58 protein-coding genes and 1 tRNA gene (1 of these 59 only partly in view) are annotated in these 56889 nt (G+C 50.6%); 24 read left to right on the top strand and 35 right to left on the bottom strand.

Features of this window, described 5'->3' with window-relative positions; translation table 11 throughout:
- Positions 1-1033: the 5' portion of a phospholipase effector Tle1 domain-containing protein gene (locus tag M975_RS05565; protein WP_064557873.1), read on the bottom strand. It extends 893 nt beyond the left edge of the window; the window shows 1033 of its 1926 coding nt (coding positions 1-1033); it begins with the start codon at positions 1031-1033; the stop codon falls past the left edge of the window.
- A 268-nt stretch (positions 1034-1301) separates the two neighbouring features.
- Here M975_RS05565 and xthA point away from each other — a divergent pair, with 268 nt between their 5' ends.
- The 6 genes from xthA to M975_RS05535 all read left to right on the top strand — a co-directional run bounded on the left by xthA (position 1302) and on the right by M975_RS05535 (position 7596).
- Positions 1302-2108 (top strand): exodeoxyribonuclease III, encoded by an 807-nt coding sequence (xthA, locus tag M975_RS05560; RefSeq protein WP_064557872.1) that lies wholly within the window; start codon positions 1302-1304, stop codon positions 2106-2108.
- Positions 2109-2152: 44 nt separating this feature from the next.
- The gene (locus tag M975_RS05555) at positions 2153-2812 is read left to right on the top strand and encodes a TVP38/TMEM64 family protein (protein ID WP_064557871.1); all 660 of its coding nucleotides are present in this window, start codon (positions 2153-2155) and stop codon (positions 2810-2812) included.
- A 10-nt stretch (positions 2813-2822) separates the two neighbouring features.
- On the top strand, positions 2823-3998 hold the full coding sequence (locus M975_RS05550) for an ABC transporter substrate-binding protein (protein WP_064557870.1): 1176 nt from the start codon (positions 2823-2825) through the stop codon (positions 3996-3998).
- A complete protein-coding gene (locus M975_RS05545; RefSeq protein WP_245164320.1) occupies positions 3971-5575 on the top strand; it encodes an ABC transporter permease subunit in 1605 nt (534 codons plus the stop codon). The genes M975_RS05550 and M975_RS05545 overlap by 28 nt, the downstream gene beginning before the upstream one ends.
- Positions 5575-6213 carry an ATP-binding cassette domain-containing protein gene (locus M975_RS05540; RefSeq protein ID WP_064557869.1) on the top strand — a complete coding sequence of 213 codons (639 nt, stop codon included), beginning with the start codon at positions 5575-5577 and terminating at the stop codon, positions 6211-6213. Before M975_RS05545 ends, M975_RS05540 begins: the two co-directional genes overlap by 1 nt.
- 87 nt (positions 6214-6300) lie before the next feature.
- Positions 6301-7596: a rhodanese-like domain-containing protein gene (locus tag M975_RS05535; RefSeq protein ID WP_064557868.1), complete on the top strand. Its 1296-nt coding sequence runs from the start codon at positions 6301-6303 to the stop codon at positions 7594-7596.
- 103 nt (positions 7597-7699) lie between these two features.
- On the opposite strand, the gene M975_RS05530 is transcribed toward M975_RS05535, so the two are convergent.
- Both M975_RS05530 and M975_RS05525 read right to left on the bottom strand, forming a co-directional pair.
- Positions 7700-8317, bottom strand: a complete 618-nt coding sequence (locus M975_RS05530; protein ID WP_064557867.1) for a CDP-alcohol phosphatidyltransferase family protein — start codon at positions 8315-8317, stop codon at positions 7700-7702.
- A complete protein-coding gene (locus M975_RS05525) occupies positions 8310-8888 on the bottom strand; it encodes a carboxymuconolactone decarboxylase family protein (RefSeq protein ID WP_064557866.1) in 579 nt (192 codons plus the stop codon). Before M975_RS05525 ends, M975_RS05530 begins: the two co-directional genes overlap by 8 nt.
- Before the next feature lie 70 nt (positions 8889-8958).
- Here M975_RS05525 and M975_RS05520 point away from each other — a divergent pair, with 70 nt between their 5' ends.
- Positions 8959-9375, top strand: a complete 417-nt coding sequence (locus M975_RS05520) for a pyrimidine (deoxy)nucleoside triphosphate diphosphatase (protein WP_064558262.1) — start codon at positions 8959-8961, stop codon at positions 9373-9375.
- On the opposite strand, the gene M975_RS05515 is transcribed toward M975_RS05520, so the two are convergent.
- From M975_RS05515 to M975_RS05500, 4 genes are all read right to left on the bottom strand, one after another.
- Complete coding sequence (locus tag M975_RS05515) at positions 9335-9577, bottom strand: YnjH family protein (RefSeq protein ID WP_243839587.1); 243 nt, start codon at positions 9575-9577, stop codon at positions 9335-9337. The genes M975_RS05520 and M975_RS05515 overlap by 41 nt on opposite strands.
- A complete protein-coding gene (locus tag M975_RS05510) occupies positions 9543-11531 on the bottom strand; it encodes a DNA topoisomerase III (RefSeq protein WP_064557865.1) in 1989 nt (662 codons plus the stop codon). The genes M975_RS05515 and M975_RS05510 overlap by 35 nt, the downstream gene beginning before the upstream one ends.
- A 4-nt stretch (positions 11532-11535) precedes the next feature.
- Complete coding sequence (selD, locus tag M975_RS05505) at positions 11536-12579, bottom strand: selenide, water dikinase SelD (protein ID WP_064557864.1); 1044 nt, start codon at positions 12577-12579, stop codon at positions 11536-11538.
- Positions 12580-12772: 193 nt separating this feature from the next.
- A complete protein-coding gene (locus tag M975_RS05500) occupies positions 12773-13324 on the bottom strand; it encodes an NAD(P)H nitroreductase (protein ID WP_064557863.1) in 552 nt (183 codons plus the stop codon).
- A gap of 159 nt (positions 13325-13483) precedes the next feature.
- On the opposite strand from M975_RS05500, the gene sppA reads away from it, so the two are divergent.
- From sppA to chiD, 4 genes are all read left to right on the top strand, one after another.
- Positions 13484-15334 (top strand): signal peptide peptidase SppA, encoded by a 1851-nt coding sequence (gene sppA / locus M975_RS05495; protein ID WP_064557862.1) that lies wholly within the window; start codon positions 13484-13486, stop codon positions 15332-15334.
- Positions 15335-15423: 89 nt separating this feature from the next.
- Positions 15424-16440: an asparaginase gene (ansA, locus tag M975_RS05490; protein ID WP_064557861.1), complete on the top strand. Its 1017-nt coding sequence runs from the start codon at positions 15424-15426 to the stop codon at positions 16438-16440.
- A gap of 9 nt (positions 16441-16449) precedes the next feature.
- A complete protein-coding gene (gene pncA / locus M975_RS05485; RefSeq protein WP_064557860.1) occupies positions 16450-17079 on the top strand; it encodes a bifunctional nicotinamidase/pyrazinamidase in 630 nt (209 codons plus the stop codon).
- 266 nt (positions 17080-17345) lie between these two features.
- Positions 17346-18617 carry a chitinase ChiD gene (gene chiD / locus M975_RS05480; protein ID WP_064557859.1) on the top strand — a complete coding sequence of 424 codons (1272 nt, stop codon included), beginning with the start codon at positions 17346-17348 and terminating at the stop codon, positions 18615-18617.
- Positions 18618-18666: 49 nt separating this feature from the next.
- Here the strand turns inward: chiD and M975_RS05475 are convergent, their stop codons facing one another.
- Positions 18667-18942, bottom strand: coding sequence for a YeaC family protein (locus M975_RS05475; RefSeq protein WP_157093341.1), 276 nt, complete (start codon positions 18940-18942; stop codon positions 18667-18669).
- 42 nt (positions 18943-18984) lie between these two features.
- Positions 18985-19398 carry a peptide-methionine (R)-S-oxide reductase MsrB gene (gene msrB, locus M975_RS05470; protein ID WP_064518120.1) on the bottom strand — a complete coding sequence of 138 codons (414 nt, stop codon included), beginning with the start codon at positions 19396-19398 and terminating at the stop codon, positions 18985-18987.
- Positions 19399-19744: 346 nt separating this feature from the next.
- Between msrB and gapA the strand changes: the two genes are divergently transcribed.
- Positions 19745-20740 carry a glyceraldehyde-3-phosphate dehydrogenase gene (gapA, locus tag M975_RS05465; RefSeq protein WP_064518118.1) on the top strand — a complete coding sequence of 332 codons (996 nt, stop codon included), beginning with the start codon at positions 19745-19747 and terminating at the stop codon, positions 20738-20740.
- A 76-nt stretch (positions 20741-20816) separates the two neighbouring features.
- Positions 20817-21704, top strand: a complete 888-nt coding sequence (locus tag M975_RS05460) for a D-hexose-6-phosphate mutarotase (protein WP_064557857.1) — start codon at positions 20817-20819, stop codon at positions 21702-21704.
- Here M975_RS05460 and M975_RS05455 read toward each other — a convergent pair.
- The gene (locus tag M975_RS05455; RefSeq protein ID WP_064557856.1) at positions 21701-22552 is read right to left on the bottom strand and encodes an aldo/keto reductase; all 852 of its coding nucleotides are present in this window, start codon (positions 22550-22552) and stop codon (positions 21701-21703) included. The two genes, M975_RS05460 and M975_RS05455, sit on opposite strands and share 4 nt — an antisense overlap.
- A 90-nt stretch (positions 22553-22642) precedes the next feature.
- A complete protein-coding gene (locus M975_RS05450) occupies positions 22643-23392 on the bottom strand; it encodes a MipA/OmpV family protein (protein ID WP_064557855.1) in 750 nt (249 codons plus the stop codon).
- Between the two features lie 485 nt (positions 23393-23877).
- On the opposite strand from M975_RS05450, the gene yeaG reads away from it, so the two are divergent.
- From yeaG to M975_RS05435, 3 genes are all read left to right on the top strand, one after another.
- Positions 23878-25812, top strand: coding sequence for a protein kinase YeaG (gene yeaG / locus M975_RS05445; RefSeq protein ID WP_064557854.1), 1935 nt, complete (start codon positions 23878-23880; stop codon positions 25810-25812).
- 73 nt (positions 25813-25885) lie between these two features.
- A complete protein-coding gene (locus tag M975_RS05440) occupies positions 25886-27169 on the top strand; it encodes a YeaH/YhbH family protein (protein ID WP_064557853.1) in 1284 nt (427 codons plus the stop codon).
- A gap of 306 nt (positions 27170-27475) precedes the next feature.
- On the top strand, positions 27476-27922 hold the full coding sequence (locus M975_RS05435) for a DUF441 domain-containing protein (protein WP_064547727.1): 447 nt from the start codon (positions 27476-27478) through the stop codon (positions 27920-27922).
- 5 nt (positions 27923-27927) lie between these two features.
- Here M975_RS05435 and M975_RS05430 read toward each other — a convergent pair whose 3' ends face one another.
- Complete coding sequence (locus tag M975_RS05430) at positions 27928-28716, bottom strand: AraC family transcriptional regulator (protein WP_064557852.1); 789 nt, start codon at positions 28714-28716, stop codon at positions 27928-27930.
- A 97-nt stretch (positions 28717-28813) separates the two neighbouring features.
- On the opposite strand from M975_RS05430, the gene M975_RS05425 reads away from it, so the two are divergent.
- Positions 28814-30007, top strand: a complete 1194-nt coding sequence (locus tag M975_RS05425) for a CynX/NimT family MFS transporter (protein ID WP_064557851.1) — start codon at positions 28814-28816, stop codon at positions 30005-30007.
- On the opposite strand, the gene M975_RS05420 is transcribed toward M975_RS05425, so the two are convergent.
- Positions 30008-30715, bottom strand: coding sequence for a CTP synthase C-terminal region-related (seleno)protein (locus M975_RS05420; RefSeq protein ID WP_064557850.1), 708 nt, complete (start codon positions 30713-30715; stop codon positions 30008-30010). It abuts the gene before it with no gap.
- 154 nt (positions 30716-30869) lie between these two features.
- On the opposite strand from M975_RS05420, the gene M975_RS05415 reads away from it, so the two are divergent.
- On the top strand, positions 30870-31373 hold the full coding sequence (locus tag M975_RS05415) for a 2-thiouracil desulfurase family protein (RefSeq protein WP_064557849.1): 504 nt from the start codon (positions 30870-30872) through the stop codon (positions 31371-31373).
- Between the two features lie 57 nt (positions 31374-31430).
- Here M975_RS05415 and M975_RS05410 read toward each other — a convergent pair whose 3' ends face one another.
- From M975_RS05410 to cspE, 3 genes are all read right to left on the bottom strand, one after another.
- Positions 31431-31736: a hypothetical protein gene (locus M975_RS05410; RefSeq protein ID WP_064557848.1), complete on the bottom strand. Its 306-nt coding sequence runs from the start codon at positions 31734-31736 to the stop codon at positions 31431-31433.
- Positions 31737-31913: 177 nt separating this feature from the next.
- Entirely contained in the window at positions 31914-32075 is a 162-nt protein-coding gene (locus tag M975_RS05405) for a YqaE/Pmp3 family membrane protein (protein ID WP_064518094.1), read from the bottom strand.
- A gap of 279 nt (positions 32076-32354) precedes the next feature.
- Entirely contained in the window at positions 32355-32564 is a 210-nt protein-coding gene (gene cspE, locus M975_RS05400) for a transcription antiterminator/RNA stability regulator CspE (protein ID WP_034456078.1), read from the bottom strand.
- 370 nt (positions 32565-32934) lie between these two features.
- Between cspE and M975_RS05395 the strand changes: the two genes are divergently transcribed.
- Both M975_RS05395 and M975_RS05390 read left to right on the top strand, forming a co-directional pair.
- Positions 32935-34377: an MltF family protein gene (locus tag M975_RS05395; protein WP_064557847.1), complete on the top strand. Its 1443-nt coding sequence runs from the start codon at positions 32935-32937 to the stop codon at positions 34375-34377.
- Between the two features lie 104 nt (positions 34378-34481).
- Entirely contained in the window at positions 34482-34724 is a 243-nt protein-coding gene (locus M975_RS05390) for a DinI-like family protein (RefSeq protein WP_064557846.1), read from the top strand.
- 277 nt (positions 34725-35001) lie between these two features.
- Here the strand turns inward: M975_RS05390 and M975_RS05385 are convergent.
- Positions 35002-35077: transfer RNA gene (locus M975_RS05385), tRNA-Thr, on the bottom strand.
- Positions 35078-35285: 208 nt separating this feature from the next.
- On the opposite strand from M975_RS05385, the gene M975_RS23180 reads away from it, so the two are divergent.
- The gene (locus M975_RS23180; RefSeq protein WP_064557845.1) at positions 35286-35654 is read left to right on the top strand and encodes a hypothetical protein; all 369 of its coding nucleotides are present in this window, start codon (positions 35286-35288) and stop codon (positions 35652-35654) included.
- 295 nt (positions 35655-35949) lie between these two features.
- On the top strand, positions 35950-36654 hold the full coding sequence (locus M975_RS05375; protein WP_064557844.1) for an oligogalacturonate-specific porin KdgM family protein: 705 nt from the start codon (positions 35950-35952) through the stop codon (positions 36652-36654).
- Positions 36655-36732: 78 nt separating this feature from the next.
- Here the strand turns inward: M975_RS05375 and M975_RS23070 are convergent, their stop codons facing one another.
- Both M975_RS23070 and M975_RS05370 read right to left on the bottom strand, forming a co-directional pair.
- A complete protein-coding gene (locus tag M975_RS23070) occupies positions 36733-36909 on the bottom strand; it encodes a hypothetical protein (protein WP_167350527.1) in 177 nt (58 codons plus the stop codon).
- A 142-nt stretch (positions 36910-37051) separates the two neighbouring features.
- Positions 37052-37294 carry a hypothetical protein gene (locus M975_RS05370; RefSeq protein WP_064518086.1) on the bottom strand — a complete coding sequence of 81 codons (243 nt, stop codon included), beginning with the start codon at positions 37292-37294 and terminating at the stop codon, positions 37052-37054.
- A 237-nt stretch (positions 37295-37531) separates the two neighbouring features.
- Between M975_RS05370 and M975_RS05365 the strand changes: the two genes are divergently transcribed.
- Together M975_RS05365 and M975_RS22865 are read left to right on the top strand one after the other, a co-directional pair.
- Positions 37532-37933 carry an Exc2 family lipoprotein gene (locus M975_RS05365; protein WP_064557843.1) on the top strand — a complete coding sequence of 134 codons (402 nt, stop codon included), beginning with the start codon at positions 37532-37534 and terminating at the stop codon, positions 37931-37933.
- A gap of 285 nt (positions 37934-38218) precedes the next feature.
- A protein-coding gene (locus tag M975_RS22865) for an IS3 family transposase (protein WP_157093335.1) occupies positions 38219-39384 on the top strand; the annotation gives its coding sequence in 2 pieces (ribosomal slippage) (positions 38219-38483 and positions 38483-39384; 1167 coding nt in all).
- A gap of 122 nt (positions 39385-39506) precedes the next feature.
- Here M975_RS22865 and M975_RS05350 read toward each other — a convergent pair.
- From M975_RS05350 to M975_RS05280, 16 genes are all read right to left on the bottom strand, one after another.
- Positions 39507-39962, bottom strand: coding sequence for a hypothetical protein (locus M975_RS05350; RefSeq protein WP_064557841.1), 456 nt, complete (start codon positions 39960-39962; stop codon positions 39507-39509).
- A 135-nt stretch (positions 39963-40097) separates the two neighbouring features.
- Positions 40098-41447: a VasL domain-containing protein gene (locus tag M975_RS05345; protein ID WP_064557840.1), complete on the bottom strand. Its 1350-nt coding sequence runs from the start codon at positions 41445-41447 to the stop codon at positions 40098-40100.
- Between the two features lie 49 nt (positions 41448-41496).
- Positions 41497-41844, bottom strand: coding sequence for a hypothetical protein (locus M975_RS05340; RefSeq protein WP_245164318.1), 348 nt, complete (start codon positions 41842-41844; stop codon positions 41497-41499).
- 164 nt (positions 41845-42008) lie between these two features.
- On the bottom strand, positions 42009-42461 hold the full coding sequence (gene tssE, locus M975_RS05335; protein ID WP_064557838.1) for a type VI secretion system baseplate subunit TssE: 453 nt from the start codon (positions 42459-42461) through the stop codon (positions 42009-42011).
- Entirely contained in the window at positions 42454-42990 is a 537-nt protein-coding gene (tssJ, locus tag M975_RS05330) for a type VI secretion system lipoprotein TssJ (protein WP_209438123.1), read from the bottom strand. The genes tssE and tssJ overlap by 8 nt, the downstream gene beginning before the upstream one ends.
- A complete protein-coding gene (gene tssG, locus M975_RS05325; protein WP_064557836.1) occupies positions 42971-44074 on the bottom strand; it encodes a type VI secretion system baseplate subunit TssG in 1104 nt (367 codons plus the stop codon). The genes tssJ and tssG overlap by 20 nt, the downstream gene beginning before the upstream one ends.
- Positions 44029-45792, bottom strand: a complete 1764-nt coding sequence (tssF, locus tag M975_RS05320) for a type VI secretion system baseplate subunit TssF (RefSeq protein ID WP_064557835.1) — start codon at positions 45790-45792, stop codon at positions 44029-44031. Before tssF ends, tssG begins: the two co-directional genes overlap by 46 nt.
- 54 nt (positions 45793-45846) lie before the next feature.
- Positions 45847-46284: a putative T6SS immunity periplasmic lipoprotein gene (locus M975_RS05315; protein ID WP_064557834.1), complete on the bottom strand. Its 438-nt coding sequence runs from the start codon at positions 46282-46284 to the stop codon at positions 45847-45849.
- The gene (locus tag M975_RS05310) at positions 46275-46814 is read right to left on the bottom strand and encodes a hypothetical protein (protein ID WP_064557833.1); all 540 of its coding nucleotides are present in this window, start codon (positions 46812-46814) and stop codon (positions 46275-46277) included. Before M975_RS05310 ends, M975_RS05315 begins: the two co-directional genes overlap by 10 nt.
- 45 nt (positions 46815-46859) lie before the next feature.
- Positions 46860-48455, bottom strand: a complete 1596-nt coding sequence (gene tssA, locus M975_RS05305; RefSeq protein ID WP_064557832.1) for a type VI secretion system protein TssA — start codon at positions 48453-48455, stop codon at positions 46860-46862.
- Complete coding sequence (locus M975_RS05300; RefSeq protein WP_064557831.1) at positions 48455-51877, bottom strand: ImcF-related family protein; 3423 nt, start codon at positions 51875-51877, stop codon at positions 48455-48457. Before M975_RS05300 ends, tssA begins: the two co-directional genes overlap by 1 nt.
- Complete coding sequence (locus M975_RS05295) at positions 51864-53015, bottom strand: hypothetical protein (RefSeq protein WP_064557830.1); 1152 nt, start codon at positions 53013-53015, stop codon at positions 51864-51866. Before M975_RS05295 ends, M975_RS05300 begins: the two co-directional genes overlap by 14 nt.
- 3 nt (positions 53016-53018) lie before the next feature.
- Positions 53019-53285 carry a PAAR domain-containing protein gene (locus M975_RS22220; RefSeq protein ID WP_074388326.1) on the bottom strand — a complete coding sequence of 89 codons (267 nt, stop codon included), beginning with the start codon at positions 53283-53285 and terminating at the stop codon, positions 53019-53021.
- A 661-nt stretch (positions 53286-53946) separates the two neighbouring features.
- Positions 53947-54708: a hypothetical protein gene (locus M975_RS05290; RefSeq protein WP_064557829.1), complete on the bottom strand. Its 762-nt coding sequence runs from the start codon at positions 54706-54708 to the stop codon at positions 53947-53949.
- A 110-nt stretch (positions 54709-54818) separates the two neighbouring features.
- Positions 54819-55583 carry a hypothetical protein gene (locus M975_RS05285; protein ID WP_064557828.1) on the bottom strand — a complete coding sequence of 255 codons (765 nt, stop codon included), beginning with the start codon at positions 55581-55583 and terminating at the stop codon, positions 54819-54821.
- Positions 55567-56889, bottom strand: a 1323-nt coding sequence (locus M975_RS05280; RefSeq protein WP_157093334.1) for a lipase family protein, incomplete at its 5' end; no start/stop codon positions are given. The genes M975_RS05280 and M975_RS05285, both read right to left, overlap by 17 nt.

The raw sequence follows: 56889 nt of genomic DNA, 5'->3' as shown, positions 1-56889 counted from the left end.
CATGGTATTCGACTTTCCCCAATCCCGTGCGAATTGCATCAATTATGGCTAGTTCTTCAGATTGGACTCGATTAGCAAAATGGCGAGCCGCCGCCGCACCACGGCTAAAACCGAAAATATCGAATTCAAGAGCATTTATAATTAACTCTTCATCATTCAAGTTTTTTATTAACTCTGTAACCGCCTTCTGTATTGTACCTGGCAGTGAAATAACAGCGTTATCAGTTTTTGCAATTACTCCAGCATCTGAAGTTCCCAAACCTTTACCCGTCATACTGTCTGATTTACCCGCATCTGTACCAATACCCTCAATATATATAGCTTGTTGTGCCATTCCGGTATCGACAGAAACATCTGTTTTATACAATATATTCAACCAGTGGATGTTAGAATAATAACTCGTATAACTACTTGCACCAAACCCAGTCAATCCCTTCTTTACTTTTACACTCTCTGCTAAAATGGACTGAGCATCAGAGCTATTTATATCAAAATGTTCGCCAGATACAGCATTAATCATATTTTCCACGTTAATAGCATTATTACCAGTACCATCGAAAAACACGCCAATCGTTAAAGTTATTTCACGTTTCTTTTTAGGCGGTGGGGTTTTATTTCCTGCTTCTTTTTCATTACTAGTGGAAAACGCATCTTGCTCAGGTTTCTTTTTACGTTTAGCTGACTGTCCATATTGTTCAACCTCATCTTCGGGATCATTACCCCCGAATAAATCAGGCAATTCAGGGAGTATTACCGCTCTTTTTTGATAACCATTTTCAATAGAAGGAATAAATGTTGCGCGGCAAGGACATGAACTAACACTATGTAGTGTACCCGCAAGGAGTAAACCTTCATTACGCCGTTTTGGCAGGCCTCCAACAATGTCAAATATTCCCATAAACTTACCGCAGGTCACTTTATCCCCTACACGAGCATCAGGAATTTCATGGAAACGCAATGTAGCGGAGCCGGTAAGAATTTTTCCACCACATGTTGTGTCATCCCCAATATGGAGAAAATATCCCTTAGTCATTTTGCATCCTTTGCAGTTTAGTGTTCTGGATAAAGCTCCACTGATTCAAGTTTCTGAATGGGAGTAAGCATAATAAAACTAATACATTGGTTATTGCATGGTTAAAACATGCGCATTCTAACCAACCAAACGACTTAACAAATACGTCCGATTCCGTACAAATAAATTCATATATGCACCGTGAATGATTAGCCCTGTGATCCCTCGGCATTTTTGCCAATTTCTGCTACCATCCTGCAACATTGTTAAGCAACCACGGCAGCGACTTATGAAATTCGTCTCTTTTAATATCAACGGCCTGCGCGCCCGCCCGCATCAACTTGAAGCCATTATCGAGCAGCATCAACCTGATGTTATCGGTTTGCAGGAAACCAAAGTCCACGACGACATGTTCCCGCTCGAAGATGTCGCAAAACTTGGCTACAACGTTTTTTATCACGGGCAAAAAGGCCATTACGGTGTGGCGCTGTTAACCAAAGAGACACCGATTTCGGTACGCCGTGGCTTCCCGGGCGATGATGAAGAAGCCCAACGCCGCATCATTATGGCTGAGCTTCCAACGCCATTAGGTAACCTGACGGTGATTAACGGCTACTTCCCGCAGGGTGAAAGCCGCGACCATCCGACCAAATTCCCGGCCAAAGCGAAGTTCTACCAGGATCTGCAAAACTTCCTGGATAGCGAGCTCAATAAAGACAACCCGGTGCTGATTATGGGCGATGTGAATATCAGCCCGACGGACTTGGATATCGGTATTGGTGAAGACAGCCGCAAGCGCTGGTTGCGTACCGGTAAATGCTCATTCTTGCCGGAAGAGCGCGAGTGGATGGAACGCCTGAAAAGCTGGGGGTTAATTGATACCTTCCGTCACGCGAACCCGGAAACCAACGACAAGTTCTCGTGGTTTGATTACCGCTCAAAAGGCTTCGATGATAACCGTGGCCTGCGCATCGACCTGCTGCTGGCAAGTCAGCCACTGGCTGAACGCTGCATTGCTACCGGTATTGATTACGAGATTCGTAGTATGGAAAAACCTTCCGACCATGCGCCGGTCTGGGCTGAGTTTAAGCTGTAAGGGACGTTTGATGAACACCACCTGGCGCTGCGGTTTCTTACCCGATGCGTAAGTTACTTTTTGCGATCCTGGTCGTTGTTTTTGCCCTGCTGGTCATTTACATGCCGCCAGGTAGCCTGGCGGCACTGCAACACTATCAGGCACAATTTTCACTCTGGCATCTCCAGCACCCGCTGCAAACGGCGGTCGTGTTCTTTCTGATTTACGTGCTTGTCACCACGCTTTCAATTCCCGGTGCTACGCTATTAACGCTGCTGGCAGGCTCTCAGTTTGGGCTGGTTCAGGGAACCGCGCTGGTGGCAATGGCCGCAACCTGCGGCGCAACGCTTGCGATGCTCATCAGCCGCTATTTGTTACGCGACTGGGTGCAGCGTCGTTTTGCCGCCCCGATGTCGGCGATTAACCGCGGTATGGAACGCGAAGGGTTGTACTATCTTTTTGCGCTACGACTGACGCCAGTTTTCCCGTTCTTTCTTATAAATTTGCTCATGGGCCTGACGCCAATCAAAACGCTGCGCTATTTTGCCGTTAGCCTTGTCGGGATGCTCCCTGCGATTGTGGTCTATCTCAATGCAGGCCGCGAATTAAGCAAGCTCCGTACACTTAGCGATATTCTCTCTCCCGGCATGATAGTGATGTTTATTTTGTTGGGTTTGCTGCCGCTGGTGTCACGACGGATAGTCCGCATACTCCGAAAATCATAAGGATCCCACTTTGCGTCTTTTAACGCTTTTGCTGTCGCTGGTTGCGCTCAGCTTCTCTGGCTTCGCACAACCTACCCACTGGAATGACTTGCGCCAGCAGGCAAAAGGCCAGACGGTTTATTTCAATGCCTGGGGGGGTGACCCCGCGGTCAATAGTTACCTCGATTGGGTTGCAGGCGAAATGCAACAGCAATACGGCGTGACAGTAAAAGTTGTGCGACTTGCCGATGCGGCCGATGCCGTTAAACGCATTCAGAGTGAAGCTGCCGCCGGGCGCAAAGAAAATGGCTCGGTCGATTTACTGTGGGTCAACGGTGAAAACTTCCGTACCCTGAAACAGGCCGGGTTACTGAAAGAAGGCTGGGCATGGGAATTACCCAACTGGCGCTATATTGACCAGAAAAAACCGGTGCGCGAGGATTTTTCACAACCGACCGACGGTGCCGAAGCACCGTGGGGCAGCGCGCAACTGATGATGATTGGCAACCAACGAGCAGATATCGCATTCCCGCGTAGTGCGACTGAGTTACTGGCATTCGCCAAAGCACATCCGGGCATGCTGAGCTACCCTCGCCCACCGGATTTCACTGGTACCGCGTTTATCGAACAACTGCTTATCGTGCTGACTCGCGAACCGCAGGCGCTGCGCCTGCCGCCAGACCCTGCCACTTTCCAGCAGGTTACCGCACCACTGTGGGCTTATCTGGATACGCTGCACCCGCTGCTGTGGCGCGAGGGGAAAACCTTCCCGCCAACGCCTGCTCGTATGGACAGAATGTTGGCCGATGGCGAACTGGCTCTGTCGATGACGTTTAACCAGGCTCATGTCGATAACCTCATCGACCGTAAGCAACTGCCGAAAACGGCGCAGGCATTTGGTTTTGAGCAAGGCATGCTGGGCAACGTCCATTTTGTCACGATCCCGGCCAATGCCAGTGCGCAGGCTGGCGCCCAGGTGCTGGCAAACTTCCTGATGTCGCCTCAGGCGCAAATTCGTAAGGCCACGCCGTCAATCTGGGGCGATGCCACCGTACTCGATAGCGCAACGTTACCCCAACCGCTACGCGGGCAACTCGAAGCCCAGAAACCGGCGCATCTGCAAAGCGTGCCGTATCTGGCTGAGCCACATGCCGCCTGGGTTGATGCGCTGGAAAAAGAGTGGTTGCAACGCTACGGGGCGAAGTGAGCCACCGCATGCTGCAACGCGCGTTAGCCTGGCTTGCCGTGGGGTGCGTTTTTGCTCCGCTGTTGCCTGGTGTCGTGATGATGGCAAAACCCGTGTTGATGCCGGATATCTGGCAGGCTTTGTGGGCTGATAACCAGTGGCCAGGCGCACTACAGGCCACGCTGAACTCGACTGTTATCAGTGTGGCGGGCTCGCTAACGCTGTGCCTGATTGTGCTTTGCGGCTTGTGGCCTGGTGCTCGCTGGCAGCGCTATGCTGCGCAACTTCCGCTACTTTTAGCCTTGCCACACGTCGCGTTTGCCAGCGGTTTTTTATTGCTGTTTGCCAAAAATGGCTGGCTGGCACGGCTGTGTGGCGTGTCGTTTCACCTTGATGAGTCGGGCGTCGGGCTGGGTATCTTACTGGCCTTAAAAGAGAGCTGGTTTTTACTGTGGATTGCCAGCACGCAGCTTGATTATCAAACCCTTTCCCGGCAACTCACCGTGGCGAAAAGCCTCGGCTACGGGCCATTACAAAGCCGTATTCGGGTGCTGGTTCCCCAGTTGTTGCCGCGCATGAAATGGGCGCTGTTAGCGGTGGTGGCCTACAGTCTTTCCGTTGTCGATGTCGCGATTATTCTTGGCCCGGCAAACCCACCAACGCTTGCGGTACTCGCCTGGCAATGGCTCAACGATGCCGACCCGCAACGCATGGCGATGGGCATGTTAACGTCGCTGTTGTTAGTCGTGATGCTGGGCGTTTTTATCATGTCTGGCTGGGGAATATGGTCATTGTTGCGCCGGGATTTAAGCCATTTTTCCGGCAAACGGCATCAACTCAGCATACAACCGCTGGCATCGGGCTTTGGTTTTATCATGGCAATGACGGGCGTTGCAGCCGTGTTGATGCTTGTGCTCTGGTCATTTGCCGACGGCTGGTTTTACCCGGCGCTGTTACCTGACGCGTTCACCTTTTCTGGCTGGCAAACCGCTGAGCTTTCACCGCTTATCACCACGTTAGCCCTGGCGCTGGCGAGCAGTCTGGTGGGTTTACTGGTTGTCGTGCTATGGCTTGAAGGCGGCAACTCGCGCTTTGATCTCTGGCTTGCGCTGCCACTTTTCTTGCCCGCACTGCCGCTGGTCGCCGGGCAATACCGCATATTGCTGACTCTCGAGCAAGATGGCCGCTGGCCGGGCGTTATCTGGAGTCATTTATTGTGGGTGGTGCCTTATATGTTGCTGGTGGCGCGGCCAGCATGGCAGCAGTTTGACCCACGACTGACACTCAGCGCGCGAACGCTGGGCTGGTCGTCGTGGAAAATTTTGTGCCAGGTGAAACTGCCGTTGCTGATGCGCCCATTGCTTGCCGCACTGGCGGTTGGTTTTTCGGTCAGTGTCGCACAATATTTGTCAACGCTTTATGCCGGTGCTGGGCGTTTTTCTACCGTCACCACGCAAACTGTGGCCCTCAGCAGCGGTGGCGACCCGCAGCAACAGGCGATTCAGGCATTGTTGCAAATGCTACTTCCGGCAATCATGTTTATCGCCACACTTCAGATTTTTCGCCTGATAAGCCATTATCGACAAGGATTACGCTAATGCTGAGTGTCCAGAATTGCTCCATCTCTGATGCGTCCCGCTCGCTGATTCAGAACATGAGTTTCACGGTTTCTCCCGGCGAAGTGCTGACGCTGATGGGGCCATCCGGTGCAGGGAAATCAACATTTTTAAGCTGGATGATTGGTGCGCTTTCAACTGACTTTCGTGTGACGGGCGAACTGTGGCTTAACCAGAAACGCCGTGACACGCTGCCCACCGAGCGGCGCAATATCGGCATTCTGTTTCAGGACGCATTGCTGTTTGCTCATCTCAGTGTCGGGCAGAATCTGGCAATGGCGCTGCCTGCCGCAATTAAAGGGCGTGAACACCGCAAGCAGTGCGTTGAACAAGCGCTGGTAAATGCGCAATTGGCGAACTTTTCCCGGCGTGACCCGGCAACGCTTTCCGGTGGCGAGCGTGCCCGCATCAGCGTACTGCGTGCATTGCTGGCGCAACCCGAAGCGTTATTGCTCGACGAACCCTTCTCCAGACTTGATCAGACTCTACGCGAGCAATTTCGCCAGTTCGTCTGGCAGCAAACTGAACAGTTGGCCATTCCCGTGGTGCTGGTGACGCACGACCCGCAAGATATTCCCGCGGGTGGGCAGGTCATGACGCTGGATTCATCACACATATAACGTGCCGAACCTGCGTTATCGCAAAGAATCACTCGCGCGAATGACGCAAGATAGCCGCTCTTTTTTTCTCTCTTTTCAGGTTATAAGATGAAACGTGTTTCTCAGCTAACCGCCACCTTGATGTTATCCGGGTTGGCGCACATGGCAATTGCAGCAGAACAGCCATCCCAGATGACTTTATCCACTCTTCAAGCGCAGCACGGCGTGGTTATTGATACACGTCCAAGTGCCTTTTATAACGGCTGGCCGCAGACTGTTCACGGCATCGGTGGCCATGAGCCTGCCGCACTGAATTTGTCTGCCAGTTGGTTGGGCATGATGAATGATGAGCAACTGCAAGAGTGGGCAAAACAGCACGCTATTGCACCAGACAGCCTGATTGCGCTGTATGGCAAGAGTGATGAGACAAAAGCGGTTAAAACCCGTTTGTCTAAACTGGGTTATCAGCATATTGCATTGCTTTCCGATGCTCTCCAGCAACCTGCTCGTTTGCAGAAAATGGCGCATTTTGAACAGCTGGTTTACCCGCAGTGGCTGCATGATCTGATGCAAAATAAAACCGTCACCGCAGCGCCTGCCGGTGAAGTCAAAGTTATTGAAGCCGCCTGGGGCGCACCGAAACAATATCTTCTGAGCCACATTCCGGGTGCGGATTACATCGATACCAATGATATCGAAAGTGAACCGCTGTGGAATAAAGTGTCCGACGACAAACTTAAAGCGTTGCTGGCAAAACACGGTATTCGCCATGACACCCCGGTAGTGATGTACGGTCGTGATGTTTACGCAGCCGCGCGTGTCGCGCAAATTTTGCTGTATGCGGGCGTGAAAGATGTGCGCTTGCTGGATGGCGGCTGGCAGAGCTGGTCAGATGCTAAATTGCCGGTTGAACGTGGCCTGCCGGGTGATGTGAAACCTGCGGTAGATTTTGGGGCACCATTCCCAGGCCAGCCACAGTTGATGCTTGATACTGAGCAGGCTCGTGGGCTGTTGGGCCGTAAAGATGCGTCACTGGTCAGTATTCGTTCATGGCCTGAGTTTATCGGCGCCACCAGCGGCTATAGCTATATCAAGCCAAAAGGTGAAATTGCAGGCGCTCGTTGGGGTCATGCCGGTTCTGACTCCACGCATATGGAAGATTTCCACAATCCTGATGGCACAATGCGTTCAGCTGACGACATCGCGGCGATGTGGAAAAGCTGGAATATTACCCCGGATCAGCATGTCGCGTTCTATTGCGGCACTGGCTGGCGTGCATCTGAAACCTTTATGTATGCCCGCGCGATGGGCTGGCAGAATGTGGGCGTGTACGATGGCGGCTGGTATGAGTGGAGTAGTAATCCGAAGAACCCTGTTGTGAGTGGGGAGCGGAAGCCGCTGTAAGATGTTTTAAGTTTTCCCCTCACCCCGCCCCTCTCCCTCAGGAGAGGGTGAAACCGATCTATCCCCTCTCCTTGTGGGAGAGGGTTAGGGTGAGGGCTCTTCTTCAACCACCCACGCGCTTTAACGTCTGATAACCACTCCACACCCGCGTAAACGTCGTCATCCAGCACAACGCCCCAAACACCCATGCGAACCAGACAAACATGTCAGGGAACAGGCAACTCAGCACAAATAACGCGATTGTTTCCGTGCCTTCCGTCAGCCCACCCAGGTAATAAAACGATTTGTGCGCATAGCCTGGGTTATCAAGCTGATGCTTTTGCGCTACAGCCGCAAAAGCCAGGAAACTACTGCCGGTGCCGATAAACGCAAACAACAACCATCCGCCCGCCTGCGCGTTTTGCATCGGGTCGGCAAGGATAAAACCAAACGGCACCAGCGCGTAAAACAGAAAATCCAGCGAGATATCGAGAAAACCACCCGCGTCCGTCAGCCCGCGCCGCCGTGCCAGTGCACCATCTAAACCATCAAACAGGCGGTTCAGGACAATAGCCACCAGCGCTGCGCCATACCATTGCAATGCCAGAAACGGTAACGCAAGCACGCCCACGGCGAAACCCACCAGGGTGATTCCGTCAGGCGAGATGGAAGGTTTATCCAGTGCGACAGCCACTCGCTCGAGGAGCGGTTTTATGCGCGGGTGAAGGTAGCTATCAAACATTTGGCTTTTTCCCCGGTTCGCTCACACATAACCCTTGCGCCGGAATATCCAGTGCAGCGTTAAAGCGTGCGGAAAGGTTCTGAAACGCAATCAGCGCGGTCAATTCGGTCATCGCTTTGTCGTCAAAATGGGTTTTCAACTCATCTTTGAGCGCATCACTGATTTGCGGTGGCGTGGCCGTCATCGCCTCTGCATAAGCCAGGGCCGCTTGTTCTTTAGCTGAGAACAGCGTCTCTTCACGCCAGTTCGCCACCGCCAGCACTTTATCCATCGAACCGCTGCGTTCAGCAAGCCGCAGACTATTGGCGTCGATACAAAAATCGCAGCAGCATTGTTGGGAAACACGCGTCATCACCAGCGAGCGCACCACCGGGTCAATTTTCGCACGCCGTCTTTCAAGGAAACCCACGAACAGCGCCACCAACCAGAACAGATATGGCAATCGCCCCCACCAGCGCGTGGGGTTAAGCACCGCGCCAAAGTGTTTTTCTTGCATGGAGGTAATGGGCCGTAAACTCGCGGGAAGTGACGTTAACGGCGCAATCCAGGGCGAACTCTTTTTTGTCATCATTCTGGAAGATCTTTAGATAAGCGTGGGTGGCGCGTATTATGCCACGCCCACGCCTAAAGAATGGATTGGTATGATGAAAACCATTGATGTTGTTGCCGCTATCATCGAGCAGAACGGCAAAATTTTGCTCGCACGCCGCCCGGAAAGTGGCGATCAGGCCGGTTTATGGGAGTTTCCTGGTGGCAAAGTCGATGGAACAGAATCGCAGCCGGAAGCACTGGCGAGAGAGCTGTCTGAAGAGTTAGCGATTCATGCGACAGTAGGTGTTTACGTGGCGAGCCATCAGCGTGAAGTGTCGGGCCGCATTATTCATCTTCATGCCTGGCATGTGGCGCAATTTCGCGGTGAAATGAAAGCGCTTTGCCACAGTGAACTGGCGTGGTGTTTACCTGCCGAGGCGTTTGATTACGACCTTGCCCCGGCAGATATTCCATTACTTGAGGCGTTTATGTCTTTACGCGACGCCACACTAAAGGGTTCGTGCTGAGGGTTTTCTCATCACGCTGGCATTGCAGCAAAACGCCGCCATCAGCTTTCACCACCGCCCCTTCAGAATAGTTTTGATCCTGGTAGATACAGCATTGGTTACAGGGTGCCGCGCGTTGCCCCTGGGAGCTGAACACTTCCGGCGGCACTGAAATATCGACCTGCGGATCAAGACGCTGCGCCATCCCCGGCAGGCTCACCATCAGCACCGCGGCGGCGGCGAGCAGGCTTTTTAGTCGCATCATCACTTCCCTCTTTTTTTGCCCATTGCTTGCGCGGTTTTTTCTGCTCGTCAGGCGCTTTAACGCCTTTGAAAGCATGATGTACAGGTTTGGCGCGAGCCTGATGAATCAACTCATAAAGCGTTTGCACCAACGGCTGCATAAAGTCCTGGTAACGGCACTGCTTCTCGCTGATTTGCGTCAGCGTCGATTCCCATTGCGCCGTCATATCCGGCCTTGCGGCCAGTTCCGGGAGCGAGTGAATTAACGCACGCCCGGCATCCGATGAATGAATATAACGCCCTTTCTTCACCAGGAAGGTTCGCTTAAACAAAAGCTCGATGATCCCGGCGCGGGTCGCTTCAGTGCCCAGCCCGTCCGTGGCGCGGAGGATCTTTTTCAGATCTTTATCCTGCACAAAACGCGCAATCCCGGTCATCGCTGACAGCAGTGTCGCATCAGTGAAGTGGCGCGGTGGTTGGGTCTGGCGTTCATTCACCTCGCCTTTTTCACACAGCAGTTCATCACCCTTGGCGACCACCGGCAGCGGCGTACCGTCGTTCTCTTCATCACGCTCTTTGCTGCCAAGCAATGTGCGCCAGCCGGCTTCAGCCAGGAAGCGGGCTTTGGCGTTAAACTTGCCGCCAGCAATGTCGAGATCGATGGTGCATTTGCGGAACACAGCATCGGCACAGAACTGCATTAAGTATTGTCGGGCGATCAGGTTGTAAACTTTAGCTTCATTTTCAGAAAGCGAAATTTTGGAGCTGCGTGCCGTCGGGATAATCGCATGGTGGGCATCGACTTTTTTATCGTCCCAACAGCGGTTACGCAGATCAGTATTCAGCGCAGGCTGCGGGAATAGATCGGGCTGATGCACACTAATCGCATTCAGTACTGCGTGACGCCCGGCAAAATGTTCATCCGGTAAGTAGCGGCTATCCGAGCGCGGGTAGGTAATCAGTTTGTGCGTTTCGTAGAGTTTCTGGCAGATATCCAGCACGTTCTGCGCACTTAGCCCAAAACGCTTTGCTGCCTCGATTTGTAGACTCGAGAGCGAAAATGGCAACGGGGCGACTTCTGATTCCCGTTTATCATTATACGCAGTGACGATGGCGGGTTGCCCGCCGATACGGTTGACCACGTGTTCAGCCAGCGGGCGATGCAACAAACGCCCTTCTTCATCTTGATACGGTTCGCAAGACTCGCTGGGGACCCAGGTGGCGACAAAACGCTCATCCGCAGGCGTGACGATATGCGCTTTCACTTCAAAGAAATCTTTCGCGACGAAATTCTCGATCTCTTCATCGCGACGCACCACAAGCCCAAGCACCGGAGTTTGCACACGCCCGACCGACAACACTCCCTGATAACCGGCGTTACGCCCAAGAATGGTGTAGGCGCGGGTCATGTTGATGCCGTAAAGCCAGTCGGCACGCGCACGTGCGAGTGCCGAAACACACAAGGGTATAAATTCGCTGTTCGCACGCAGACGGCTGATAGCACGTTCAACGGCTTGCGGGTTGAGATCGTTAATCAGGCAGCGTTGAACCTGCTGGCGCTTTGCTGGTGCCAGTTCGAGGTAGTCGAGAACTTCGTCCACCAGCAGTTGCCCTTCGCGATCGGGGTCACCTGCATGAACCACTTCGTCAGCCTGGACGAGTAATTTTTTGATGGCGTTAAGCTGTTTGGTGACCGACGGGCGCGGCTGCAAGCGCCACTTTTCCGGCACAATCGGCAGATCGGCAAGGTTCCAGCGGGCGTAACGCGCATCGTATGCATCTGGCTGAGCCTGTTCCAGCAAGTGACCGATACACCAGGTCACGACCTGCCCGTTTCCACACTCAATGAACCCGTCACCCCGGCGATGGGGTTTAGGAAGCACGTCCGCAATAGCACGAGCGAGGCTGGGTTTTTCGGCAATAAACAGACGCATCAGATTAGCGAATCTCAATCATCGGGCGGCCTGCGCGAGCATCTTTCAACTGACCGATAGCCGTCAGTTTGATGCCATTTCTTTCGGCAACAGCGGCGACAGCGGCTTCTGCATCCGCTTCAACGGCAAGTAACAAGCCGCCGGAAGTTTGCGGGTCGCACAATAAATCACGCTGAGCCTGGCTCATTTCGCCCATCAAATAGCCGTAGCTTGCGAAGTTACGCGTGGTGCCGCCAGGCACACAACCTTGCGCGATGTAATCTTCGACATCCGGCAGTTTAGGGACTTTATCGAACCACACTTCAGCCTGAACGCCCGCGCCCTGGCACATTTCGCTAAGGTGACCCAGCAGGCCAAAGCCGGTGACATCGGTCATGGCGGTAACGCCTTCGATGTCGGCAAATTCGGCACCCGGCTTATTCAACTGGCACATCACTTCTGCCGCAAGGCCGTAATGCTCAGGTTTTAGCAGAGATTTTTTCTCAGCGGTGGTCAGCACGCCAATACCGAGCGGCTTAGTGAGGAACAGTTTGCAACCTGCTTTGGCTGAGCTGTTTTTCTTCACGCGATCGGTCGGCACAATCCCGGTGACTGCCAGGCCAAAGATGGGTTCTGGCGCATCAATGGAGTGGCCGCCTGCGAGGGAAATACCCGCCTGCTGGCAAACAAAGCGCCCGCCTTCAATAACTTTGCGGGCAATTTCAGGCGCCAGGGTATTGATAGGCCAGCCCAGAATGGCAATAGCCATAATCGGTTTGCCGCCCATCGCATAGATGTCACTGATGGCGTTGGTGGCTGCAATGCGCCCAAAATCGAACGGATCATCAACGATCGGCATAAAGAAGTCGGTGGTACTGATGACACAAGTGCCGTTGCCCAGATCGTAAACCGCCGCATCGTCACTGGTTTCGTTTCCGACAAGCAAATTAGGGTCGACAAATTTAGCCTGCTCAGAGTGCAGAATAGTTTGCAGGACTTTCGGGGAAATTTTGCAGCCGCAACCAGCTCCGTGGCTGTACTGCGTCAAACGAACGGTTGGCTCACTCATGGACGACTCCTGGTCACTACCCGTCATACTTCAAGCTGCTGGTGCATTGACTGCAGCCGTGCGCAACTCGAATTATTTAGGGTATAAACAAAAATTGAGTGTACATGGTAGCGCCCAAATCGTTCAGTAGTAAGTCTGCATGTCTGAATTGCGCCATTGCTGGTCACAATCCAGACAGCTTTTGTTTGTTTGCTTAGAATTTGCTCACAAACGCAGTGGTATCTGGCACGCTAATGGTGGTCGAGGCTTTGAGTTGTGGCGTTCCCAGATACAGAAAACCGACCACTTCATCTTGCTCACGGCAGTTTAGTGCGTCGCGCACGGCTTCGCTTTCAGTCCAGATGCCAGTACGCCAGATCCCATTGAAACCCTGCGCTACAGCAGCCATCTGCATTGCCATTACTGCACAACCGGCAGAAACGACCTGTTCCCAGACCGGAACTTTGTGGTTGTCATCACAATGTGCGACAACTGCGATAATCATGGGAGCACGGAACGGCGCGGTGCGTGCTTTCTCAATGCCCTTCTCGTCTTGCCCTTCATCAACAGCAGCCTGTTCCATCACTTTACTAAAGCGTTCACGGCCTTCGCCTTCAATAACGATAAAGCGCCATGGTTGTAATGTGCCATGGTCAGGTGCACGCATACCCGCACGGATAATATTTTCCAGAACATCACCAGCCGGGGTTGGCTCTGACAGGCGGGAGGCGCTGCGGCGGTTAAGAAGCAGTTCAAGTGCATCCATTTGATAACTCCTGCAATGATTTTAAGCGGCAAAACTAACACAGCGGTAAATTTTGTTACAGCGCAGTAAATATTTCCTGCTGACTTTTGCCATGGGGGTATTTAGGATAGCAATCACTTTAGCTATACCTCAGCTAAAACTGAGTAATTCGGAGAGTACATGCGCACCATTGGGCGATTTGTTGCCGGTTTTTTTAAGTGGACCTGGCGTCTGCTTAACTTTATTCGAGAGTTCATTCTCAATCTATTTTTAGTGCTGCTGGTGCTGGTCGGCGTTGGGATCTGGATGCAGATCAACAGCGCGCCAGCAGAGCCCGCACGTGGCGCACTGTTGCTTGATATCACCGGGGTGGTGGTTGATAAGCCTTCGGTCAGCAATAAACTGGGCGTGATTGGCCGCCAGTTGCTTGGCGCAAGCTCTGACCGCTTGCAGGAAAACTCCCTGTTTGATGTTGTCGATACTATTCGCCAGGCGAAAGATGACCGCAATATCACCGGCATTGTGCTCGATTTAAAAGAGTTTGCCGGTGGCGACCAGCCTTCCATGCAATATATCGGCAAAGCGCTGCGTGAGTTCCGCGACAGCGGCAAGCCAGTTTATGCCGTAGGCGACAGCTACAACCAGGGGCAATATTACCTGGCAAGTTTTGCCAATAAAATTTGGCTCTCGCCGCAAGGCATGGTGGATCTGCACGGTTTTGCCACCAACTCGCTGTATTACAAAACGCTGCTCGATAAGCTGAAAGTCTCCACGCATATCTTCCGCGTCGGTACGTATAAATCTGCTGTTGAGCCGTTTATTCGTGATGATATGTCTCCTGCGGCGCGTGAAGCAGACAGCCGCTGGATTGGCGAACTGTGGCAGAACTACCTCACTACCATTGCCGCTAACCGCCAGATTACGGCGCAGCAAGTGTTCCCGGGCGCACAAGGTTTGCTTGATAACCTGCAAAAGCTGGGTGGCGACACGGCGAAGTACGCGCTCGATAACAAACTGGTTGATGAACTTGCCAGCAGCGCCACCGTTGATAAAGCGATGGTTAAACAGTTTGGCTGGAATAAAGAGAACAAAGACTTTAGTTACACCAGTATGTATGACTACGTGGTGAAAAAACCGTCTGATAAAGGTGATTCGATTGCGGTCATTATCGCCAATGGAGCCATCATGGATGGGCAAGAAACACCAGGGCAAGTGGGTGGCGATACCACCGCGATGCAAATTCGCGAAGCGCGTCTTGACCCGAAAGTGAAAGCCATTGTGCTGCGCGTTAACAGTCCCGGCGGCAGCGTCAGCGCATCAGAAGTAATTCGTGATGAGCTGGAAGCGGCACGCACCGCTGGCAAGCCGATTGTGGTTTCGATGGGCGGTATGGCGGCATCTGGCGGTTACTGGATTTCCACTCCGGCCGATTACATCGTTGCCAGCCCGAACACCCTGACCGGTTCGATTGGTATCTTTGGCGTGATCAACACGGTTGAAAACAGCCTGGATTCCATTGGCGTTCATACCGATGGCGTGGCGACTTCACCATTAGCTGACGTAGCCGTCACCAAATCACTGCCACCGGAAGTTCAGCAGATGATGCAGCTGACCATCGAAAATGGTTATAAGCGCTTTATCACGCTGGTTGCCGATTCCCGTAAGAAAACGCCTGAGCAAATTGATGCTATCGCTCAGGGCCATGTCTGGACAGGTCAGGATGCAAAAGCGAACGGTCTGGTGGACAGTCTGGGTGATTTTGACGACGCAGTGGCTAAAGCCGCTGAACTGGCGAAAATTAAAGTCTGGCACCTGGATTTCTGGCAGGATGACCCAAGCTTCCTGGATATGGTATTCGACAGCATGAGTGGTTCTGTACGTGCCATGTTGCCACAAGCGTTGCAGGCATATTTGCCCGCACCACTTGCTGACGCCGCACTTGCGCTTAAAGCGCAAAACGATAAATTCGGCACCATGAATGACCCGCAAAACCGATACGCCTTCTGCCTGACTTGTGGTGATGTGCGATAATCTGGACCCAGCCCGGTATTTACCGGGCTGATTTTTTTACCCCATCCCACTATACTGCGCTCAATAATGCCAACCCCCTGAGTTTTCTCATGCAAAAGAAATCCATCTACGTCGCCTATACTGGCGGTACTATCGGTATGCAACGTTCTGAGCACGGTTACATTCCTGTTTCCGGCCACTTACAACGCCAGTTGGCTTTGATGCCAGAATTCCATCGCCAGGAAATGCCTGATTTCACGATTCATGAATATCAGCCGCTGATGGACTCTTCTGACATGACGCCAGAGGACTGGCAGCACATTGCCGATGACATTAAAGCCAACTATGACAAGTACGATGGTTTTGTGATTCTGCACGGCACCGACACCATGGCATTTACCGCCTCGGCGCTGTCATTCATGCTGGAAAACCTCAGCAAACCGGTAATTGTCACCGGCTCGCAGATCCCGCTGGCTGAGCTGCGTTCTGATGGGCAGATTAACCTGCTGAACTCGTTGTATATCGCGGCTAACTTCCCGATTAACGAAGTCACGCTGTTCTTCAATAACCGTCTGTATCGCGGCAACCGCACCACCAAAGCCCATGCCGATGGTTTCGATGCGTTTGCGTCGCCAAACCTGGCACCGTTGCTTGAAGCCGGGATCCACATTCGCCGCCTGAATACCCCAGCCGCACCTCACAGTGAAGGCGAGCTGATCGTTCACCCGATTACGCCGCAACCAATTGGCGTGGTGACGATTTACCCGGGGATTTCAGCAGATGTTGTCGGCAACTTTTTACGTCAGCCGGTAAAAGCGTTGATTCTGCGTTCTTACGGTGTGGGTAACGCCCCGCAGCACGGCGCATTCCTCAAAGAGTTACAGGAAGCCTGTTCACGTGGCATTGTGGTGGTAAACCTGACGCAATGTATGTCCGGGAAAGTGAATATGGGTGGCTATGCAACGGGTAATGCGCTGGCGCAAGCGGGCGTTGTCAGTGGCTTTGATATGACGGTGGAAGCCACGCTGACTAAACTGCATTATCTACTGAGCCAGAATCTGGACGCCCAGGCCATTCGCGAGACAATGTCCCTCAACCTTCGTGGCGAGCTTACCCCAGATGAGTAAGGATCAAGCATGAAACGTGCATTGTTAATGGTCGATATTCAGAATGATTTTTGTGCCGGCGGTGCGCTTGCTGTACCTGAAGGTGACAGTACGGTTGATGTGGCAAATGCATTGATTAGCTTTTGCAAAGGGCGCGGCGATGCCGTGGTCGCCACACAAGACTGGCACCCGGCGAACCATGGCAGTTTTGCCAGTGTTCAAAAAACTGAACCTTACACGCAAGGCAAACTCGACGGGCTAAGACAAACATGGTGGCCGGATCACTGCGTACAAGGCAGTGAAGGTGCACAGCTCCACCCTTTGCTCGACGCAAAGGAGATCGATGCTGTTTTTCAGAAAGGTGAAAATCCACTGATTGATAGCTACAGCGGCTTTTTCGACAACGGCCATCGCCAGAAAACGCTCCTTGATGACTGGCTATTTCGCCATGAGGTCAAACAGGTTGTCGTGCTGGGTCTTGCCACCGATTATTGCGTGAAATACACGGTGCTCGACGCGCTGGCATTGGGCTACGATGTGACGGTGATTACCGATGGCTGCCGTGGCGTGAATCTGCATCCTCAGGACAGTCTGCGGGCATTCCAGGAAATGTCGGCGGCAGGAGCAACCTTGATGACCTTCGCTGATTTTACTTACTAATTCTCTTCAGGGCGCGCCTGCGCCCTTCTCCCCATTTCTCGATTCCGCTCTCATTCTGAACTTTTAGTGCTCGCTCATTTTTGAGAGCGCTCTCATAATCAACTTGCTTGTTTTTTATACCCAAATAATTCGAGTTGCATCGCGGCGGCAAGAGAACAAGTCCCGATGAGCTTACTAAAGTAAGTGATTCGGGCGTGTGAGCGCAGCCAACAAAGAGGCAACTTGAAGTATGACGGGTATATTTTTCCGTCAAAGAGGAACAACCAATGGTCTTCACGCGTAAGCTGCTGCCGTTGTTGGCAGTGATACAAATCGCCTGTGCCGGAGTGGCTCAGGCAAGCTCTTATCTCTCAGTAGGTTATTTCAACGGCGGTGGTGATGTGACCGCCGGGCCTGGCGGAGATATTGATAAACTTGATGTGCGCCAGATTACCCATCTCAACTATTCGTTTGGCCTGATCTACAACGATGAGAAAGACGAAACCAACGCCGCTTTAAAAGACGCCTCTAAACTCCACCAAATTTGGCTTTCACCAAAAGTGATGTCCGACCTTGAAAAAGTCCCTGCGCTGCGTAAACAGAACCCAAACCTGAAAGTATTACTGTCCGTTGGCGGTTGGGGCGCACGTGGTTTCTCCGGTGCGGCCGCCACACCTGAAAACCGCGCGGTATTTATCCGCTCCGCTCAGGAGGTGATACAACGCTACGGGCTGGACGGTATCGATCTGGACTGGGAATATCCGGTGAATGGCGCGTGGGGATTGGTCGCGAGTCTTCCTGAAGACCGCGCTAATTTCACCGCACTGCTCAATGAACTGCGCACGGCATTGGGCAAAGAAAAATTGCTGACGATCGCCGTGGGCGCGAATGTGAAAAGCCCAACCGAATGGGTTGATGTCAAAGCCATCGCGCCTGCGCTTGATTACATCAACCTGATGACCTACGACATGGCGTATGGCACGCAGTACTTTAACGCCAATTTGTATGATTCGAAGAGCTGGCCAACCGTTGCTGCGGCTGATAAATATAACGTTAATTTCGTGGTCGATAATTATATCAAAGCAGGCCTTAAGCCAGCGCAGATGAACCTCGGCATCGGCTTCTATGGCCGCATTCCTAAACGCGCCACCGAGCCGGGTATTGACTGGGATAAGCCAGATGCAGCAAAAAACCCGGTGACACAACCCTATTTTGGTGACACAGAAAAAGCGCTGTTTATGTCTTTAGGCGTGGATCTCACCAAAGACAGTTATATGAAATACAACGATATTGTCAGCAAGCTGCTTAATGATCCGCAAAAACGCTTTACTGAAAACTGGGACGACGACGCACATGTGCCTTATCTGACCGTCAAGTCGAGCGAAGGCAAACCGCTTTTCGCCATTTCGTACGAAAATCCACGATCCGTGGCAATCAAAGCGGAGTACATCAAAGCCAAAGGCCTGGGGGGCGCAATGTTCTGGGAGTATGGCGCGGATGACAATAACCGCCTGGCAAAAGAGTTAGCCAAAGATTTAGGGATTAAAACGGAGCATTAATTTTCAGGATAGAACCGGGTGGCATCTGCGCTACCCGGTTTTTTTGAGCTTAGAGCTTCACAGTTATAATCGGCGCAGGCTCAATGCCGAACTCAGCTTTAAGTTGCTGCTTACTCTTCATCACGATGTTGCCGTCAGTGCCGATGGTCATATGCTGCGGGTCGGTGTTATGACGCGTCTGCCACATCATCACTAACTGCAAACTGTTCTCTTTTTGATCGGGCGTCAGCGCCACACCGTCTGGCCATTTTCCCAGCTCAACGGCGGTCACCAGACGTTGATAAACTTCCGGTGTCATTGCTTCTAACATCTCGTCCAGGTTCATCATGTGGCAAGTTCCTGTGGAATAATTTGCTGAATCGATTTTTCAGCCTTCGATTTGCTCGCCGTTTTGGTCGTCGGTGAAGTTTAACGAGGCTGAATTCACGCAGTAACGCTCACCTGTTGGCTGCGGTCCATCCGGGAAAACATGGCCTAAGTGGGCTTCACAATTGCCGCAACGGATTTCAATCCGCTCCATACCGTGTGTGAAGTCCTTGATGTAATGAATAGCACTGTCGCTTACAGGTTCATAGAAGCTAGGCCAGCCGCAGCCTGAGTCATATTTGGACTCTGACATAAACAGAGGTGCGTCACAGACCAGGCAGTGATAGACCCCTTCCCGCTTGTTATGCAGCAGACGCCCGGAAAACGGTGGCTCAGTGCCATGTTTCTGGGTGACATAAAACTGCATCTCAGAAAGGTTTTTTTTCGATAAATCAGGAGGTAATTGGTTAGCCATATGCGTACATCTCGTGCAGTGTGAACTGTAACTGATAACAGCATGATTCTAACAAAAAATTAACAACACCGTGCTGTTTTTTGTTCTAAACTTAGCCCTGAATTTCTGGCACAGCGTCAATTGTGATCGCCGTCACATTCTTGTTGGAATGGTCCTTTAAAATTCCTCGCATCGTCCCCATTTGGATAAAGAGCCAAAAGGGAAGCGCGAGGCGGTTCAGTCGTTCAAATGATGTCCATAGGATTGATTTGTCGCAATGATTGACACGATTCCGCTTGACGCTGAGTAAGGTTTTTGTAATTTTACAGGCAACCTTTTATTCACTAACAAATAGCTGGTGGAATATATGACTATCAAAGTAGGTATCAACGGTTTTGGCCGTATCGGCCGTATTGTTTTCCGTGCTGCTCAGGAACGTTCTGACATTGAGATCGTTGCAATCAACGACCTGTTAGACGCTGAATACATGGCTTACATGCTGAAGTACGACTCAACTCACGGTCGTTTCAACGGCACTGTAGAAGTCAAAGACGGCCACCTGGTTGTTAACGGCAAAACTATCCGTGTTACCGCAGAACGTGACCCGGCTAACCTGAAATGGAACGAAGTTAACGTTGACGTAGTTGCTGAAGCAACTGGTCTGTTCCTGACAGATGAGACCGCTCGTAAGCACATCACTGCTGGCGCTAAAAAGGTTGTTCTGACTGGTCCTTCTAAAGACAGCACTCCTATGTTCGTTAAAGGTGCTAACTTCGAAAAATATGCTGGCCAGGATATCGTTTCTAACGCATCTTGCACCACTAACTGCCTGGCACCACTGGCTAAAGTTATCAACGACAACTTCGGTATCGTTGAAGGCCTGATGACCACAGTTCACGCAACTACCGCTACTCAGAAAACTGTTGATGGCCCGTCTCACAAAGACTGGCGCGGCGGCCGCGGCGCAGCTCAGAACATCATCCCTTCTTCTACCGGTGCTGCTAAAGCTGTAGGCGTTGTACTGCCAGAGCTGAACGGTAAAATCACTGGTATGGCGTTCCGCGTTCCAACTCCAAACGTGTCTGTAGTTGACCTGACCGTTCGTCTGGAAAAAGCTGCGTCTTACGAAGAAATCAAGAAAGCAATCAAAGCGGCTTCTGAAGGCCCAATGAAAGGCGTTCTGGGTTACACCGAAGACGACGTTGTATCTACTGATTTCAACGGTGAAATCTGCACTTCAGTATTCGATGCTAAAGCTGGTATCGCACTGAACGACCACTTTGTGAAACTGGTTTCCTGGTACGACAACGAAACTGGCTACTCAAACAAAGTACTGGATCTGATTGCTCACATCTCTAAATAAGTTGAGATGAGCTTTTAGTCCTGAAGGGCGACCCATGCGGTCGCCTTTTTTTTGCCTTCGATTGATAGGTGAGTCAATGATTAACAAAATTTTTGCCCTCCCGGTTATTGAACAAATCACCCCTTCCCTGTCTCGTCGCCAGATTGATGAGCTGGAAGTTATTGTGGTTGATCATCCACAAGCGCGTGGTTCTGTGACGTTGCAAGGTGCACACCTGCTGTCATGGAAACCCGCTGGTGAAGAAGAAGTGCTTTGGTTAAGCGGCAATACACCGTTCAAGCACGGCACAGCCATTCGTGGCGGCGTGCCAATCTGCTGGCCATGGTTTGGCCCAGGTGCAAAACCAGAGCTGCCAGCACACGGTTTTGCTCGCAACCTGCCGTGGGTATTGAAAGCGCACAATGAAGATGAAAGCGGCGTGTCTTTGACCTTCGAATTGCAAAGCAGCGATGCAACTCGCAAGTTTTGGCCACACGACTTTACCCTGTACGCGCGTTACAAACTGGGTAAAACCTGTGAGATGGAACTGGAAGCTCATGGCGAGTTCGACGTTAACTCCGCGCTGCACACTTATTTCAACGTTGGCGATATTGCTGATGTGAAAGTGAGCGGGCTGGGTATCAAGTATATTGATAAAGTGCTTAACGCGTCTGAAGGCCAGCTGACCGACGGCGTGCAGACCTTCCCGGACCGCACAGACCGTGTTTATCTGGACCCAGAAGAATGCAGCGTTATTCATGATGCAAGCCTGAACCGCACCATCGACGTTGTTCATCACCACCACATCAATGTGGTTGGCTGGAACCCAGGCCCGGCGCTGTCTACTTCTATGGCTGATATGCCAGATGATGGTTACAAGACTTTCGTCTGTGTAGAAACCGCATGTGCGAGCGCAACACAGAAAGCGACGGCTGAAAAGCCCGCTCGTTTAGCGACAACTATCCGTGTAGCGAAAAAAGCTTAAACCATATCTAAAGGCGTTTTACGGCCCGGTGCCGGGAACGCCTTTTCCATCACCGCGATTTCTTCCTGGTTTAAAACAACGTCAAGTGCCGCCGCATTCTCCTTCACATGCGCCACACTCCCCGCTTTCGGAATGGCCATCACACCATCGTGATGAATGACCCATACCAGTAATAGCTGCGCGATGGTCACACCTTTATGCGATGCCAACTCATTGAGTGCCGGATGGTTCATCAACCCACTGCGCAAACGCCCCGCCTGGGCTAACGGGCAATAAGCCATAACAGGCATCTGTTGCTGCTGGCACCATGGCAGCAAGTCATGTTCAATGCCACGCGATGCAAGATGGTAAAGCACCTGGTTGGCGGCACACTCTCGCCCACCAGCGATATTCCATAACGCCTGCATATCCGCAGCATCGAGATTCGAAACGCCCCAGCGGCGAATTTTTCCCTGCTCAATAAGCTGCTGCATGGCGCTGACGGTCTCTTCGAGCGGAATATCACCGCGCCAGTGCAGTAAGTAGAGATCAAGATAATCTGTTTTGAGTCGTTTCAGGCTTCCCTCGCAGGCAGCAATTGCGCGCTGCCCACCGGCATTCCATGGGTACACTTTTGAAACCAGGAATACGTCATCTCTCCTGCCGCTAATCGCTTCCGCCACGACTTCTTCAGCACCACCATCAGCATACATTTCGGCAGTGTCGATAAGTGTCAGGCCAAGATCGATGCCCGCCCGTAGCGCATGCACTTCATCCGCATGTTGCGTGGGGTTTTCGCCCATATACCAGGTGCCTTGCCCGATGGCAGGCAAAGGTTTTGATGCATAAAAAGAAATTTTCTTTGCCATGACAAACCTCCTTTAATGATTGCACCACCATAATGAAAACGGGGCGCAAGCGCCCCGTTTAAGTGCATGGGATGCACTATAAATGCGCCATCAGAAACTGTAGGTGACGCCTGTCAGCAATACGCCAGTCCACTGCTTATCGATCATCGGGCTGTCGGTAACATCATCTGACAGACGAATATAACGACCCATACCGAATACGCTCCAGTCAGCATTGAGCTTGTAGTTTACGGACAACTCAACATATGGCGACCAGCTGTCATCAGGTTCGTAAGAGCTCAGGCCACTGCGGCTGGACTCTTTCTTGCTAATGCCATAGTAGTAATCGTTTTGTTTATCGCTGCTCCACTGCACACCGATACCCGGCGTCAGGGTTAACTTGTCAGAAGTGTAGCGATACAACCACGCGGTATCCCAGGTAATACCATTGCTGTTACCCAACGTATCGCCCGCTAACACTGTGCGCAGGAAACCGTAATCGGTGTAATGCGCATAAGAAAGCCCTGCCATCAGCGTCGCTTTGCGGTTATCGAGCTTACGCATGCTATCAGAGTCGCTGTCTTTCGCGCGGAAGAAGAGCGGTGAATAGTAAGCGGTGATGGAAAGTTTGTCGGTCTTGTCATTCCAGAGATAGTAACCCGCGTTTAGACCACGCAGATAGAAACTGTCCCCTTCATAACCGACCAGTGGAACCGGATAAACACGGTCCTGATCACCTTTATAAGGATTCGGGGTGACCAGTGCGGCAGCCCCTAATGACCATGGGCCATCTGCGGCATGCACAGCAGTAAAAGATGAGGCTAACAATGCCCCTAATGTCAGAATTTTGAATTTGCTCACAATCCATTAAGTCCTTTAATCAAATAATCAGCGACGGAAGTGTAACCTCCCTTGCTTCTTACCCCAAATTTTTTACTCATTCGAAACCTTATTGCAACCTGCCAACATCTCGCAGACAGGTTTCACCTTCTTTTCACTTTTGTGACTGTCAGGTGATACCCGCCCCTTCCCTTTACAACAAAAGGAGAAATAAATGGATGAGTTATTGATATGTCATCGAAATTGGCTTGTAGCCGTATGCAAGTTTTGCAAATGCCATCTACGCTTTATTTTAGGAAGATGAAATACGCTGAACGCAGCAATGAAACTGCCACGATGCCCAAAATAATTCGAGTTGTTGCCAACGCATCTGCAACTTGAAATATGGCTGGGGAGTGAAGTTGGCATAAGGGTTGCTCAAGATTCAGGAGACGTCTTCCGGGAGCCTCCATTACTCATACGAACGGCTCTCTAACCTGTGCTAAAAAACGAAAGGACGGCATGCCATGAATATATTCGATCACTATCGCCAGCGTTATGAAGCTGCCAAGGACGAAGAGTTCACACTGCAGGAGTTTCTTGCTGTTTGTAAGCAAGATCGCAGTGCCTATGCCAATGCGGCAGAACGGCTATTGATGGCCATTGGTGAGCCAGTGATGGTGGATACTGCCACCGAACCACGGCTGTCCCGTCTCTTTTCGAACCGTGTGATTTCCCGTTACCCGGCGTTTGAAGAGTTCTATGGCATGGAAGAAGCCATTGAACAGATTGTGGCTTACCTTAAACACGCGGCCCAGGGTCTGGAAGAGAAGAAACAGATCCTCTATTTACTGGGACCGGTCGGTGGCGGTAAATCATCTCTGGCTGAACGCCTGAAAGCGTTGATGCAGCGCGTGCCTATTTACACGCTGAGCGCCAACGGTGAACGCAGCCCGGTGAATGACCACCCGCTGTGTCTGTTCAACCCACAAGAAGATGCCTCTATTCTTGAAAAAGAGTACGGCGTTCCGAATCGTTACCTCGGCACGATTATGTCGCCGTGGGCAGCAAAACGTCTGCATGAGTTTGGTGGCGACATCACTAAATTCCGTGTGGTGAAAGTGTGGCCGTCGATCCTTGCTCAAATCGCGATTGCCAAAACCGAACCGGGTGATGAAAACAACCAGGATATCTCGGCGCTGGTCGGTAAAGTGGATATCCGTAAACTGGAAAACCACGCGCAGAACGATCCAGATGCTTACGGTTACTCCGGTGCATTGTGCCGCGCAAACCAGGGCATCATGGAATTTGTTGAGATGTTTAAAGCCCCTATTAAAGTACTCCACCCGTTGCTGACCGCAACTCAGGAAGGGAACTATAACGGGACTGAAGGTATCTCCGCCCTGCCGTTTAACGGCATTATTCTGGCGCACTCCAACGAATCTGAGTGGGTGACGTTCCGTAACAACAAAAACAATGAGGCGTTTCTTGACCGTGTTTATATCGTCAAAGTGCCTTATTGCCTGCGGATTTCCGAAGAGATCAAAATCTACGAAAAACTGCTGACACACAGTGAGTTGCTGCACGCGCCATGCGCCCCAGGCACACTGGAAACATTGTCTCGTTTCTCGATCTTGTCGCGTTTAAAAGAGCCAGAAAACTCCAGCATTTACTCCAAAATGCGAGTGTATGACGGTGAAAGCCTTAAAGACACCGATCCAAAAGCGAAATCCTACCAGGAGTATCGTGATTACGCCGGTGTTGACGAAGGCATGAACGGGCTGTCGACACGTTTTGCGTTCAAAATTCTGTCTCGCGTGTTCAACTTTGACCATGCAGAAGTGGCTGCAAACCCGGTTCATCTGTTCTATGTGCTGGAACAACAGATTGAACGCGAGCAGTTCCCGCAGGAGCTGGCAGAGAAATATCTGGAGCACCTGAAAGGTTATCTGATCCCGAAATATGCCGAATTTATCGGTAAAGAGATTCAGACGGCGTACCTGGAATCTTACTCAGAATACGGTCAGAACATCTTCGACCGTTATGTAACTTACGCCGATTTCTGGATTCAGGACCAGGAATACCGCGACCCGGATACCGGCCAATTGTTTGACCGTGAATCCCTGAATGCGGAACTGGAAAAAATTGAAAAACCCGCTGGCATCAGCAACCCGAAAGATTTCCGTAATGAAATCGTTAATTTCGTGCTGCGTGCCCGCGCCCACAACAATGGCCGTAACCCTAACTGGACCAGCTACGAGAAGCTGCGCACGGTTATTGAGAAGAAAATGTTCTCGAATACCGAAGAGTTGCTGCCCGTTATCTCGTTCAATGCCAAAACCTCGACCGACGAGCAGAAAAAACACGATGACTTTGTCGATCGTATGATGGAGAAAGGCTATACCCGCAAACAAGTTCGCCTGCTGTGCGAATGGTATCTGCGAGTACGCAAATCTTCATAACGTCTGAGTCACAAACGGGTGCCACTGCTGTTGTGGCACCCCTGCGCAGTTGGCAAAGAAGTGTGGGGGAACTATGGCCTATTTTATTGACAGGCGACTGAACGGCAAAAATAAAAGCGCGGTGAATCGCCAGCGTTTTTTGCGCCGATATAAATCACAGATTAAACAGTCGATTTCCGAGGCCATCAACAAGCGTTCGGTTACCGACGTGGATAGCGGCGAATCTGTTTCTATCCCCAATGAAGATATCAACGAACCGATGTTTCATCAGGGGCGTGGTGGACTGCGCCACCGTGTGCATCCGGGCAACGATCACTTTGTACAAAACGATCGTATCGAGCGCCCACAAGGCGGTGGTGGTGGCTCCGGTTCAGGTCAGGGGCAAGCCAGCCAGGACGGTGAAGGCCAGGACGAGTTCGTCTTTCAAATTTCGAAAGATGAGTATCTCGACTTGCTGTTTGAAGACCTCGCGTTGCCGAATCTGAAAAAGAACCAGCATCGCCAGATTACCGAGTATAAATCGCATCGTGCGGGTTACACCTCAAATGGTGTGCCGGCAAACATCAGCGTCGTCCGTTCGCTGCAAAACTCACTGGCCCGTCGCACGGCAATGACCGCCGGAAAACGTCGTCAGTTGCATGAACTGGAAGATAGCCTTGAAACGGTGAGCAACAGCGAACCTGCACAGTTGCTTGAAGAAGAACGCTTGCGCAAAGAGATCGCTGAGCTGCGCGATAAAATCGCGCGTGTGCCGTTTATCGACACCTTCGATTTACGCTACAAAAATTATGAAAAGCGCCCTGAGCCTTCAAGCCAGGCGGTTATGTTCTGCTTGATGGACGTGTCCGGCTCGATGGACCAGGCCACCAAAGACATGGCGAAGCGGTTTTATATCCTGCTCTATCTGTTCCTGAGCCGGACGTATAAAAACGTTGAAGTGGTGTATATCCGCCACCATACGCAAGCCAAAGAAGTGGATGAGCATGAGTTCTTCTACTCGCAGGAAACGGGCGGTACGATTGTCTCCAGCGCGCTGAAACTGATGGATGAAGTCATGAAGGAGCGTTACGACCCGGCGTTGTGGAACATCTACGCTGCACAAGCTTCCGATGGTGATAACTGGGCTGATGATTCACCGCTGTGCCATGAGCTACTGGCGAAAAAATTACTGCCGATGGTGCGTTATTACAGTTATATCGAAATTACGCGTCGCGCCCACCAAACCCTGTGGCGCGAATATGAAGATTTGCAGTCAACCTTTGATAATTTCGCGATGCAGCATATTCGCGACCAGGATGATATCTACCCTGTGTTCCGTGAGCTGTTCCAGAAGCAAGCCAGTAATAGCTACAACTAACCCTCAGGTCGGCCAGTTTATTCTGGCTGACCTTATCTATTCCTGCCAACGAGTAGCCAATGGGCGCACATTAATATGTGTCCAGGACCTGCTGCGCCCTATTACTGTGGGTCGTTCAAATGGCTTTTGCCGATCAAAATAAATTAATGGAACGTCAACGCTGCTAAGGTTTTTAATTATTATCATGCATTTGCACAAAAACACGCATCGTCGTTTAAAAAAACTGACTCCATTTCCCGCCTGCGCGTAAAGTAACTCTTAACAATAAAAACAGCCTCCTTTTTTATTCTGCAAGGAACAGCCATGATCTTCGACTCCACGTTATTAATCCTGCTGGCACTCGCCGGACTAGGATTTGTCAGCCATAACACAACCGTTGCCGTATCGATTCTGGTGCTTATTATTGTGCGCGTGACACCACTGAGTCAGTTTTTCCCATGGATAGAAAAACAAGGTCTAACCGTGGGGATTATCATACTGACGATTGGTGTCATGGCGCCCATTGCCAGCGGCACCCTCCCCGCCAGTACCCTGCTGCACTCATTTACCAACTGGAAATCACTGGTTGCCATTGCGGTTGGCGTATTTGTTTCGTGGCTGGGCGGGCGTGGCGTTACGCTGATGAGCAGCCAGCCAAGTCTGGTTGCTGGCCTGTTGGTGGGAACCGTGCTCGGCGTAGCATTATTCCGTGGTGTACCTGTCGGGCCATTAATCGCCGCAGGGCTTGTCTCGCTGGTTATTGGCAAACAGTGACGGGCTTACTGTAGTTCTAAAGATGTAAGATAGCGCCCTGGTGTATTGCCGAGCGCTTTTTTAAACATCGTGATAAACGCGTTCGTCGAGTCGTAGCCCAGTTCACTTGCGACTTGCTGCACGGAAGAGCCGCCAATCAGCAGTTGAAGCGCAATGATGAGCTGTAACTGCTGCCGCCAGCGGCGAAAACTTAACCCCGTTTCTTTCACGACCAGACGGGCGAGATTGCGTTCACTCATCGCCAGTTGAGAAGCCCATTGTTCTAGCGTCTGGCGCTGTTGTGGCCGCAGTGCCAGTTGTTCCGCAATAAAGCGAATTTTGGGGTGAGCTGACATCGGCAAATGCAGTTGCTCCACAGCCTGGCGCGGTAGCTCATCGAACAAGACCTGAACCAGCCTTTGCGTTTCTGGTTGCGCTAAATCATTTTCGTTTTGCTGCGCGAGATGCAGGATAAGCTCACGCACCAGGGGGGAAATTCGTAACGTGCAGCACTGCGCTGGCATTTCCACCACGCCCGGCTCAATAAACAGAAAGCTCAGCCGCGCATTTGCCGTTGCGCGGTTACTGTGTGGCATTTCCCCTGGGATCCAGACGGCATGCTGGGTTGGCACCATCCATACCGCTTGCTCAACTTCACAGGTGATCCCGCCGTGCAAAGCAAGAATAAGCTGCCCTTTACGATGCTGATGAAAGACGATTTCATTCTCACTTTCTGCGACCAGAATTCGAAATGCCTGTGCAGGCAGGCGATTGCTGTCAGGGTCGAACCCTTCAAGCGCTAAACCTCGCTCCATAATATTGTCCGGTTTTAGGGATAAACTGGCATTTTACGTTGATTTATTCCATTCCCAAAGCGTGTATCTTGAGCGCATCGTATTAAGGGAAATTTTTATGACATCCATTTCTGCTACAAGCCTGAAAAAACACGGCTTGCTACTGCTCGGCATTTTAATGATTGCCACTACGCTGCGCGTGACATTTACCGGTGCCGCACCGTTGTTGGATATGATTCGAGATACTTTCGGCCTCACAACGGCACAAACAGGCATCCTCACCACGCTGCCGTTGCTGGCATTTGCCATCGTTTCTCCGCTTGCAGCGGGTATCGCTCGCCGCTTTGGTATCGAACGCAGCCTGTTTGCTGCCATGCTGATTATCTGTGCAGGTATCGCATTGCGTTCTGCGGGAAATACCGCACTTTTATACATCGGCACGGCAATGATTGGCTGCGGTATTGCCATGGGGAATGTGCTGCTGCCCGGCCTGATTAAGCGAGATTTCCCAGGCCAGGTTGCTCGCCTCACCGGGGCATACTCGCTGACAATGGGCGTTGCGGCGGCGATGGGCTCGATGATGGTCGTACCGATTGCGCAGCACGGCTACGGCTGGCCCGGAGCACTGATGGCGCTGATGATCTTCCCGATAGTCGCATTGCTTATCTGGCTGCCGCAGTTATCGAACCACACTAAAGCCACACTGAGTTCGAGTAATACTCTGCACAGCCGTGGGATCTGGACATCCGCGCTGGCGTGGCAAGTCACACTATTTTTAGGCATTAACTCGCTGATATATTATGTCGTGATTGGCTGGTTGCCCTCGATACTCATCAGCCATGGTTACAGCGAAGCGCAAGCCGGTTCACTTCATGGTCTGATGCAACTGGCTACCGCAGCGCCTGGCCTGCTAATTGGTTTGATGTTAAGCCGTCTGAAGAGCCAACGAGGTATCGCAGTTCTGATGGCATTGTTGTGCGCAGTCAGCGCCATCGGCTTACTGTATATGCCAGTTCTTGCCAGCCTCTGGGTGGTGCTATTTGGTTTTGGCACCGGAGCGACGATGATCCTCGGCCTGACGTTCATTGGTTTGCGGGCTAACAGTGCGCACCAGGCGGCGGCGCTGTCTGGCATGGCACAATGTGTGGGCTATTTACTGGCGGCGTTCGGCCCGCCAGTCATGGGGAAAGTGCACGATATTACAGGCCAGTGGAGCCTGCCGTTACTTGGCTGCGCGGTGCTGGCATGCGTGATGGCCGTATTCGGTAGCCTCGCCGGGTGTGATGCGGAAATAAGCCCGACGCGCCCTTAATTAACGCCGCGCCGCGATGAGCAATGCCTCAACCAGTGGCGCAGCTTTATCTTTCAGAGCATTACGTTCGTGCTGGAAAAGCGTTGCGACGAAAAAGGGATGACCGCTGAGTTCGACAGCCCGGATGTCACCTTGTTGATCCCAGCCAGTGGCTTGTAATTGTGACTGGCTCAACTGCTCAGCAAAATCCGCAGCAATGCCATAATTGCAGTGGTAACCCTCTTCGATGCGCTCTCTTCCGTAAGCATCGCCAATGAATGAGCCAGGTTTAAGCACTATGCTGTCAGACTTTTCCACCAGCGAGCAGCTTAATGGTGCAATCACTAACCTTCCGTCGCTATTGGTTTCAGCATGCGCGGCATCCTTCCAGCCCATGACATTACGCGCATACTCGATAATCGCATGCTGGAACCCGCCGCATGTCCCAAGAAATGGGATCTGATTTTCGCGAGCAAAGCGGATAGCCAGAAAGGCACCGTCTTCATTTTGATAAGGGCTGGCCGGGACGCACCAGATGGCGTCATACCCTACCAAATCTTCCGAACTCGTCACTTCGGAAGTGGGCAACCAATCATAATCCACGATTACGTCAACATATTCAGCGGCATTATCTAAAGCGAGAGGAATAGCCTGGTGTGCAATGACTGCAGGGTTATAGTCACCCACCAGCGCAACTCGAAGGGTTTGTTTCAAAGGTAATGGAGGCATTTAATTGATTATCCTTATGTTTAACAGCATCTACTACATAAGGAATGATAGAGTATGCCATTACCTTTTGCCCTGCAACGCCCAAAATTAGCAGGGTGGCGTAAACCCAACATACTGTAGTAACGTGCTTTGTCTCTCACTTCTGCGTGATGTAATGAAAACAAAAATACTGGTCAGTGCCTGCCTGATGGGCTTCAAAGTTCGCTATAACGGTCAAGATAAACCGCTGATTGCAGAGGTGTTAGCACGCTGGCAGCAAGAACAACGCCTGGTGGTTCATTGCCCGGAATTAGCCGCGGGGCTTGCAACGCCACGACTCCCGGCAGAGTTGGTCGGCGGCGGCGGGCAGGAAGCACTAAAAGGCATGGCAAACATTCTGGAAAGTGATGGGACGGACGTCAGTCAGCACTATTTATTAGCCGCCTGGCTTGCGTTAAAAACCGCGCAAGATTCCGGATGCCAGCTGGCTTTAATGACGGATGGCAGCCCAACTTGTGGCAGTCAGAAAATTTATGATGGCTCTTTTCAGGGGGTAACGCAGCCTGGAATGGGCGTTGCAGCCGCATTGTTGCGACAGCACGGTATCGAAGTTTATGCCCAAACTGAACTCGTCGAACTGATTGCCAGAGTCGACGAGCTAGATAAGGCTAATAGCTGATAGTCGTGAATGAAGGTAAGGGTTGCGAATAGCTCACCTGCTCTGCCTTCATACTCTCTAATAAACCACCTGCGCTTCATCAACCTCAGGCAATAATGTCTTATCCAGCGGCATAAGATACTCGCCGCGAACAAAGGTATAACCGTCGCGACCATCAAATGCCACGACATTGCCCGTGACCAGCCACAGCGGATAATTCGCATCATGTGGCAGTTGTGTCACCACGCCGGTTACCGGGTTCAAAAAGCTTTCACCCGGCTCACACAGCCCGAAAAGCTCGACTGATTTACCCACATTCACACGCCCGGCGGCAGTACGGGAACCGATGATTATTGCCAGCATTCCCGGTTTTAACTGAAACATAAGTGACTCTGTCGCTCATTAAATAATTGGCTATATCAGAACATTCTTAGATGAAAATGTAAACAGGGGGGTGATGAGTGGTAATACGAGGTGCGCGTCAATAGGTGTTGCCGCTCGCACGTTACGCAACTTAATAGCTTGCGTAACGTACGTAAAAACTAGCCTGCGGGTTTTATTTTATTTATCGCGGCTTTGCACCCAGAACGCATGAATCAGGCCAGGGATGTAACCCAGTAGCGTCAGTACAATATTCAAAAGAAATGCCCAACCGAACCCTTTACCCAGCAAGACACCAAGCGGTGGTAAAATTATCGTAAAAACAATACGCCAAAAGCCCATAAAAAAACTCCAGTTATTAATGCATGCGATGCTGAAATAAGTCTATTTCACTGGAAGCATAGTCTACCGGGTGTAAACCAACTGAGGGTGCAGCGTGATTTAATGTAAATAATTGAGTAGCCACAGAAGATGTATGGCATTGATTATAAGGATAAAAGGCGGGATTCAGGAAATTCAGACAACAAAAAACCCGCACATGGCGGGTTTCTTCACTTTGACTTAACGGCTCGGGTTATTCACCGTCTTCGCATGCGTCAGTCTTAGTATGCGTTAGCAGTCTTACAGAGCAACAACGTTAGTTGCTGAAGGACCTTTAGCGCCGTTCTCAACAGAGAACTCAACTTTCTGACCTTCGTCCAGAGTTTTGAAATCATTGCTCTGAATGGCAGAGAAGTGAACGAACACATCTTTGCTACCATTGTCAGGAGTGATGAAGCCGAAACCTTTTTCTGGGTTGAACCATTTTACTAAACCAGTCATTTTAGACATAGATACTTCCTCGATATTTTATAGCCATTTAATATGGCGAACGTGGTCTGTATTGCAGAACGTTTCTTATTTAGGCACTTAGGAGGAGACTCACGAAGAAGGGTATCTGATGACTTGATAGCGCTTGAACTGAGGACTGCTTTACTAAAACTGCTTTCATAAGGTCTGTCTTCCAAACCGATGACGCATTTACTCATAGACGCGCATTGGAAGCAAGAATTATTTTCAAATAATAATTTTCTCATCTAAACGGCTAGCCTTCTTTCCCTCTACTTTACGGTAACAATATCGCGCACAATTTTTAACCAGAACGATTTAGCACCCGCTATAGTTAAACAGTACCCGGCTGGAATGAATAGATGGGGTAACAATGGCCCGCTTGTTGTTGGTACTACTCTTAGTTCTTACCTATATACCGATGACGCATGCAGCCACCGACGACCCAGCTTTGAAATTCGACACCAAAGCTAATACTATTTTTGGTGATTTCGACATGATGAAAAAACGGCGTGTCGTGCGGGTTTTGATTCCTTACAGTAAAACTTTTTACTTTATAGATAACAGCGGTACTCAGCGCGGCATCATGGTCGAGCTGATGCATCAATTTGATAAGCAGATCAATAAAGGCCTGAAGCCTTCACAGAAAACACATCTTTTGTTCATTCCAACCGCGCGGGATCAACTGATTCCCCAGCTGGTAGCCGGGCATGGTGATGTTATTGCCGCGAACCTGACGATTACACCAGAACGAGAAGAGCTGATCGACTTCAGTACGCCGCTGGCCAAAAACGTCCGTGAAGTGGTTATTGCCAGTAGCAATGCGCCTAAGCTCGAAACCGTCGACTCTCTGTCCGGAAAGTCTCTCTTTGTGAACCCTTCAACCAGTTACATTTCCAGTATTGTTACCCTGAATAAAAATCTGGCGGAAAAAAGCCTCCCACCTGCAATAGTGGTCAAGGCTCCTGGCAATTTTGAACCAGAAGATATTCTGGAAATGGTGAACGCTAATCTCGCCGATTACACCGTCGTCGACAGATACCTGGCGTTACTGTGGAAACAGATTTACCCCAATTTGGTGGTCTACGAAAACATTACCCTGCGTGATGACGGCTCTATTGCACTGGCGATGCGCAAGGATTCCCCGCTCCTGCGCGCGCAACTCGATAAATTCACGACGGCGCATAAAATCGGTACCTCATTCGGCAACCAGCAGGTTTATAAGTACCTGCGCAATACGAAATGGGTGAAAGATGCGCGTTCTCAGGAAGAGTTGGATAAGTTTTATCAGGTGACAGAAATTTTCCGCAAATACGGTGAGCAATATAATGTCGACTGGCTACTGATGGCGGCGCAAGGGTATCAAGAGTCGCGCCTTGACCAGACAGTGCGCAGCAAAAGCGGCGCGATTGGCGTGATGCAAGTCCTCCCTACCACAGGCAAAGAGTTAAAAGTGGGCGATATCAGACAAGTCGACCCCAATATTAATGCCGGAGTAAAATACATCCGTTTTATGTCCGACCGTTACTTTGCGGACCAGCCTATGACCGAAATGAACAAACTGCTGTTCACCTTCGCTTCTTATAATGCCGGCCCGGCTAAAATTGCCCGTTTACGCAAAGAAGCACAAACCAAAGGTCTTGATCCGAACATCTGGTTTAACAATGTCGAACGCATTGCCCAGCAACGAATTGGTAATGAAACCGTGCAATACGTGAGCAATATCTTCAAGTATTACATTGCTTATCAATTAATCATGGAACAGATGAAAGCACGTAAACACGAGACTCCGCTTACCGGGCTGAAAACGCAATAGCCCTCACATCCCCTGCATTAACAGGGTGTTTTTCAGGAACAGGCTTGCCTTGAATACTGATATTCATTACTGTATATAAATACAGCTTTAAAAGGAGCTTCTTAATGTTCGTTGAACTGGTTTACGACAAACGAAATGTAGCCGGCTTACCCGGTGCAAATGAAAAAATTCTTGATGAACTGACTCGACGGGTCCAGGCCATTTTCCCCGATGCCGACGTTAGGGTAAAACCGATGCAGACCAATGCAGTTCATAGCGACTGCACCAAAAATGAAAAAGAAAAGATTAACCGTCTGGTTGAAGAGATGTTTGACGAAGCTGATTTTTGGCTGGTTTGCGAAGAGTAAAGCCTGGCGGTTGAGTAAAAACGTGAGGTTTTCCATCTTCAACTCCTGATATCATCCTCGCCACTCATCGTCAGATGTTTTAAACGGGTTTAGTCGTTATGAGAAAAACAACAATAGTATTAATCGTGGTAGCCATTCTTGTGTGGCTGGCAAGCCAGCAGGGTTGGATCTAATTGACTACAAAAGGAAGCGCTACCAACAGCTAGCCTTCCTTTCTTTTTAATTGGGTAAAATACAGACGAAAAAAAACCACCTGAAAGGTGGTTTTTTTAATGTATGGTGCCGACTACCGGAATCGAACTGGTGACCTACTGATTACAAGTCAGTTGCTCTACCTACTGAGCTAAGTCGGCGTGGAAAGCATAATATACAAAGCCGAACCGCTATGCAATTCCCTGTGAATCGTTCGCTTAAAAAACCAACTTATTGCTATTAAATCAACCAACAATAAATAAAAAATCACCACTTAGGTTGTTATTTAACCAATAATTTCCCGCGGTTAAATTATTTAGTGAGAGATGTTACCCTTGCATTCAAATTCATTACAAAATGAGCTGGTTTATGAAACTCATTCTCTTCATTAGCCTTATGGGCTTCGTTCAATCCTCTGCTTTTGCCGCCACAGCCACTCAGCTGTCATGCTCAATGCGGGAAAATGTTGTCATATCACGGTTTAATCATGACCTCTCTACCATGAAGTGGGACGATCACTTTCTGATTGCTTCAGGTGTGAAAAAATCCAAAACAAAAAATGATGTCCCCTTCCGCGTCACCAGCTTCCAAAACGGAGATGACCTGGTTTTCTTCCCTGAAAAACAACAGTACTTCATGTTTTATTCGGGAAACCCGAATCCAGATCGCTGCACTATCGAAAGCACGAAGACTTATCAGATAACTCAATTGCCTCGGTATGAAAAACCAGACACATAAGGTTCCCTGAAAAGCGGGAGTAAACGCTTCCCGCTTTGGCCCCGGCTGAATCACGAATAACACATTAAAACGCCTGAATAACTTGCCTCTATGCTGAGTTTATTAATAGAAGCTGTATGCACACGCTTTCAATATTGTTGTGTGAAAAACAATAATTATTTCATTTAATAAAAAACAAAATAACTGAAACGCCATTTCATTTATTTGATCGGGTTATCTATTTCCAAACTGAAAATTAATTAGCATCGTTACCAGTCCGATGACTGATTTTTAATTCACAACATGGAAAGATTAAATGAAGAGTCTCTTTAAACTTAGCGCCTTCGCAACATTATTGATCTCAGTTTCTTCAAACGCGGTTACACTTGATTATCGTCATGAATATAAACCCGAGAGCGGCACCAATGCCGACAGGATTAAAATTGGTCACACTACCCAGGATGGTTATTTTGCGAGCGTAGAAGGGAGAGTCTCTGAAAAGACTGAAACTGATAGTGAAGGCTTCAAAAATGGTATTGAAAAGTACAGTGGCAGTGGCAGCGAATTTGAATTTGGTAAGAACTTCACTATTAATGAAAAACTTACGCTAGCACCTGCAATTAACCTCGATGTAGGCGACAGTTATATCGCTTACCGTGCACAAATTAAAGCTATCTACCAAATAAATGATAACTGGCTGACAACACTGCGCTGGCGTCCGGGTATTGAAGTTAATGAGAACCAATCGGTTAAAAACAAAAACTACAACCAATTCAACTGGGAGTTTGGTTACGCAAATGATCAATTCTCAATAATCGGCGATCTTGAATATCGTCTTACTAACTATGATGATTATGAAGGTGATCATAATTATTGGCTGTATAATGTTGTCGCCAGCTACAATATTGATAAGCACTGGAAACCCTATACTGAAATTGGATATGTTCCTCGTTACAACGAAGATCATGAGAAAGACGAAATGGAAGTTCGTTATCGAATGGGTATCAAATACACCTTCTAACTCCAGATAATAAAAATCCCGCTAACGTGGCGGGATTTTTACTGCACGAACATGGAATGACTCTTACCCTTTGCTCTATCAGTGCTTGATATCACGCTTTTCCTGACGGCAATCGGCATTACCAACCAGACCGTCACGGCACTCTTGCTTGGCTTGACGCCCTTCCTGGCGCTCTTGCGCCTGCTCTGTTGCCAGAACGGGCAACGCAGTCATCAGGGTTGAAGCTGCAAGCAGCATTAATACATATTTTTTCATTGTAAATTCCTTAACGTGTTAAATCCCTAAAGTGGGTTAGCACACCATCATGGCGGGCCCGAATAATACACTTCAGTTGCTTTGCTCGTCGTGCCAGAAGAAATACAATTTTAAATTTACGTACCCATCCCTATGATTCAAATTAATATTTTATATCGCGGGCTTTATCACGCCCTTCCTGTTTGTTCTGGCGGTGATCCTGTCGACAGTCGGCATTGCCAACAACACCTTGACGGCACTCCTGCTTGACGTTACGCGATGCCTCCCGTGTGCCCTGCCTTACATCACGGGCACCCTGCCGTTGCCTGGACTGTTCAGTTGCCTGCGAAGGTATAGCGGTGATAAGCGTTGAAGCAGCCAGCAGTATCAATGCATATTTATTCATAAGTTATTCCTGGAATAGGCGAGCCGCGCCAGTTTGGCGTAATTAAATTATAGACTTTATGGTGGCAACTGCTTACGCCATGCACAAATCTTAAACTAATGTCGTAGTGCTAAACCGGGCTTTTCTTTTTCTGATTCATATCAAAAACAACTCCCCATTTTCCCTGATACAGTAAACCGCGATTTTTAAGTATCTATCTAATTTTATTAATAAAATGTTTACTTTTAGGGACGGAAAATGAAAAGGTTGTTAATTACTGCGGTGATTATTGCTCTGGGCGGCTGCGCTGCCAAAACATCGCCAGAACGTCACTCAATTTATTATGCTCGCCATGATCCCACTATGATGGGCGGCAACTATGCAAGCAGTCCAGACGCAACGGCAAAAGCAAATTTGCCTGCTTATAAGCAGATATACCAACAGGGGCAAGACGCAAAAACTAAGGGTTTGACGCCAGCACAAGCACAAACTTTGGCTGATGAAATTTATAAAGTTAACGCTAATGTGACCAGCGGTACGGAAACGTTTATGAATCTCAAAGAACATAAAACGCAGATAACACGAGATGAGCGAGCATCCCAACTTTGGGGGCAAACCTTAAAAGAGACGTTCCTGGACGGTTTTAACGGCGTTAAATAACCGAAAGCAAATCGGAGCTGCTTAATCTGAATTAATTTCTAACCCTTTTGTCGAAGTATTTTTCTCGGGTTTGACGGAAAAGGTTTTGAAGGATAGTAATACCAAGGGGGCACGAAGCCCCCTTTATGACGCGAGCAATAAAGTTAATGACATAAGTTAGATCATCGCGTAGCAAAAAACTTAATACTTCAATGACGATGGCCTAATCTGCGGTATGTAGTGGATCGGTAATTCAGGACACCTCGAAATCCTGTTAATGTTAAAACAGTGAACATGAGGTGATGCATGATCAAAACTCGTCGGACTAAACGCACATTTTCCCCGGAGTTCAAACTCGAAGCTATCGAGCAGGTTGTTAAATACCAGCGAGATGTACGGGAAGTTGCTCAGGCGCTCGAACTCAACCCTGACCATTTGCGCAAATGGATACGGCTTTATAAGCACGAACTTCTGGGTATTGAGCCCGTCGGCAATGCTATTACTCCTGAACAGCGCGAAATTCAGCAGCTTAAAGCGCAGATAAAACGTCTTGAGATGGAAAAAGAAATACTAAAGCAGGCTGCCGTGCTGATGAGCGAAGCCCCCGGAAAGTTATCGCGCTAATCACACGGCTGAAAGCAAAGTGGCCTGTGCAGGTTCTTTGTCATTTATTCGGTATTCACCGTAGCGTTTATTACGCGCAGGTGAAGCATCCGGTTAATGTGCAAAGAATTGCATTACGAAGTCGTGTGAGAGCACTGCATGCTCTCAGTCGTGGTGCTGCAGGGAGTCGGGCAATCAGCCAGATGTTACGCCAGAGTGGCGTTGATGCAGGCCGGTGGCTGGCGCGACGACTGATGCAGGAATGCGGGCTGACCAGTCACCAGCCTGTTAAACATCGCTACCGGATAAATGAAGACGACAGTCCGGCATTGCCAAACTTATTGAACCGGCAGTTTAACCCCGCCGCACCAAACCGCGTCTGGTGTGGTGATATCAGCTTTATTCGCCTGCAGGACAGGTGGTGCTATCTCGCGCTTGTTGTTGATTTATATTCACGCCGGATTATTGGTTCAGCCCTCTCATTAACCGCTGATGCTGATTTGGTATGCAGGGCTTTGCGTAATGCCCTGGAAACACGACCGCGTAATGAACGTCTTCTGTTTCATTCAGATCAAGGGGTTCAATATAAAATCAATAAATACAGAAAGTTACTTTGGCGTTATGGGGTAATGCAAAGTATGAGTCGCAGAGGGAATTGTCTGGATAATTCGCCGATGGAAAGAGTCTTTCGCAGCCTTAAAAGTGAATGGCTACCGAAAGGCGGTTATGGTGATTTTAGTCATGCAGTACGCGATATAAACCAGTGGATAAATGGTTATTACAACGTTTACCGTCCTCATACGAACAATGGTGGATTATCGCCTTACCTGCATGAAGAAAAGTGGAAGCAGGTTATTCCGGTGTCCTGATTTTGTGATCCACTACACGCTCCTGCCAGGTAACATTCCGATAACCTTTATCCCAAGCACCGTATAAAACTGGCTAAGAATACGGCGCTCGTCAGATGTCCATGCATGCTTTCTTTTTAACCCTAATTTGGTCGCCTGCGCAGAAATGGCTTGCCTGGAACGATGTGGCAATAGTGTGCATGAATCTCATCAAGGTTATCTGAGATACCGTACTGAGTGGTCAGTATCGCATTCTCTTCCGGGGTCCATTTCCTGGCCCGTGTTTTCCCAAGCTTCAGAACTGTCGCCCTGTTCCTCACGACACTGACACTTTTGTTGAGCGTGGCGGGGATATCCTCAACGGGCATTTCGCCATAATGTGCTTTCAAAAATACGACGGCATCGGAGTGCCATTCCCGCAAATCGGTAACACCGGCCTTATCCGCCTGCTTTCTGATAGATTCCTTATCCCGATGCGGCAACAGCGCCTGCACCAGAGCAATACCCGAGCCATGAGCGTAGTATTTTTTCACTACGCCAATTTCAGCTGGTGACCACGGTCTGGCTCCCGTACGGCCAATGCCAAGTTTGAGTGCCATTGCTCTGACCGCTGAAATAGCTCTTCCCAGATGCTGGGCTATCTCCTTTGCCGGGAGCTTGCCATAGTTCTTTTCGAGAAATTACATCTCCCAGATGCTCCAGGGAGAATAATGATTTCGATAGCGGGCGTTCCGTTATTGCTCTGCCGATAATGCTAGTTGCTCGAGAACATGTATCAGTGAATCCAGGTGCCGTTCAGCCTGCTCAATGCCGGCCCCGGAGGCATTTGTCTCACCCGGTTCGGAAACCAGCTGCCGGAGCTGTTCTTCCACCGGGACGGCACTGGCAAACGTGCTGGTGATACGCCAGACAATCGTCTTCAGCTCGCTGCCTGTCAGATATTTACCCTTCTGTCTGTCCAGTGCATCCAGCTGTGTCGATAATGCCCGCAGTTGCATCATGCCGTCATGCCAGCCATTCAGTTCACTGGCAGGCAGCGTTCTGGCGGCCTGATACTGTTCCCACCGCTGCACCAGAGCCTGGGTTGCGGGGTCATTCGGCCATAAGGACTGTGCCTGCGAGACCAGTCCCTGACCGTAGCGAAGACGCCAGCCTGGCGCCTGGGTCGTTACCCAGTTTACCTGGTTGGTTATCTGCGACAGCCACATCCGGGAATGCGTGCGGTGATTCTCTGTCCCACGGAAGGCTTCAATCTGCGTCGGAGTCATAGGTTTCGGTATCCCGGCGACCGATGCCGCCATCACCTGCGTGGCCTCATCCGGATGATGAAGAGCCTGCCAGCTGAAGACGGTGACTGCGCTAAGTACCAGTGCGGTCGCCATCCCGGCAACAAAAACTGGCCAGCGCTTCGGTGGTGCCGGGACGTCTTCTGTCACCTGAACCCCGACTTCCGGCTCCTTCCAGATGACATAGACCAGACGGCTGGCTGACGCAGCCTCTTCCACCATGCTCAACGCCGGGTCAGGCATTATGCCGTGAGCAGGGGCATCCTCAGCCTGGGGGCTGTTCTCCAGACGACTTAACGCGCTGCGTATCAGCTGCATCAGCGGATTCAACTGGCAGGCATGATTCAGTTCCTGGCGCCTGAGAATATCCTTCATCTCCTGAAGCCGCTTTTCCGCCAGTTCCAGGGCAGGGACATCTTCGGGGCCCAGTGAAAAGGTGCGAAAGAGCTTCTGTAACCGCTGTGACAGGCCATTGAGTATCTCAGCGCGGGCATGCACCTGCTGTGGCCAGAGTTGCACCCACTGATGGCTCAGCAGTGCAGTCAGTATGGCCAGCCCCTCGTTCATCCCGCTGACCCGCGCCAGATAGCTGCGCGCAAGGGTATACCAGGCGCAGGTCTGTAACTCCACGCCGTTGATTTCAAACAGGGAGAGCGACAGGGCCTCCACCTGTTTCCAGTTGACGTCCGGCCGAGCCGGATGCATCAGCTTACTCATCTCATCGCGCAGTGCCACAAACTCTGACAGGGCACGCGGGTCGCCACCGGTTCGCACCTGACGGGGTTGTTCGTCATGCATGTTCTGGTCATCCGTGTGTATAAAAAATTGTCGGGCCCGGATGCAATGGTTACCCGGGCAGCAAGGAAGCAATCAGGGTAAAGAATGCCTCTTCATCAAATGGGTCCGGTTTCACGCTGAGTGTTCCGGCCGGACACAAGGTCCAGTCATCCCGCATCCCGCAGCGCATATACAGACGGTACAAAGGCTGGATATTATCCGCGGTACACAGGCTGGCTTCGACACACCCGGTGACGCCCTGCCCGTAAAGGAAAATGGGCGTAAACCGGATGCTCCGCTGCTGGTAGTGCAGCACAATCCCCGGGACTGAAAATGCACTACCGCCAATCAGAAATTCAACCAGGGACGTGTTTGTGGTTTCGGTTCGCACCTCCGCCCCGGCCAGCCATGCCTCCATGGTCTCCTGTAGCGTGCTTATCCGCTGTCGGAACGCCGCGATATCGGCCTCAGCCTTTGTGTTAAAGGTGGCACTGCGGGGTTTCTGGTCCTGTAATTTTTGCAGAAATCGTGCTTTCGCTGACATAGATGTTGTTCTGAACCTGGTATAAGAGAAGGGGCGTTCTACACCCGGGACTGGTGGCCAAGATAGTTTTGCTGTTTCATATGGCGGACAAGCACGCGGCCTTCGGGCATAAACTCCGTGCCATAGCGCACCAGACCCACGCCTTTCAGCTCGGCGTCGATGGCATAACGCAGCTCGCCAGGGATGGTCTGCGCCTGGATCACCACGGCGATTTTTTTCAGCCGGGGCTCATATTTCAACAGCACGCCCGAGAGGGTCTCCATCAGGTCATGCTCGGTACCCGGCAGCCCATTTATTACCGTGGTCATATCCGAGAGTCCGTAGTCCGGCAGATGAGTGAGCGTACCGGCGCGACAGTTCAGAATGCGCTGCATGTTGTCCAGCACGGACAAAATCACCTGGTTCGGTTCACTGACCTGATACAGGTCCAGCCCGCCGGTGAAATTGCCAAAGAGGGTCTCATACAGCGATGGACGTGGCGACTCACTCATTTTTCAGCGCCTCCAGCGTAAGCCTGTTGTTTCCGGCCTCAATCACCCTCGCCTTGTCAGGGTCGAGGTCGTCCCGGCTCAGTACCACCCGCCAGGTGTTGTTTGCCTGATCCGGCGACATGAACATCCCGGCGACCGCCACATACTGAGCGTTTTCATCCATCGGCATATCGATAGTCACGGCCCCGCCCGGCTGCAGGCGAATATCTTTCTCTGCCACCAGGTCCGCTTTGATGGCCTGGCTGTCAGCCTTAAACAGGGATGGATAGTCCGTACTATCGAACGTCTTGCGGTCCTTCAGTTGATAAACCCTCACCACAGTGGATAGCGCCGCGCCGCCGGCATTGTTGTTAATGGCCTCACGGGCCCGGATATCCAGATGCACGGTCTTAATTTGCTTATAAAAAATCGATTGGGTCACAGCGACGGTGCCGTCCGTGACTTTCTGGGTCAGCCCACAACCTGTCAGCATCAGGGTGATGCCTGCGGTCAGTGCCACCAGGGTGGATTTACCAGCGGTAATCGCCATCTTCATCGGTCTCCCTGCGGTGAATAGGTTCCTGAACGCGCTCATAGCGGCCCAGATTAATGGTGATAATTTTCGGGTGTGTCAGGGTGTTTAACGGATTCAGCGGACGCATTACGGCGGTGCGTCCCAGCTGTACCGCGCCAGTTTTGGGTGTGCTGCTCATCGTCGCATCAGGCAGCAGACTGCGGTCCACACACAGCTGCAGCCGCACATCAAGACGTGACCCGAGATACACATGCAGCAGTGCCATTAAATCGGTATGAAGGTCTCCCCCGGGCAACCAGCACTGCACTTCTTCCGGGTCGGTGGTGGAAAGCCTCATCAGCACCTGACTGTTCACATCGGTGGCATAGTTGCCCATCACCGGCCGGTTAGTCAGGGTGACTGGCTGGCTGACACTCATGGTCAGTGGCTTTTTCAGCGGCACACGACGTTTGTCGTGGTGCCAGATTTTCGCCTGGGTATTGGGGGCCAGCAGCCGCACCAGTGAAGCCATCCCTTCTGCGGTGCGCCCCGGGAGTAACATCACCGGCAACAATGCCAGAAAGCGTGAGGCGGGTACCGCGATGCTGTCCGTACAACCGTCAATGCCGAGCCCCGCCAGTCCCAGCAGGTACTGTGAAGTTTTGTCCTTCCCCCCTTCCAGGAACGTTGCCGGATACGAATATTTACGCCAGATGCGGTAGTACTGGGCAATCAGCCGGTGGTTGAATATGTCGAGAAAATCAGCGGTCGCCTCATACCCTTCCCGCCGCTGGGTGATGTCATCGATATAGTGCGTGGGCAGTGGCGACTCGACACCGTAGAGTCCCATAAAGGTGATACGCACCGTGGGCGGCAGGTGCGGATGTTCCGCCGGCTCCAGCGCTTTAATTTCCGAGGCAGGAAAACCCATCCCCGGATGGGGCCGGAAACGCACCGGTTCATGGCGCACCTGCCAGCTGCTGCCGGTGACGGGTTTATCCGGCTGGCTCTGCTCCAGGAGCTGGCAGAAACGGTAAAAGTTGATACAGGGCAGCCGGTCACCCAGCTGCGCCATCAGCCTGGCAGGCGCGGACTGTGATTCTCTTTCCACCGGATGCATTTTCCTTCTGGCTGAACAATAAGCGTGAGCTGGTTGAACTGGTTCATATCGGCATAGAGGCCAAAGAACCGGTTAAGCATTTCGCCAAACAGGTGGATATCCCCCTCCCCGGTGAAACCGTTGCTGTCGAGGGTGACTTCGATATCCAGACCCCGCAGCAGATACCCCTGTTCAAAGCGCTGGAGCCGGTGATGCGCCACCTGCTGAATGGCCTCCAGCCGGCGGTTATTGAGTTCATCTTCCTGCCAGTTATACAGAGCCAGCGTGCCACGCAGCACTTCGGCGGTACTCATCATATTGAGGAAACCGGAGCCGAGATGGCTCAGCACCCGCCAGTGAAAGCGGTCTTCGGCTGGGGGATACACCGGCAGCGTGGGCTTACAGAGATTTCTCACCGTTAACGGGGCCTGCACCACCTGTTCACAGCGGTCAAGCAGCGTACTCTGGAGCGCGCGGCGCGGTAACTGCCCGTTGGTGCCGGTGATTTGCAGCGACACGGCTTCACGCTCAAATAACCGATCATCTTCCCACTGGTGACCGCCCAGAATAAGCCAGGTGTCATACAACCCGGTCACGCTGCGTTTCACGCGAGTGTGGTAGTAACGCGGCGGGGCCTGACGGCGCATCATGCCGCCTTTATGCCGGAAACTGCTGAACGGCACGTACTCCGCATCACGGGTTCGGTTTGAGCCCGTGACCGAATCCACAGCATAAATCTCGGTGTGCCCGTCCTGCAGCCTTTTCGGTCGCAGCAGATATTCGCTTTCAAGCCCGGTGATGGTGAGCGGGTCAGCCTCCAGCGTGAACAGGTTAATTACCGGCACGCAGTGGAGACGTACAGCGTCATCGGTCACCGGCAGGTCTGATGGCCACTGCGTACTGAACACCACTTCAATATCGAAGTACTCCGCCCCGGCGGGCGGCGTAATACCGTCCAGGCCATTGAGGTGGACAAACATAAACTTGTCCCGGAAGGTGAAGTATTCCAGCAGCAGTTGATAACCACTGAAGGCCGTATCGCCTTTTGGCCACAGCCCGTCCTCTTCAGCAAATCCGCCCGGAGAGAAATACCCGTCAAGCCGGATACGGTCAGTCTGTCCGGGTAAACGCATATACAGCGCCGCCTGCCGCTTCGTCAGCATCAGGTGCAGTTGACTGCTCACCGGTGCATCCGCCCCGAGATACAGGCTCAGGTGGCTCAGGTCAGCATGTGACCAGTCGACCTGCGTGCTGCAGGCAAAACGCATGCGCAGTAACGAGCGTCCGTCCGGTTCGGTGGTCATGGTGACACCCGAGACACTGAGCGGATTGAGCATCACATCCTGGGTCGTACGGTAGCGGCAGACCGTGTTCTTCGGCCCCACCGGGCGGGAGTACACTTCCAGCCCTGCGGGCATCACTTCCGCCATTTTCACGGCCTGAAGCGCGGGCGTGAACGCCACCACCGAGAGCGACGGAATGGTACGGAGATAATGTGGCCAGAGCATGCTGACCAGCCCTTCAGTCAGTTCCGGCAGGTCGTCATCAATTTTTTCACGCAACCGCCCCATTGAGAAAGCAAAGCCTTCAAACAGGCGTTCAACATACGGGTCGGGTGTGCCGGCCTTATCCAAGTCCAGCATCGCGGCCCGGTCAGGGTGGGTCTGGGCAAACTCTTTGGCGGCTTCACGGAGGTAGCGTAATTCCGCGTCATAATAACGCAGGGTTAAATCGTCCATAAAAATAATTACTCAGAATATATAAAAGAATATTCTCATCCCGAAACGTGGAAACTATCTCACCACTTCTTGACTGGTGAGACGAATGGTCTTGATTTGACCATTTGAAATTTCAAATCCAGTAGTGATTTTTCTGAATGGCCCATTAGGTGATATCGATGTAAGAAAATACCTTGCAATAAACTGACCCTTCTCTGGTAACGGCCAGCGCTCAGGGGGAACGCATAGTTTTCCATTTATTATTTTAAAATCGGATCCGAATAGATATTCCCGTTGATTAGGCGGAGTTCCTCTGGGTGAAATACTCATATCTGACAGACGATAGTGCTCAGTATCAGGAACCCAAAAACATATACTTGTCCCAACCATACTGGTCTTCGCCTCCTCTTCCGGAAGCATTCTGTCTCCTGACCCAGGGCAGCCTGTAAGCGTTAATAAACAAATGCAGAAAAGCAATGCTTTATATGGCAGTTGATTATTTTTTAACACCATGGAAATCCTTTTAATACGTGCTTATATTGTCGCCTGATTGCCGACTCGCTAATATCTCCGTCAAGTGTAACGTCATGGGATCTAATCAGGTCGCACCATCCTCTGTATCCTTCTCTTTCAAGCGTGAAATAGTCTGCAATGATCTGCGCCTGCTGCTCCATTGGATAATCAGCTAAAATTCGGCCATCAAAACGATATCGATAACTGACGAGCCAACTTACCAGCCCTCGCATGATGACGTTCATCCCTTTTTCCCGCTGCCATATATGAGCCATCTCATGAATAAATAAATGCTGCATATCAGGAAGCGATTGAGAAAAATCCTCCCGGTATAATGAAACGCGGAAATAGATCTCCCCATTGGGCGTCATTGCCGTACGTTCATTTTGCAATTCAAAGGGAAGATAACTGTCACAATGGATCCACACCTTGTTATACGGAATGGTTGACATAAATATGGGGCTTGCCAGTGTAATTTCGCCCGAAGTCAATCTTCGCAGTGAGCCTTCTTTTTCCTGATCGGTTTCCATTATTCCTCCTGATAGATGCTCGGCGATTTTTTTATTAAGCATTTTTTAACCACACAACACCGCCGCACGCGCCGGATCGAGAGTGATCAGACCGGCAAGTAACAGGCACATCACCGGATCCAGGCGGGCTTTATCAACCTCACTACGTCCGGCTTTTATTCGAAGCAGTTTCAGGTGACGGGCATGGACTTCAAACAGCAGCTCAGGCTCCCATTCGATGAGAGTGACTTCGCTGGCCCGATCGCCCAGTTCGGCAAACAGGTGTACCGCCAGTTCATTTTTACCGTACTGCTCAGCAATACGGCCCATCAGCAGACGCAGCAGCCACTTCTGACGTGCGGTGGTGATACCGGGACGGCTCTGCAACCAGCTCAGCGCTGCATCCGGACCTTCACTGTCGGCCAGCGCCACGGCTTCCGGCTCCAGCGCCAGGATGTCATCATTGCCGGCTGCCAACTGTGCAGGTGGCGTTTCATTGCCCCACCCACCCGTCGCTTCCAGCACATGTTGCTGGATCCAGTTCAGCGTTATTTCATCCGCAAACGGCGTACCGTCACTGAATGCCAGCGTTTCCAGGCCAGACAGACGGGTCAGCAGGCCTTTCAGGTCAGCCGCCACAATGTCAGCCAGCGTCACCTGACCGGACTTCATCAGGGCCTGGTGGATATACCACTGCAGGTCCAGCCACAGATGGTTGGCACCCCGGGAAAAGGTACTGTCCGCGGTCTCCAGCATTTCACTCCAGTTCTGCTGCAGGTAAAGGCGCTTGAGTAACGCCCGCTGGTCCGCTCTGGGCGGCTCGATGCGCGTGCGCCCCTGCGTATCCGGGGCAGGAATGGAATGCAGCGTATCGTGGCGCAGACTTTTCATCAGGTGATGGGCTGACAGCCAGCCGTCCGGCTGTTCACGCAGGTAGTCAGAGAAAGTGCGCGCCTGCGCCAGCAAATCCTGCCCGGAGGTAATACGCCCTGTGACCGGGGCGTCGCTGTGACGTATCGTGGAATGCGGTTCGCTGTGGCTGGCGTTCTGCGGTACGACCGCATCCACGCCGCCAGCTTTCTGCAGTCGGCTCTCCAGCGCACTGTACAGCGCGTTGAGTTCGGGGCGGATTTCATTGGGCTCCTTATCCGTTAACTGCGCTAACAGCAACAGCGCCCCGGTGGTACGCACTGCCTCTTCCCGGACCACTTCAGGGTACATCGACAGGCTGTCGGTCATACGCGAACCGGCCAGCCATTCCAGTGCCGCCTTGCGGCTGCGGTCACGCTGCGGATGCAGTTGTGCGCCAAAGCGCTCAAGCAGTCCTGCCAGGCATTCAAGCCCCTCAGCCAGACCCTGCTCACCCTCGCGGTGCAGTTTGGCCCAGCAGTACCAGGTCGCCACGCGGATATCTTTCGCGGTGGTGGTTAAAATCTTTTCTGCAAGCTGGCAAATAAGCTCTGTGTTAGCGCCAGAGAGCTTATTGATTTCCTCACGTATCTGCAGGAAATCATCGTCATAGGTCGGGTCATCCCCGACAGGAGACGACGCTGACAGCGGCTGCAGCCAGCGCTCCCACTGCGCCACCCGCTCACGGGTGCTTTGCAGCAGCGCCATTTCCTCTGACTGGCAGGCATTGAGTAAAGCATTCAGAGTACTCATCAGTCATCCTCCCCGGCATCGTTGTCTGCACTGGCAACAGCGTCTGACGGTACCACCCCGGTCGTGCTGAAGAGGGTCTCCGGCAGGCGGAAATTACGCAGTTTCAGCAACGCCAGCGGCCCCTCTCCGGCTTCGGTTCGCAGGGTGTAATTCAGGGTTCGTCCGTCCTGCGCTTTCCAGCTCAGGCTGTAACTGCTGCCGACACCGGGATAAGCACTGACCGTGGCTTTATCAAGCAGGCGTATCCAGCCCCAGGCACCGGGGATGTCCGCATACTGACGGGTACCCGCCTGCGTGCTTATCCAGCTCAGGTTAGCGCCTGGTGCCTCGGTATCTGCAGGCCACGTGAAGCGCCTCCACGCGGGCAACTGGTTTACGTAGGTCAGTTTCTGGCTGTCGATAATCATGTCAGTCTGCATCACGCCGGCGGCGGTGCCCGGACGCAGCTCAAAGTTCATGCCGGCATTGCCTTCGGTGAAGGCCACATCCGAGATATGACTCAGCGTGTTGATGGCATTGAGGAAGGTCGGGTTAAAAGTCAGCCCCTGAGCGTTAATGCTGTCCGGCACCCAGTGGTTGCCTTCACGGTGCAGAACACCTTTGAGGCGGGTCTGGAGAAACTGCGCGATACGCCCGGAATCGGCATTCAGGTATTTGGCGAGCAGCGGCAGGGAAACGTCGCTGCTGCTGTCGCTGAACGGATAGCGACCACCAAACGCACTGTTCCACTCACTGACCACGGCCTGCTGCCACTGCGTATTGAGGCTTTCGGCCGCCGGGGCCAGCACCTGCTGCCAGGCCTGCTCCATGGGGTTCACAAACACCGTCTGACCAAACCCGCTCCACTCCTGGCCGAGACCGGCGGCAATCAGGCTGCCGTAGTCGCGGGTTTCGGTCAGGTCGACCGCCTTGCCCTGGAACACCGTCTGGGCAAGGGTCTGGGTCATGGCCTGCGGGTCGGCCGCATTGGTCACCTGTTGCAGACGCAGACGCACCTGCGTCACCCGGGTCAGATAAGACTGGAGGCTCTGGGCCTCGGTTCCGGTGCGACTCTTGTCCATCAGCGCCAGGACCGGGCCAAAGGTCGCATCCAGCGGCCCCTGCACCCCGGCACTCTGGTCAATCGCATCCTTGTCATCACCACCCAGCAGGTTTTTCGCCGATTTCACCAGTGAGTCAGAAATCGCTTCGCCTGTCTGTCCGGTACGCCCCTGCACGTTAAGGGTATTCATCAGCGCCACCAGAGGAGACTGGCGTACGTCAGCCATCAGGGTCAACTGGTCAATAGAGTCCGACAGCGTGGCTGCCTGGCGAAGCCGCAGGCTATTGAAGAACTCCAGCCAGGCCCCGCCAAAGTCCGCAAAGTAGCGGTCCGTCAGGCGCTTCTTCAGCGCTTCCGGAGAGGTTTCATCCTGCGATGCCGCCTGACGTTTGCTGTCTGTGAGGACCCAGTCGAGCTCGTCCCGTCGTGCCTTCACCACTTTCTCGATAGCAGGCTGCACCGCCTCCTCCCAGGCCTGCCGGGTGAACATCCCCGGCACCACCTCAGGGGTACTGAACAGGCGTGCCGCGTCAGTGTCGCCGGTCATGTCTTCCAGGCGCATATCGGCATACAGATGAGCCACCTGAGAGAGCATCGTCTGGTACAGGCTGGACTCGCTGTTGCGCACGCCCATCAGGCGAACCAGCAAAGAACGCGCCTGACTGACCATGCTCTCATCCGCTGGCAGACGCCACTGTGGATGGGCTGTCAATTGTGCACCGTAAAACGAGAGCAGTGACGGGGCCAACCCCTGCCAGACACCGTCTTTCACACCATGACGTTTTGGCCAGTCATGCAGCAGTGTCGCGCTGAACCAGGCTGCATCCATATGTTCCGGACGGGCCAGCATCAGGTAGAGCTTGAGCTGGTCATAGGTGGTTTTTGCCATCGGGTCGCGTAGCGGGCTGCCCGGCGGTAACGCGTTAAAAGCACTGATCTGCTTCTGCAGATGTTCAGCGGCCGCATCACGCAGCAGCGGCAGTGCACTGTCCTGATAACGTGGCCAGAGGGCGGCCAGCAGCGCGTTATTCTGACTCAGCCCGGCTTGCTCATACCACGGGACACCGTGCTCAGCGCGGTATTGCAGACGGGCCAGGGTTTTCTGGAGTTCAGACAGGGCATGCAGACGCTGTTCCAGCGGCTGAGTTGACTGCGCGGCCAGAGAGGCCTGTGCATCCGCACCGGCAATCTGGCTGCGGTTACTGACATACGCAATCCCCATCCAGGCCGCCCAGCCGACCATCACCAGTGCGGCAAGGGAAGCCATCACCTTACGCCACGCAATGCCCGGTTTGCGCGGCCGCAAAGCGGCAGGTAGGGTGCGAACAGATTCAGGAAGAACATCCCAGCGTTTATCCATCCCCCAGTGATGCCTGACAGCGCGTTCAGTACCGGCTGAGGGCTGACTGAACACCACCCCGGCCAGCGGCAGTGGGCGGTACGGATTGAGCATCACCGACAGCGGTACGGTCAGGCTGTCTGGCTGGCGAACCAGCTGGTCGGCCAGAGCCAGCAAGAAATTATGTTTCACATCTCCGCAGGTCTGCTGCAGGCCCTGAGTAGTCAGTTCCGGTGTCAGGGCGGTAAGTTGCTCTGCGAGCCCCTCCGCACGACACCCGCCCGGCAGCAGGCAGCCGGTCGCCTGCACAATGCGCTCTTCCGGTTTACCGGCGCGCGGATGCAGGGACCAGATATACAGCGGAAGTGTCCAGCCCAGCACGTCCATACGGTCGCTGATGGCATGGGAAAGGGAATCCATGGTGCTTTCAGAGGGAACCGGTAGCGGTCGCTCCAGTCCGGGGGCTGAGAGCTGGTCAAAGGCCGAGGTGACCCACACCAGGCCATCCACCGGACGACGACGCAGTTTGCGCAGCGCGGTCAGCCAGGCATTGTCTGCCGGGGTATTGAGGTCACCACTCCACAACAATAACGTACCCCGGTCTTCCTGCCAGAGCTGGGTGGTAAGACCGGGCGTCAGTTGTTCCACTTCTGCCGCGGTACCGCTTATCAGCAGGATACGGACTTTGCGGCCCCAGCGACGGCCATAGAGGGTGCGCATGGCTTCACGGATGGACGCGACGGTGACATTGCGGGGGGCCGTCTGTTTGACGCGGCCTTCATCGTCGGGCAACACATTCTTTCGCTTAGCCTGAAAACGATGCCAGCGCTCCTGGATTGCCTGGCGCACGACCCCACCATGGCGAATGAATAAAACTAAAATCATAGCACCTGCGAACCCAAGCCATTTTAAGCCCGAAGAATCCAAACCAATCCTGTCACCGTAATTCCAGATAAGCCAGGCTACCGCAGCACTAATTATGACCGTCAGCCCGAGACGTCCCCAGTTCCCACGCCACATAGAATTCTCAACTGCTTTCATTCTTATTCCCTGTTGTCACGGTATTAATAAAACGTTGTCCCTCACTTTCCGATAACATCAGACAGTCTGACTTCAGTAGGTGTACCGCATCACTGACTATGGCAGTCATTATCCAGGGGGAAAATGGCCCACAGCGCCCGGCATAGGTCTCAAGCCAGTGCAACTGTTCTGTTTTCCAGTGCCCCTGATACAACTCACTGGCTTTAAGCATCAAGGAAAACGACTGCCCCCAACGAACGTGGTCACCAATGATGTGCTTTGTGTTGATAGACTGGGTCTGGGTAGAAAAGTACATATCAAATTCGCTGAACAGGTCATCGCCTTCCAGAGACATAGGACGGAGCAGACGTACGTCGTGGTTTAGTTCATATTTGTTCGCAACGTCATCAGTTGTTAGCAACAGCGTAGCAAGCGCATCGCTATACCGATCACGACCATACAGCTGTTGCACCATGACAAGTTCAACTGAAATATCTGGCGTTTTGATTCTTCGTTCTACAGAATCAAAAGAAAGAGAGCGTTGCACTGACAATGTGGGGACAGGGCGCTCTGCTGGCATCAAATTACGCCAGCAATCATCAAAGACCGCTCTTAGCTCAGCTTCTTCCTCGGGAGAATCAGTTAGCAGGAATGCCTTCAACCCTATATCTGTTGGCAATCGCATCAGCGCATCTTTAATGCCCTCAAGCTGTATTGATGCTGCCATGGCTGGGCTAATATCAAGCCGCGTGGCCAACCCGTTGTATTCTTCTAATTCTGTACTTTCAGGTATAAACATTGGCACTGTCAGTGACTGAGGCAGGATCACCTCACTGCTCATTACGGCCAGATAACGCCCGGCCCATTTGGTCCATTGCTGTTGAGAGTAGTCCGCTTCTTTCGATTCAAATTCGTGCTTATCAACACCATTGTTATAGAGCCAGGCTCTCAGGCAAATACAGAAAATCCAGATAAGTGGTGGAGAACCGGACACAACCCAAATATTGTAATTCTGCCCTACACCCAGCAACTGATTAGCATGAAGAACAAAGAGTAACCCTCCTGCGATCAGGGCTGCGAGACCACCGATAAGCCATAGAAGAAGATAAGGTTCTTCCGGCATCGGAGTAACTTGAGATTTTTGACGATCCCAGCTCATTAATTATCCTATAGCGCAATCCGGCGCGCTGGAGATGACCTGACAACCACATTCGCAATGACAGCCATCCACGGCCACAGATTTACCATCAGAAGACCATTCAGATGATCCCTCGATAATGGCATTAATACCGTGGCCCACTATTGGGCAACTTATTTTATCCCCTACCAAAGCGACCTTCTTATTATTAACGATCATTGTTGAAGAAGCCGATATTACTTCACCACCATGCGTTGCTTTATCACCGAGTAATACAAAGCCATTTGACATATTGAAACCTCTATAATCATCCAAGACATAAAAATAAAGCTATTAACAAAACCAATTCATTTATGTTTAAATATTTCACATCGTTTAGTGTCGATATTTTCCCAACCATCATGATAAACGGAGCAGATACCCACATCCAATAACCCAAACCATAAGAGATTATTAATCTATCGTGACCGCCAGCGTCTACAATAATGCTTTTAACTCCTAAGAAAGAAATGGCCAGTAAAAATGACACCAGAGACAGTATAAACAATAAGTTATTTTCTTTTTTTCTTGATTACTCCTATAACTAATGCAATATAAAATGGATTAGCTAACCAAGAAAATGAGGCACCAGGATCAACGATCAACAAAAAACAAACCCTCCAGTTATAAATAATGCAAGGCCATCACTTGATCCAGTATCCGTACTGAAAGAGGGGAAGTATAAAGCGGCACAAAAGCACAATACTGAAAATCCGTAGAGACTTGATGGAAAATATTTTATAATCACCTTGTATTTAGAATAGAACCCAACCATTTAAATTCAAAGACCAATTGTTTAAATCACACGACAGGGAAATATAATACTTCGGAGTTCGATTGGAAATAATCCAGCATCTAGTAGGCCCATAAAAACATTTAACCCAACAGTCTAGACATTAATTATAAAAACTAATTAATCATTACTTTTCGAGAGCAACTGAAGTTTTTTGTAATCAGGGAAATATGGCCCATTATCGGCGATTCCATCTGGATACAACACAGACATATACACTCCGACCTTTTGCACTGTCGGCTCTGTGGCGCGTAAAATTTTTGAAAAATGAAGTCGCGGCTCAAAAATCACTTCTTTTGCCGATGTTGATTTATAAATTACATCTGGCGTGGACCTAATAATGGAATATTCCAATGGACTATTGCTATCCCTGCGTTTTGTAATTAAAGGAAAATAATCCCCCTCCAGCTTGACATTTCCATTGATAGCCTCGTATGTTCCACTCAGCCGCTGAGGTGAATTGTCATCAAAGACAACAATTTCTTTAATTGGAATATTCTCACTCTTTTCATCTTTACCTGAGGGGAGTTCTTTTAAATTAAACCCTAAAGTTATATTGCTTAATTTCCAATTACACTGCCCACCACCATCGCGTGAAACCTCTAGATTAAATATACTGTCGCCTGATGCACGATTGAATTCTTTCTTGATAAAATGATACCCTGGTTCTTTTACTACATCCCCATTTGAATTTTTACGGCTCTTCAAGCAAGTGGTTGATCGATACATAATTTCCAATGGCAGTATTTTGCTGTCCGCTGGCATCTTTGCAATTACAGAAACTATTTCACCATCAGGCGGAGGATTCAATGACTCACCTTTATCACAGCCTAACAAAAGAAAAGGAAAGATGAGAAGCATACTTTTAATCAACACTTTCATACCATTCTCTTTCTGTATTATTAATATTTGGTTAATGCAAGCACTAAGATCTTCAGGGTAATTTAGCTCAGAACCCCTAAATATTTTCAATGACTGAGAAAATAGTGCAATTAATTATTATTCTTTGATAAAGATTGAAGCTTTTCAAAGTCAGGGAAATCCTTTCCTTTTAAATTAACAGTTCCATCAGAATATTTAAATACGGTGTAATTATCACCACCTTCTACTTTTACTTTTGGCCCCACGGAGTAAGTAACTAGATCTGTATGAGATATGGGTTCAAAGATTATATCCTTAGATCCAGAATACTTATATGTTGAAAATAAATTATTGCTATAAAGCCAAATTTGCTTAAAATGGCCGTTCAAGAATTTCTCATTAATCCATGGGTAATAATCTTTTTTAATTATTGAGCTTGGTGGGATTTCGCTAATTTGTCCATCATATCGCTGAGGCAAATTATCATCAAAAACAATTATAATACCAGACCCTATAGATCGTTCAATCCCATTATTAAATGATCCGATTTTATATTTTATTTCTATTGTAGCATTACTTAATTTCCACTGACACTGTCCTCCACCATCCATATTAATTGGAAGTGAATAAGTACCATTATCAGATTTCCGAAAGAAAGAAGTTATATAATGAAAGCCTGGTACTTTTGTTTTCTCTCCTTTACCGTTGAAGGTTAATTTAGGGCATAAAACTGAACGATACATAACCCCAACTGGCAATACTTCTATTTCACCTGGTAGTTTAACCACTATCCTAACACTTCCTATTTGAGATTCGGTGATAGGTTTTTCACTTCCATCACACCCAGTCAATTGTATAGCTAGAATAACAAATGCACCTTTAATTGTTATTTTCATATTCTTCCTTAGCAATATGTTTAAAGCGAGCGAGACTATTGTTCCAAGTAGTATCGGTAGTGGAAATATCTAACGTTTTGGAAAGCATGCTTTGTAAAGTTAAGAATGATTTATTTCTTGCAACTTCATCGACTGAAACACTGTCAGATAATTTTGCTGACTCATCAACTTGCTTTGAAAAAGCTTCCCTTACTCTTTTCCTATTTAAATCTCTCTGAGGATCAATAAGCTCAAGGAGTTGGTTGTTTATATATGGTAAATATTGACTCGACATTAAGTGATTTATAGGGTTGGTAATCGAATCGAGATCCGGATTTGTATTTTTAGGAAAATAACGCTCTATACTTTTAGCATCGAGACATTTTAAGAATGCTTTTTGTTCATCACCTGACTTGCAAAAAATTTGGTTATTAAGGTCTGGCACAAGATAAAGCTTGCATTTTTTAAACAAAACCTCCCTTATCTTCATATAAGGGTTATTTATACCCATACCTATTAAAGGTGTAACCCTGTCAATATATTTAACTAAAGATTGTTCAACTTTAAAAAAACAAACAATATCTCCATGATGCCAGTATGGATCACCGAATTTAATCCCTGCGGCCTGAGCATCCATACCAAAAATAGAACCAATGAACCCGTAAACAACACCATACGGACCCCACAAATCATATAGCTTGTTATCCAGTTCAAATTCTGGGGGTACGCTAGTAACAGAATCTGTATCATTTACATGTCTGTAATGAACTATAGGGTCTAGTATTTTAATTGTGGATGCTGTAAAAACTCTCGGCATTCCATAGGTGTACAAACAAGGTTTTGAATCCTTAAGAGTTGCCGAATGGATCAATGCCAGAGCACCACCTAAGCTATGGCCACAAATAAATAACTCACGACTAATTGCATTTTGCTCAATCCATTCAAATTCAGATGAAGATTTATTTTTAGCTAAATTAAATGCATCAAGAAAACCTTTATCACCTCGCCCACCCAAAATTATATCTGGGCAAGGAATTGGTCTAAATGTCCCATCCGCAGCGATATCTGCTAGTTTTTTAGGTTCCGTACCTCTCCAACATACCAACATTTGCTTAAGTGACGACACATAAAATAGCTGAGTCCCCCCCTCACCATCTTCTCCTACCGTAGTATCTATAAATACAGTTTTTGTATATCGTTCTCTAAATGGTACATCAATCGAAACTGATTGGTATAATAAATTTGGTACCCGCGAGAGATCCAGGCATTCATCATTAAAGAACGAATACACTTTTTCCGCACCGGAATATGCAAAATCAGCCAGCAA

The organism is Buttiauxella brennerae ATCC 51605 (genome assembly GCF_001654925.1).
Classification (GTDB): Bacteria; Pseudomonadota; Gammaproteobacteria; order Enterobacterales; family Enterobacteriaceae; genus Buttiauxella; species Buttiauxella brennerae.
Note: the sequence above shows the minus strand (reverse complement) of the source record. Positions and strands in the feature narration are given on the sequence as shown.

Bases quoted from the DNA above. Each gene is read 5' to 3' on its own strand.
- tssA (WP_064557832.1), bottom strand. From the start codon at position 48,455: ATGAGTACTCTGAATGCTTTACTCAATGCCTGCCAGTCAGAGGAAATG.
- M975_RS23180 (WP_064557845.1), top strand. From the start codon at position 35,286: ATGAAACTCATTCTCTTCATTAGCCTTATGGGCTTCGTTCAATCCTCT.
- M975_RS05540 (WP_064557869.1), top strand. From the start codon at position 5,575: ATGCTGAGTGTCCAGAATTGCTCCATCTCTGATGCGTCCCGCTCGCTG.
- M975_RS05340 (WP_245164318.1), bottom strand. From the start codon at position 41,844: ATGGAGGCATGGCTGGCCGGGGCGGAGGTGCGAACCGAAACCACAAAC.
- gapA (WP_064518118.1), top strand. From the start codon at position 19,745: ATGACTATCAAAGTAGGTATCAACGGTTTTGGCCGTATCGGCCGTATT.
- M975_RS05365 (WP_064557843.1), top strand. From the start codon at position 37,532: ATGAAAAGGTTGTTAATTACTGCGGTGATTATTGCTCTGGGCGGCTGC.
- tssJ (WP_209438123.1), bottom strand. From the start codon at position 42,990: ATGGCGATTACCGCTGGTAAATCCACCCTGGTGGCACTGACCGCAGGC.
- M975_RS05290 (WP_064557829.1), bottom strand. From the start codon at position 54,708: ATGAAAGTGTTGATTAAAAGTATGCTTCTCATCTTTCCTTTTCTTTTG.
- M975_RS23070 (WP_167350527.1), bottom strand. From the start codon at position 36,909: ATGAAAAAATATGTATTAATGCTGCTTGCAGCTTCAACCCTGATGACT.
- M975_RS05395 (WP_064557847.1), top strand. From the start codon at position 32,935: ATGGCCCGCTTGTTGTTGGTACTACTCTTAGTTCTTACCTATATACCG.
- M975_RS05310 (WP_064557833.1), bottom strand. From the start codon at position 46,814: ATGGAAACCGATCAGGAAAAAGAAGGCTCACTGCGAAGATTGACTTCG.
- M975_RS05510 (WP_064557865.1), bottom strand. From the start codon at position 11,531: ATGCGTCTGTTTATTGCCGAAAAACCCAGCCTCGCTCGTGCTATTGCG.
- M975_RS05375 (WP_064557844.1), top strand. From the start codon at position 35,950: ATGAAGAGTCTCTTTAAACTTAGCGCCTTCGCAACATTATTGATCTCA.
- tssF (WP_064557835.1), bottom strand. From the start codon at position 45,792: ATGGACGATTTAACCCTGCGTTATTATGACGCGGAATTACGCTACCTC.
- M975_RS05515 (WP_243839587.1), bottom strand. From the start codon at position 9,577: ATGGTGAGCCTGCCGGGGATGGCGCAGCGTCTTGATCCGCAGGTCGAT.
- M975_RS05285 (WP_064557828.1), bottom strand. From the start codon at position 55,583: ATGAAAATAACAATTAAAGGTGCATTTGTTATTCTAGCTATACAATTG.
- M975_RS05455 (WP_064557856.1), bottom strand. From the start codon at position 22,552: ATGGCAAAGAAAATTTCTTTTTATGCATCAAAACCTTTGCCTGCCATC.
- M975_RS05405 (WP_064518094.1), bottom strand. From the start codon at position 32,075: ATGGGCTTTTGGCGTATTGTTTTTACGATAATTTTACCACCGCTTGGT.
- pncA (WP_064557860.1), top strand. From the start codon at position 16,450: ATGAAACGTGCATTGTTAATGGTCGATATTCAGAATGATTTTTGTGCC.
- cspE (WP_034456078.1), bottom strand. From the start codon at position 32,564: ATGTCTAAAATGACTGGTTTAGTAAAATGGTTCAACCCAGAAAAAGGT.
- M975_RS05295 (WP_064557830.1), bottom strand. From the start codon at position 53,015: ATGAGCTGGGATCGTCAAAAATCTCAAGTTACTCCGATGCCGGAAGAA.
- ansA (WP_064557861.1), top strand. From the start codon at position 15,424: ATGCAAAAGAAATCCATCTACGTCGCCTATACTGGCGGTACTATCGGT.
- M975_RS05525 (WP_064557866.1), bottom strand. From the start codon at position 8,888: ATGATGACAAAAAAGAGTTCGCCCTGGATTGCGCCGTTAACGTCACTT.
- M975_RS05415 (WP_064557849.1), top strand. From the start codon at position 30,870: ATGAAAACAAAAATACTGGTCAGTGCCTGCCTGATGGGCTTCAAAGTT.
- M975_RS05345 (WP_064557840.1), bottom strand. From the start codon at position 41,447: ATGCATGACGAACAACCCCGTCAGGTGCGAACCGGTGGCGACCCGCGT.
- M975_RS05535 (WP_064557868.1), top strand. From the start codon at position 6,301: ATGAAACGTGTTTCTCAGCTAACCGCCACCTTGATGTTATCCGGGTTG.
- M975_RS05315 (WP_064557834.1), bottom strand. From the start codon at position 46,284: ATGGTGTTAAAAAATAATCAACTGCCATATAAAGCATTGCTTTTCTGC.
- M975_RS05530 (WP_064557867.1), bottom strand. From the start codon at position 8,317: ATGTTTGATAGCTACCTTCACCCGCGCATAAAACCGCTCCTCGAGCGA.
- M975_RS05370 (WP_064518086.1), bottom strand. From the start codon at position 37,294: ATGAATAAATATGCATTGATACTGCTGGCTGCTTCAACGCTTATCACC.
- msrB (WP_064518120.1), bottom strand. From the start codon at position 19,398: ATGGCTAACCAATTACCTCCTGATTTATCGAAAAAAAACCTTTCTGAG.
- M975_RS05350 (WP_064557841.1), bottom strand. From the start codon at position 39,962: ATGGCACTCAAACTTGGCATTGGCCGTACGGGAGCCAGACCGTGGTCA.
- M975_RS05500 (WP_064557863.1), bottom strand. From the start codon at position 13,324: ATGGATGCACTTGAACTGCTTCTTAACCGCCGCAGCGCCTCCCGCCTG.
- M975_RS05420 (WP_064557850.1), bottom strand. From the start codon at position 30,715: ATGCCTCCATTACCTTTGAAACAAACCCTTCGAGTTGCGCTGGTGGGT.
- sppA (WP_064557862.1), top strand. From the start codon at position 13,484: ATGCGCACCATTGGGCGATTTGTTGCCGGTTTTTTTAAGTGGACCTGG.
- chiD (WP_064557859.1), top strand. From the start codon at position 17,346: ATGGTCTTCACGCGTAAGCTGCTGCCGTTGTTGGCAGTGATACAAATC.
- M975_RS05425 (WP_064557851.1), top strand. From the start codon at position 28,814: ATGACATCCATTTCTGCTACAAGCCTGAAAAAACACGGCTTGCTACTG.
- M975_RS05440 (WP_064557853.1), top strand. From the start codon at position 25,886: ATGGCCTATTTTATTGACAGGCGACTGAACGGCAAAAATAAAAGCGCG.
- tssE (WP_064557838.1), bottom strand. From the start codon at position 42,461: ATGAGTGAGTCGCCACGTCCATCGCTGTATGAGACCCTCTTTGGCAAT.
- M975_RS05390 (WP_064557846.1), top strand. From the start codon at position 34,482: ATGTTCGTTGAACTGGTTTACGACAAACGAAATGTAGCCGGCTTACCC.
- M975_RS05520 (WP_064558262.1), top strand. From the start codon at position 8,959: ATGATGAAAACCATTGATGTTGTTGCCGCTATCATCGAGCAGAACGGC.
- yeaG (WP_064557854.1), top strand. From the start codon at position 23,878: ATGAATATATTCGATCACTATCGCCAGCGTTATGAAGCTGCCAAGGAC.
- M975_RS05300 (WP_064557831.1), bottom strand. From the start codon at position 51,877: ATGAAAGCAGTTGAGAATTCTATGTGGCGTGGGAACTGGGGACGTCTC.
- M975_RS05410 (WP_064557848.1), bottom strand. From the start codon at position 31,736: ATGTTTCAGTTAAAACCGGGAATGCTGGCAATAATCATCGGTTCCCGT.
- selD (WP_064557864.1), bottom strand. From the start codon at position 12,579: ATGAGTGAGCCAACCGTTCGTTTGACGCAGTACAGCCACGGAGCTGGT.
- xthA (WP_064557872.1), top strand. From the start codon at position 1,302: ATGAAATTCGTCTCTTTTAATATCAACGGCCTGCGCGCCCGCCCGCAT.
- M975_RS05555 (WP_064557871.1), top strand. From the start codon at position 2,153: ATGCGTAAGTTACTTTTTGCGATCCTGGTCGTTGTTTTTGCCCTGCTG.
- M975_RS22220 (WP_074388326.1), bottom strand. From the start codon at position 53,285: ATGTCAAATGGCTTTGTATTACTCGGTGATAAAGCAACGCATGGTGGT.
- M975_RS05430 (WP_064557852.1), bottom strand. From the start codon at position 28,716: ATGGAGCGAGGTTTAGCGCTTGAAGGGTTCGACCCTGACAGCAATCGC.
- M975_RS05475 (WP_157093341.1), bottom strand. From the start codon at position 18,942: ATGAACCTGGACGAGATGTTAGAAGCAATGACACCGGAAGTTTATCAA.
- M975_RS05460 (WP_064557857.1), top strand. From the start codon at position 20,817: ATGATTAACAAAATTTTTGCCCTCCCGGTTATTGAACAAATCACCCCT.
- tssG (WP_064557836.1), bottom strand. From the start codon at position 44,074: ATGCATCCGGTGGAAAGAGAATCACAGTCCGCGCCTGCCAGGCTGATG.